60 protein-coding genes and 1 pseudogene (2 of these 61 running past the window's edge) are annotated in these 55,949 nt (G+C 56.9%); 30 read left to right on the forward strand and 31 right to left on the reverse strand.

Annotated elements, in window-relative coordinates; translation table 11 throughout:
• Positions 1 to 202, forward strand: partial view of a hypothetical protein gene (locus I6J26_RS10745; RefSeq protein WP_275422335.1) — the end only. The gene continues 1,385 nt to the left of window position 1, outside the view; 202 of the gene's 1,587 nt are visible here — the last part of the coding sequence; its start codon lies off the left edge, out of view; it ends in the stop codon at positions 200 to 202.
• 63 nt (positions 203 to 265) lie between these two features.
• Here the strand turns inward: I6J26_RS10745 and I6J26_RS10750 are convergent, their stop codons facing one another.
• The 3 genes from I6J26_RS10750 to I6J26_RS10760 all read right to left on the reverse strand — a co-directional run bounded on the left by I6J26_RS10750 (position 266) and on the right by I6J26_RS10760 (position 1,662).
• A complete protein-coding gene (locus I6J26_RS10750; protein WP_115021575.1) occupies positions 266 to 499 on the reverse strand; it encodes a hypothetical protein in 234 nt (77 codons plus the stop codon).
• 46 nt (positions 500 to 545) lie between these two features.
• The gene (gene greA / locus I6J26_RS10755) at positions 546 to 1,067 is read right to left on the reverse strand and encodes a transcription elongation factor GreA (protein ID WP_115021576.1); all 522 of its coding nucleotides are present in this window, start codon (positions 1,065 to 1,067) and stop codon (positions 546 to 548) included.
• Positions 1,068 to 1,170: 103 nt separating this feature from the next.
• Positions 1,171 to 1,662: a DUF4307 domain-containing protein gene (locus I6J26_RS10760; RefSeq protein WP_115021577.1), complete on the reverse strand. Its 492-nt coding sequence runs from the start codon at positions 1,660 to 1,662 to the stop codon at positions 1,171 to 1,173.
• A 92-nt stretch (positions 1,663 to 1,754) separates the two neighbouring features.
• Here I6J26_RS10760 and mca point away from each other — a divergent pair, with 92 nt between their 5' ends.
• Genes mca through I6J26_RS10775 form a run of 3 tightly spaced genes read left to right on the forward strand, consistent with a single transcriptional unit; the run spans position 1,755 to position 3,730 of the window.
• Complete coding sequence (gene mca, locus I6J26_RS10765) at positions 1,755 to 2,645, forward strand: mycothiol conjugate amidase Mca (RefSeq protein WP_115024280.1); 891 nt, start codon at positions 1,755 to 1,757, stop codon at positions 2,643 to 2,645.
• A 4-nt stretch (positions 2,646 to 2,649) separates the two neighbouring features.
• Positions 2,650 to 2,943 carry a hypothetical protein gene (locus I6J26_RS10770; protein ID WP_039674700.1) on the forward strand — a complete coding sequence of 98 codons (294 nt, stop codon included), beginning with the start codon at positions 2,650 to 2,652 and terminating at the stop codon, positions 2,941 to 2,943.
• Positions 2,944 to 2,959: 16 nt separating this feature from the next.
• Positions 2,960 to 3,730 (forward strand): isoprenyl transferase, encoded by a 771-nt coding sequence (locus I6J26_RS10775; protein ID WP_070671957.1) that lies wholly within the window; start codon positions 2,960 to 2,962, stop codon positions 3,728 to 3,730.
• Positions 3,731 to 3,739: 9 nt separating this feature from the next.
• On the opposite strand, the gene coaA is transcribed toward I6J26_RS10775, so the two are convergent.
• Entirely contained in the window at positions 3,740 to 4,666 is a 927-nt protein-coding gene (gene coaA, locus I6J26_RS10780) for a type I pantothenate kinase (RefSeq protein ID WP_070671987.1), read from the reverse strand.
• Positions 4,667 to 4,812: 146 nt separating this feature from the next.
• On the opposite strand from coaA, the gene glyA reads away from it, so the two are divergent.
• A complete protein-coding gene (gene glyA, locus I6J26_RS10785) occupies positions 4,813 to 6,114 on the forward strand; it encodes a serine hydroxymethyltransferase (RefSeq protein WP_115021578.1) in 1,302 nt (433 codons plus the stop codon).
• Here the strand turns inward: glyA and I6J26_RS10790 are convergent.
• Positions 6,111 to 6,443: a DUF5997 family protein gene (locus I6J26_RS10790; RefSeq protein ID WP_115024283.1), complete on the reverse strand. Its 333-nt coding sequence runs from the start codon at positions 6,441 to 6,443 to the stop codon at positions 6,111 to 6,113. The genes glyA and I6J26_RS10790 overlap by 4 nt on opposite strands.
• Before the next feature lie 83 nt (positions 6,444 to 6,526).
• Between I6J26_RS10790 and I6J26_RS10795 the strand changes: the two genes are divergently transcribed.
• The 5 genes from I6J26_RS10795 (at position 6,527) to I6J26_RS10815 (ending at position 11,440) form a co-directional block, all read left to right on the forward strand.
• Positions 6,527 to 7,216 (forward strand): LysR family transcriptional regulator substrate-binding protein, encoded by a 690-nt coding sequence (locus I6J26_RS10795; RefSeq protein WP_115021579.1) that lies wholly within the window; start codon positions 6,527 to 6,529, stop codon positions 7,214 to 7,216.
• A 107-nt stretch (positions 7,217 to 7,323) separates the two neighbouring features.
• Positions 7,324 to 7,989, forward strand: coding sequence for an LGFP repeat-containing protein (locus I6J26_RS10800; protein WP_115021580.1), 666 nt, complete (start codon positions 7,324 to 7,326; stop codon positions 7,987 to 7,989).
• A gap of 266 nt (positions 7,990 to 8,255) precedes the next feature.
• Positions 8,256 to 9,614, forward strand: a complete 1,359-nt coding sequence (locus I6J26_RS10805; RefSeq protein WP_115021581.1) for a PhoH family protein — start codon at positions 8,256 to 8,258, stop codon at positions 9,612 to 9,614.
• 64 nt (positions 9,615 to 9,678) lie between these two features.
• Complete coding sequence (locus I6J26_RS10810; RefSeq protein WP_395858296.1) at positions 9,679 to 10,263, forward strand: GNAT family N-acetyltransferase; 585 nt, start codon at positions 9,679 to 9,681, stop codon at positions 10,261 to 10,263.
• 52 nt (positions 10,264 to 10,315) lie between these two features.
• The gene (locus I6J26_RS10815) at positions 10,316 to 11,440 is read left to right on the forward strand and encodes a CAP domain-containing protein (RefSeq protein WP_115021583.1); all 1,125 of its coding nucleotides are present in this window, start codon (positions 10,316 to 10,318) and stop codon (positions 11,438 to 11,440) included.
• Positions 11,441 to 11,455: 15 nt separating this feature from the next.
• On the opposite strand, the gene I6J26_RS10820 is transcribed toward I6J26_RS10815, so the two are convergent.
• The 4 genes from I6J26_RS10820 to glpX all read right to left on the reverse strand — a co-directional run bounded on the left by I6J26_RS10820 (position 11,456) and on the right by glpX (position 16,339).
• Positions 11,456 to 13,030: an MDR family MFS transporter gene (locus tag I6J26_RS10820; protein WP_115021584.1), complete on the reverse strand. Its 1,575-nt coding sequence runs from the start codon at positions 13,028 to 13,030 to the stop codon at positions 11,456 to 11,458.
• A complete protein-coding gene (locus I6J26_RS10825) occupies positions 13,024 to 13,659 on the reverse strand; it encodes a TetR/AcrR family transcriptional regulator (protein ID WP_395858297.1) in 636 nt (211 codons plus the stop codon). The genes I6J26_RS10820 and I6J26_RS10825 overlap by 7 nt, the downstream gene beginning before the upstream one ends.
• A 160-nt stretch (positions 13,660 to 13,819) precedes the next feature.
• On the reverse strand, positions 13,820 to 15,220 hold the full coding sequence (locus tag I6J26_RS10830; RefSeq protein ID WP_115021586.1) for a class II fumarate hydratase: 1,401 nt from the start codon (positions 15,218 to 15,220) through the stop codon (positions 13,820 to 13,822).
• A gap of 99 nt (positions 15,221 to 15,319) precedes the next feature.
• Positions 15,320 to 16,339, reverse strand: a complete 1,020-nt coding sequence (gene glpX / locus I6J26_RS10835) for a class II fructose-bisphosphatase (protein WP_115021587.1) — start codon at positions 16,337 to 16,339, stop codon at positions 15,320 to 15,322.
• A 201-nt stretch (positions 16,340 to 16,540) separates the two neighbouring features.
• On the opposite strand from glpX, the gene I6J26_RS10840 reads away from it, so the two are divergent.
• On the forward strand, positions 16,541 to 17,134 hold the full coding sequence (locus tag I6J26_RS10840; RefSeq protein ID WP_115021588.1) for a DUF4245 domain-containing protein: 594 nt from the start codon (positions 16,541 to 16,543) through the stop codon (positions 17,132 to 17,134).
• On the opposite strand, the gene I6J26_RS10845 is transcribed toward I6J26_RS10840, so the two are convergent.
• The 3 genes from I6J26_RS10845 to xseA all read right to left on the reverse strand — a co-directional run bounded on the left by I6J26_RS10845 (position 17,121) and on the right by xseA (position 19,054).
• On the reverse strand, positions 17,121 to 17,474 hold the full coding sequence (locus I6J26_RS10845) for a hypothetical protein (RefSeq protein WP_115021589.1): 354 nt from the start codon (positions 17,472 to 17,474) through the stop codon (positions 17,121 to 17,123). The genes I6J26_RS10840 and I6J26_RS10845 overlap by 14 nt on opposite strands.
• Positions 17,475 to 17,747, reverse strand: a complete 273-nt coding sequence (locus I6J26_RS10850) for an exodeoxyribonuclease VII small subunit (protein ID WP_115021590.1) — start codon at positions 17,745 to 17,747, stop codon at positions 17,475 to 17,477.
• A gap of 65 nt (positions 17,748 to 17,812) precedes the next feature.
• Entirely contained in the window at positions 17,813 to 19,054 is a 1,242-nt protein-coding gene (xseA, locus tag I6J26_RS10855) for an exodeoxyribonuclease VII large subunit (RefSeq protein WP_115021591.1), read from the reverse strand.
• Positions 19,055 to 19,182: 128 nt separating this feature from the next.
• On the opposite strand from xseA, the gene I6J26_RS10860 reads away from it, so the two are divergent.
• Positions 19,183 to 20,142, forward strand: coding sequence for a 4-hydroxy-3-methylbut-2-enyl diphosphate reductase (locus tag I6J26_RS10860; RefSeq protein ID WP_181815354.1), 960 nt, complete (start codon positions 19,183 to 19,185; stop codon positions 20,140 to 20,142).
• Here the strand turns inward: I6J26_RS10860 and I6J26_RS10865 are convergent.
• The 3 genes from I6J26_RS10865 to I6J26_RS10875 are packed head-to-tail and all read right to left on the reverse strand — an operon-like array spanning position 20,139 to position 23,497.
• Positions 20,139 to 20,873 carry a DUF6542 domain-containing protein gene (locus tag I6J26_RS10865; RefSeq protein WP_239121784.1) on the reverse strand — a complete coding sequence of 245 codons (735 nt, stop codon included), beginning with the start codon at positions 20,871 to 20,873 and terminating at the stop codon, positions 20,139 to 20,141. The two genes, I6J26_RS10860 and I6J26_RS10865, sit on opposite strands and share 4 nt — an antisense overlap.
• Before the next feature lie 35 nt (positions 20,874 to 20,908).
• Entirely contained in the window at positions 20,909 to 22,009 is a 1,101-nt protein-coding gene (locus I6J26_RS10870; RefSeq protein ID WP_239121785.1) for a DNA recombination protein RmuC, read from the reverse strand.
• A gap of 6 nt (positions 22,010 to 22,015) precedes the next feature.
• Positions 22,016 to 23,497, reverse strand: a complete 1,482-nt coding sequence (locus tag I6J26_RS10875; protein ID WP_115021593.1) for an AI-2E family transporter — start codon at positions 23,495 to 23,497, stop codon at positions 22,016 to 22,018.
• Positions 23,498 to 23,544: 47 nt separating this feature from the next.
• Here I6J26_RS10875 and ychF point away from each other — a divergent pair, with 47 nt between their 5' ends.
• Complete coding sequence (gene ychF, locus I6J26_RS10880) at positions 23,545 to 24,630, forward strand: redox-regulated ATPase YchF (protein ID WP_115021594.1); 1,086 nt, start codon at positions 23,545 to 23,547, stop codon at positions 24,628 to 24,630.
• On the opposite strand, the gene I6J26_RS10885 is transcribed toward ychF, so the two are convergent.
• From I6J26_RS10885 to I6J26_RS10910, 6 genes are read right to left on the reverse strand one after another with little or no spacing between them, the layout of a single operon-like run.
• Complete coding sequence (locus tag I6J26_RS10885; RefSeq protein WP_115021595.1) at positions 24,631 to 25,473, reverse strand: MurR/RpiR family transcriptional regulator; 843 nt, start codon at positions 25,471 to 25,473, stop codon at positions 24,631 to 24,633.
• An 18-nt stretch (positions 25,474 to 25,491) separates the two neighbouring features.
• Positions 25,492 to 26,310, reverse strand: coding sequence for a phosphonate ABC transporter, permease protein PhnE (gene phnE / locus I6J26_RS10890; RefSeq protein ID WP_115021596.1), 819 nt, complete (start codon positions 26,308 to 26,310; stop codon positions 25,492 to 25,494).
• A complete protein-coding gene (gene phnE, locus I6J26_RS10895) occupies positions 26,307 to 27,101 on the reverse strand; it encodes a phosphonate ABC transporter, permease protein PhnE (protein WP_115021597.1) in 795 nt (264 codons plus the stop codon). The genes phnE (I6J26_RS10890) and phnE (I6J26_RS10895) overlap by 4 nt, the downstream gene beginning before the upstream one ends.
• The gene (phnC, locus tag I6J26_RS10900) at positions 27,098 to 27,898 is read right to left on the reverse strand and encodes a phosphonate ABC transporter ATP-binding protein (RefSeq protein ID WP_115021598.1); all 801 of its coding nucleotides are present in this window, start codon (positions 27,896 to 27,898) and stop codon (positions 27,098 to 27,100) included. Before phnC ends, phnE (I6J26_RS10895) begins: the two co-directional genes overlap by 4 nt.
• 45 nt (positions 27,899 to 27,943) lie before the next feature.
• Positions 27,944 to 28,936: a phosphate/phosphite/phosphonate ABC transporter substrate-binding protein gene (locus I6J26_RS10905; RefSeq protein ID WP_115021599.1), complete on the reverse strand. Its 993-nt coding sequence runs from the start codon at positions 28,934 to 28,936 to the stop codon at positions 27,944 to 27,946.
• A 26-nt stretch (positions 28,937 to 28,962) separates the two neighbouring features.
• The gene (locus I6J26_RS10910) at positions 28,963 to 29,619 is read right to left on the reverse strand and encodes an HAD family hydrolase (RefSeq protein WP_115021600.1); all 657 of its coding nucleotides are present in this window, start codon (positions 29,617 to 29,619) and stop codon (positions 28,963 to 28,965) included.
• Between the two features lie 128 nt (positions 29,620 to 29,747).
• Between I6J26_RS10910 and I6J26_RS10915 the strand changes: the two genes are divergently transcribed.
• Positions 29,748 to 30,656, forward strand: coding sequence for a cation diffusion facilitator family transporter (locus I6J26_RS10915; protein ID WP_239121786.1), 909 nt, complete (start codon positions 29,748 to 29,750; stop codon positions 30,654 to 30,656).
• A 9-nt stretch (positions 30,657 to 30,665) separates the two neighbouring features.
• Here the strand turns inward: I6J26_RS10915 and I6J26_RS10920 are convergent, their stop codons facing one another.
• On the reverse strand, positions 30,666 to 31,622 hold the full coding sequence (locus I6J26_RS10920; protein WP_115021601.1) for a DNA glycosylase AlkZ-like family protein: 957 nt from the start codon (positions 31,620 to 31,622) through the stop codon (positions 30,666 to 30,668).
• A 10-nt stretch (positions 31,623 to 31,632) separates the two neighbouring features.
• Positions 31,633 to 33,180 (reverse strand): succinic semialdehyde dehydrogenase, encoded by a 1,548-nt coding sequence (locus I6J26_RS10925; protein WP_115021602.1) that lies wholly within the window; start codon positions 33,178 to 33,180, stop codon positions 31,633 to 31,635.
• Positions 33,181 to 33,270: 90 nt separating this feature from the next.
• On the opposite strand from I6J26_RS10925, the gene I6J26_RS10930 reads away from it, so the two are divergent.
• From I6J26_RS10930 to I6J26_RS12955, 5 genes are all read left to right on the forward strand, one after another.
• Entirely contained in the window at positions 33,271 to 34,443 is a 1,173-nt protein-coding gene (locus I6J26_RS10930; RefSeq protein ID WP_115021603.1) for an alanine racemase, read from the forward strand.
• Positions 34,428 to 35,720 (forward strand): D-arabinono-1,4-lactone oxidase, encoded by a 1,293-nt coding sequence (locus tag I6J26_RS10935; protein ID WP_181815355.1) that lies wholly within the window; start codon positions 34,428 to 34,430, stop codon positions 35,718 to 35,720. Before I6J26_RS10930 ends, I6J26_RS10935 begins: the two co-directional genes overlap by 16 nt.
• Before the next feature lie 101 nt (positions 35,721 to 35,821).
• Positions 35,822 to 37,012, forward strand: a complete 1,191-nt coding sequence (locus I6J26_RS10940) for an MFS transporter (RefSeq protein WP_115021605.1) — start codon at positions 35,822 to 35,824, stop codon at positions 37,010 to 37,012.
• Between the two features lie 204 nt (positions 37,013 to 37,216).
• Positions 37,217 to 38,467 carry an HNH endonuclease signature motif containing protein gene (locus I6J26_RS10945; RefSeq protein ID WP_115021606.1) on the forward strand — a complete coding sequence of 417 codons (1,251 nt, stop codon included), beginning with the start codon at positions 37,217 to 37,219 and terminating at the stop codon, positions 38,465 to 38,467.
• Between the two features lie 194 nt (positions 38,468 to 38,661).
• Positions 38,662 to 38,856, forward strand: coding sequence for a hypothetical protein (locus tag I6J26_RS12955; protein ID WP_239121787.1), 195 nt, complete (start codon positions 38,662 to 38,664; stop codon positions 38,854 to 38,856).
• 392 nt (positions 38,857 to 39,248) lie between these two features.
• Here the strand turns inward: I6J26_RS12955 and I6J26_RS10955 are convergent, their stop codons facing one another.
• Both I6J26_RS10955 and I6J26_RS10960 read right to left on the reverse strand, forming a co-directional pair.
• A complete protein-coding gene (locus I6J26_RS10955; protein WP_115021607.1) occupies positions 39,249 to 40,589 on the reverse strand; it encodes a dicarboxylate/amino acid:cation symporter in 1,341 nt (446 codons plus the stop codon).
• Positions 40,590 to 40,705: 116 nt separating this feature from the next.
• Positions 40,706 to 41,323, reverse strand: a pseudogene (locus I6J26_RS10960) (lipoate--protein ligase family protein); the annotation flags it as partial.
• Between the two features lie 212 nt (positions 41,324 to 41,535).
• Here I6J26_RS10960 and I6J26_RS10965 point away from each other — a divergent pair.
• From I6J26_RS10965 to I6J26_RS11015, 11 genes are all read left to right on the forward strand, one after another.
• Complete coding sequence (locus tag I6J26_RS10965) at positions 41,536 to 42,114, forward strand: hypothetical protein (RefSeq protein ID WP_115021608.1); 579 nt, start codon at positions 41,536 to 41,538, stop codon at positions 42,112 to 42,114.
• Positions 42,115 to 42,123: 9 nt separating this feature from the next.
• Positions 42,124 to 42,588 carry a hypothetical protein gene (locus I6J26_RS10970; RefSeq protein ID WP_115021609.1) on the forward strand — a complete coding sequence of 155 codons (465 nt, stop codon included), beginning with the start codon at positions 42,124 to 42,126 and terminating at the stop codon, positions 42,586 to 42,588.
• A gap of 138 nt (positions 42,589 to 42,726) precedes the next feature.
• Positions 42,727 to 43,059 (forward strand): hypothetical protein, encoded by a 333-nt coding sequence (locus I6J26_RS10975; RefSeq protein WP_115021610.1) that lies wholly within the window; start codon positions 42,727 to 42,729, stop codon positions 43,057 to 43,059.
• A gap of 173 nt (positions 43,060 to 43,232) precedes the next feature.
• Positions 43,233 to 45,386 (forward strand): DNA primase family protein, encoded by a 2,154-nt coding sequence (locus tag I6J26_RS10980; RefSeq protein ID WP_115021611.1) that lies wholly within the window; start codon positions 43,233 to 43,235, stop codon positions 45,384 to 45,386.
• Between the two features lie 17 nt (positions 45,387 to 45,403).
• Positions 45,404 to 45,880, forward strand: coding sequence for a hypothetical protein (locus I6J26_RS10985; RefSeq protein WP_115021612.1), 477 nt, complete (start codon positions 45,404 to 45,406; stop codon positions 45,878 to 45,880).
• A gap of 17 nt (positions 45,881 to 45,897) precedes the next feature.
• Positions 45,898 to 46,398 (forward strand): hypothetical protein, encoded by a 501-nt coding sequence (locus tag I6J26_RS10990; RefSeq protein ID WP_115021613.1) that lies wholly within the window; start codon positions 45,898 to 45,900, stop codon positions 46,396 to 46,398.
• 249 nt (positions 46,399 to 46,647) lie between these two features.
• Positions 46,648 to 46,950, forward strand: a complete 303-nt coding sequence (locus I6J26_RS10995; protein ID WP_239121788.1) for a hypothetical protein — start codon at positions 46,648 to 46,650, stop codon at positions 46,948 to 46,950.
• Between the two features lie 15 nt (positions 46,951 to 46,965).
• Entirely contained in the window at positions 46,966 to 47,604 is a 639-nt protein-coding gene (locus I6J26_RS11000; RefSeq protein ID WP_115021615.1) for an HNH endonuclease, read from the forward strand.
• A 64-nt stretch (positions 47,605 to 47,668) separates the two neighbouring features.
• Complete coding sequence (locus tag I6J26_RS11005) at positions 47,669 to 48,784, forward strand: hypothetical protein (protein ID WP_147279321.1); 1,116 nt, start codon at positions 47,669 to 47,671, stop codon at positions 48,782 to 48,784.
• On the forward strand, positions 48,784 to 49,215 hold the full coding sequence (locus I6J26_RS11010) for a hypothetical protein (protein ID WP_115021617.1): 432 nt from the start codon (positions 48,784 to 48,786) through the stop codon (positions 49,213 to 49,215). The genes I6J26_RS11005 and I6J26_RS11010 overlap by 1 nt, the downstream gene beginning before the upstream one ends.
• 98 nt (positions 49,216 to 49,313) lie before the next feature.
• Positions 49,314 to 49,625: a hypothetical protein gene (locus I6J26_RS11015; RefSeq protein ID WP_115021618.1), complete on the forward strand. Its 312-nt coding sequence runs from the start codon at positions 49,314 to 49,316 to the stop codon at positions 49,623 to 49,625.
• A gap of 380 nt (positions 49,626 to 50,005) precedes the next feature.
• Here I6J26_RS11015 and I6J26_RS11020 read toward each other — a convergent pair whose 3' ends face one another.
• The 6 genes from I6J26_RS11020 to I6J26_RS11045 all read right to left on the reverse strand — a co-directional run.
• Positions 50,006 to 50,524, reverse strand: a complete 519-nt coding sequence (locus I6J26_RS11020) for a hypothetical protein (RefSeq protein WP_115021619.1) — start codon at positions 50,522 to 50,524, stop codon at positions 50,006 to 50,008.
• A gap of 33 nt (positions 50,525 to 50,557) precedes the next feature.
• Positions 50,558 to 50,962 (reverse strand): hypothetical protein, encoded by a 405-nt coding sequence (locus I6J26_RS11025; RefSeq protein WP_115021620.1) that lies wholly within the window; start codon positions 50,960 to 50,962, stop codon positions 50,558 to 50,560.
• On the reverse strand, positions 50,955 to 51,755 hold the full coding sequence (locus I6J26_RS11030; protein WP_115021621.1) for a peptidoglycan recognition protein family protein: 801 nt from the start codon (positions 51,753 to 51,755) through the stop codon (positions 50,955 to 50,957). The genes I6J26_RS11025 and I6J26_RS11030 overlap by 8 nt, the downstream gene beginning before the upstream one ends.
• 51 nt (positions 51,756 to 51,806) lie before the next feature.
• Positions 51,807 to 53,723, reverse strand: coding sequence for a collagen-like protein (locus tag I6J26_RS11035; protein ID WP_147279322.1), 1,917 nt, complete (start codon positions 53,721 to 53,723; stop codon positions 51,807 to 51,809).
• 236 nt (positions 53,724 to 53,959) lie between these two features.
• Positions 53,960 to 55,828, reverse strand: a complete 1,869-nt coding sequence (locus I6J26_RS11040) for a hypothetical protein (protein ID WP_115021624.1) — start codon at positions 55,826 to 55,828, stop codon at positions 53,960 to 53,962.
• Positions 55,829 to 55,837: 9 nt separating this feature from the next.
• On the reverse strand, positions 55,838 to 55,949 hold the 3' end of the coding sequence (locus tag I6J26_RS11045; RefSeq protein WP_115021625.1) for a hypothetical protein. The gene runs 752 nt beyond the window's last position; 112 of the gene's 864 nt are visible here — the last part of the coding sequence; the start codon falls outside the window, past its right edge; the stop codon is at positions 55,838 to 55,840.

A 55,949-nucleotide genomic window follows, 5' to 3' on the forward strand; every position in this document is an offset into this window, starting at 1 on the left:
CGGGGCACACGTGGCGAAGGGCGCTGCGGGCCTCCGCATGATGCCCATGATGGGCGGCGCGGCCCGTGGAGGAGAGAATGAAAAGCAGATCAAATCCGTGACCACGCAGGTTGAACGAGATCCCAACAAACGTGACCTGCTGGGAGAATCGCCGGCGGTGCTTCCGGGCGTGATTGGGGAATGGGCCCGAGACGGGGACTAAGACCGGAGGACCAAAACGCGAAAAGCGGCACCACAACAATCGTGGTGCCGCTTCGTCGTGAAGCTAGTTGGTTACAACTTCGGAGCCAGTCGCAGGGGCAACCTCGGTGGCAACCTCGGTCACGGTTTCGGTTGCGGTTTCCTCGGAAGCACCGGCGCCCGGAGCCTCAGCTTCGAAGGTGGCAGCGGTGTCGACCTTTTCATCGGAATCCTGCTGGCTCGGCGGGTGGCAAGCGGCGAGAGTAAGACCAGCGGTGACGGCCAGACCGGCAGCGGCGAAACGAGTGAACTTCTTCATGGGTAGAACTCTTTCTCAGAAAAACGGTGATGTAGAGCAGTATAAGTTAGGACTGGCGCGGCGTGGCGGCCTTAGCAGAATCATACGGTGCTGCAGAGACCACGGTGACCGACAACGTCTTGCCGTTCGGAGCGGTGTACTCGCGGGTCTCGCCCTCGGCAGCACCCAGCAAAGCGGCGCCCAGTGGGGACTGCTCGGAGTAGGTTTCCAGATCCTTGTTGTCGGAGGCAGCAGCGCGGGTACCGATGAGGAAGGTCTCGCGGTCGTCCTTATCGCCGTTGTAGTAGACGTGAACAACGGAACCGATGTGGGCCACGCCCTCCTGAACGGCGGTGCGCTCGGTGGTGGAGTTAGCCAGAACCTCAGAAATCTGCTTGATGCGGGCCTCTTCCTGGTCCTGCATCTCACGCGCGGCATCGTAACCGGCGTTCTCCTTGAGGTCACCTTCCTCGCGGCGCTCGTTAATCTCGGCAGCGACGACCGGGCGGTGGTCAATGAGGGCCTGCAGTTCGGCCTCGAGCTTGGCCTTGGTTTCCGGGGTGATGTACTGCTTCTGCTGCTCAGCCATGGTGCAACCTTCCGTTTACGGATAATCTCTCAAAAGAATGGGCGCAAAAGTGCAGGTGGCACGGCCCATTCAGAACGCTCAACATACTAGCATAGCTGGGCTTTTAGCTATCTGTTGCCTCACCCGTGAATTCGACAGAATCCATGGTGTCGATGTCCAAGTAGGAAGGGATTGCGCCGGAGCAGCCGTAGGCGCCGCCAGCTACCGCGCGGTGGTTCGTAGGAACGTCGATAGCCACGCGCTGGGCTTCCTCACCGCCAGCGGGGACGGCGATTTCGCGGCGGCCGACCTCGGCCTTGGAGTAATCGAAGGCCTGGACAATGCAGTATGCGGGTTCTTCCACGCGGTTGCGGGTAATGTCGACCCAAACTCGTGCGGTGTCATCAGAAATAATCTCGTGCGAGACATAGGAAATATTCGCATTGACCTTTTGCTGAGTACGGAAATACTGCACGCCGAAGACAATCATGGCAATGAAGGCAGCCAGGAAGACGAGGACGATGGCGCGGTTCGTCCACGAGCCCGTGCTCTTAGTAGAAGAGCCATAACGGGACTGGGAACGGGAGGCAGGACGAGCGGAACCAGCGGATGACATGAATCTGATTCTATCCAACCTTCGGCCAGAACAAACTATCCACTAGACTGGGCCATTGTTTAAGACGACGGTAAAGGGAGATGTATCACCTAGTGAGTACTAAGCGCCTGCTAGCTATCCACGCGCACCCGGACGATGAATCTTCGAAAGGTGCCGCCACCACCGCCAAGTACGCCGCCGAAGGCGCAGAGGTCCTCGTAGTGACCTGTACCGGTGGTGAGCGAGGGGACATCATTAACCCTGCCATGGATCGCCCCGGGGTACTGGAAAACATGGGCAGCATCCGTCGTGAGGAGATGGCCGAGGCTGCCGCAGCATTGGGTGTCCAGCACACGTGGCTGGGCCACATTGACTCCGGTTTGCCGGGTAACCCGCTAGCGCCCAACATTAAGGACCTGCTCCCTGAAGGTTGCTTCGCCCTCATGGACGACGATGATGTGGCGCAAGAACTGGTGAAGATCATTCGCGAGTTCAAACCGCAGGTCATCATCACCTATGACGAAAATGGCGGGTACCCCCACCCGGACCACCTTATGGTGTATCGCTCCTCCATGATTGCGTGGGACAAGGCTGGGGATGAGTCCTACCACCCCGAGCTTGGTCAGGCCTGGGAGCCTCAGAAGCTGTACTACAGCCACGGGTTCGTGTACCAGCGCATGAAGATCTTCCACGATTTGCTGCTGGAGGAAGGCAAGGTGAGCCCCTACGAGCCTATGTTGGCGCGCTGGGACACAACGTTTGGTGACATTATGGCGCGCGTGACCACCCAGGTGGAGTGCGCGGACTACTTCCAGAACCGTGAGGACGCTCTTCGCGCGCATGCCACTCAGATTGATCCCGCAGGAGCATTCTTGGCGACGCCCGTGGAGGTCCAACAACAGCACTGGCCTACGGAAGAATTTGAGTTGGCTAAGACGCGGGTATCCACGGAGCTGCCCGAAAATGATTTATTTGCAGGAATCCCGGAAGTAGGGGAGTCTTAGAAGCATGAATGCTTTGTACTTCGCGGCACACGACGTCGCCCTTCTAGCCCAAGGCGCGCAAAGCGGGCCGGTGGGGCCGGAGTTTGGTAAGGCGTCTCCCATCGGCCTGTTGATCCTTGCGCTGATGGGTGTCGCAGTGCTGTTTGCCGGTTGGAACTTCCACCGCCGCTACTCCCGTTTCCGCCGCCGCACTATGTTTGCGGAGGACCATGGCATTGATCCTTTCGATGATGAGGCTGTTGACGCCGCTATGAAGGAAGCGGGCATCCTCGATACCAGTAAGAAGTCCATCTTCTAACGCGGAGGGCGAGACCGTGACATTCCTCAGCCAAGCGCTTTACCCCCTGTATGAAGCGCGCCTGACGCGAGAGATTAAGGGCAAGCCGCAACCACGGCACGTGGCCATCATGGCGGACGGCAACCGCCGATGGGCGCGGGAGGCCGGGTTCACGGACATTAGCCACGGTCACCGCCAAGGCGCGCGGAAAATCAGTGAAATGATTTCGTGGTGCGATGGCACCGACATTGAAGTCGTGACCATCTACCTGCTGTCCACTGAGAACCTCAAGCGCAGCCAGCAGGAAGTACAGCTGCTTTTCGACATCATCTCTGATGTAGTCACGCACCTGTCACAGGGTGAGCTGGATTGTCAGATTCGCCTGGTGGGGCATCTGGATTTGCTTCCAGAAAAGGTCACCGAGAAGATGCGCTGTGCCGCTGCAGCTACGGAAGACCACAAAGGCGTCATCGTCAATATTGCGGTGGGTTATGGAGGGCGTCAGGAGATTGTCGACGCTGTCCAGAGCCTCATCCGTAGCGAAGCGCAGAAGGGGTTGAGCGCTGAAGCGATTGCGGAGAACGTGACCGCGGAGGCCATCACCAGCAACCTGTATACCAAGGGCCTTCCGGACCCTGACCTGGTTATTCGCACGTCGGGCGAGCAGCGCTTGTCGGGCTTTTTGCTGTGGCAGGCTGCTTACTCTGAGATCTGGTTTACGGATACCTACTGGCCGGCTTTCAGACGCGTGGATTTCCTGCGCGCATTGCGCGATTATTCACAGCGCTCGCGCCGTTTTGGACGCTAGCTGCCGAATCTAAAGTTTGCGCATACGGACTCGGTCCACCAAATGATGAGAACCTTTGCGTAGCACGAGGGACGCGCGCACGCGCGTCGGCAGGATGTTCTCCATGAGGTTGGGCAGGTTAATGGACTGCCAAATCTCACGGGCTTGCTCGTATGCTTCCTCATCGGTCATATCGGCGAAGGACGCGAAGTGCGCACCCGGCTCGCGGAAAGCCGTGTGGCGAAGCTTGAGGAATCGCTCGATATACCAGCGCTCAATATCGTCCACGCGGGCGTCCACGTAGACGGAAAAGTCGAACAGATCAGAAACCATGAGCGTGGGGCCGGTTTGGAGAACGTTGAGGCCCTCCAAGATGAGGATGTCTGGTTGGTGGACTTCTTGGTATTCACCCGGAACGATGTCATAGGACACGTGTGAGTACAAAGGTGCCTTCACCAGTGGTATTCCGGACTTCACGTCGGTGACAAAGCGCATCAGTGCGCGGCGGTCATAGGACTCGGGATAGCCTTTGCGCTGCATGAGGCCGTGCTCTTTGAGGTAAGCGGTGGGGTAGAGGAAGCCATCGGTGGTGACAAGGTCCACCTTGGGGTGGGAATCCCAGCGCTGCAGCAGCACTTGGAGAAGACGCGCCGTGGTGGATTTTCCTACGGCCACCGAACCGGCCACCCCAATGACGAAAGGTACGTGGGTAGGTGGGTTGCCTAAAAAGGCTTCGGTGGAGGCAGTGAGTTCTTGGCGGGCCTTGACCTGCATGTGGATAAGGCGAGACAACGGCAGGTACACCTCGGCGACCTCCGTGAGATCGATGCGATCATTAAGGCCGCGGAGTTTCTGAACCTCAGTCTCTGTCAGCACCTGCGGCATGGATTTACGCAGGGCGCGCCATGTATCACGGTCAAAGTCGAGGTACGGGCTCCCGTCGGTCATTCGCGCCATGCCGACCATTGTTCCATTCGCCCGACCAGTGCGTGCAATCAGTGGGAAAGAAAAATCCCCCGCGCGGGGGAGGTCGGCGTTAGGATGTAGAACTAGCTTCGGCGACTTTCCACAGGACCATCTTTGAGAAGGGACTCTACGTTTCTATGACCACTTCGAATTCTGCTGACGTGCGCTACCAAGAGATGCGCGAGCTCGACCCAGAGGTCTTCGGCGCCATCACTGGTGAGATTGCTCGCCAGCGCGACACCCTGGAGATGATCGCTTCCGAGAACTTTGTTCCGCGTGCGGTCCTGCAGGCCCAAGGCTCTGTTCTCACCAACAAGTACGCAGAGGGTTACCCAGGGCGTCGTTACTACGGTGGCTGTGAGCACGTGGACATCGTTGAGGATCTGGCTCGCGATCGCGCCAAGTCCCTCTTCGGTGCCGAGTTTGCCAACGTTCAGCCCCACTCCGGTGCCCAGGCTAATGCCGCGGTTCTGGGTTCCCTGATTAACCCGGGCGACAAGATCATGGGTCTGTCCCTCGCCCATGGTGGCCACCTTACCCACGGCATGAAGCTCAACTTCTCCGGCAAGCTGTACGAAGTCGCTGCCTATGAGGTGGACCCCGAGACCATGCGCTTGGACATGGACAAGGTCCGTGAGCAGGCACTGGCCGAAAAGCCGCAGGTCATCATCGCTGGTTGGTCTGCTTACCCGCGCACCATTGACTTCGAGGCTTTCCGCTCCATCGCTGATGAGGTTGGCGCCTACCTGTGGACGGATATGGCCCACTTTGCTGGCCTCGTAGCCGCCGGCCTGCACCCCTCCCCGGTCCCGCACTCTGACGTTGTGTCCTCCACCGTGCACAAGACCCTCGGCGGCCCGCGCTCCGGCCTCATCCTGGCCAAGCAGGACTTTGCTAAGAAGATCAACTCCAACGTCTTCCCAGGCCAGCAGGGTGGTCCGCTCATGCACGTGATTGCGGCGAAGGCCATCGCGCTGAAGATCGCTGCTACTGAGGAGTTCAAGGAGCGTCAGCAGCGCACCATCGAAGGCGCACAGATTCTGGCAGAGCGCCTCACCGCTGAGGATTGCACCAAGGCCGGCGTGGACGTGCTTACTGGTGGCACCGACGTGCACTTGGTCCTCGCGGACCTGCGCAACTCTAAACTCGACGGCCAGCAGGCCGAGGATCTCCTCCACGAGGTAGGTATCACCGTCAACCGCAACGCTGTGCCGAATGATCCGCGCCCGCCGATGGTCACCTCTGGCCTGCGAATCGGTACTCCGGCCCTGGCTACCCGTGGCCTGGATACCGCGGCCTTCACCGAGGTTGCCGATGTTATCGGTACGGCACTGGCTAACGGTAAGAACGCGGACGTCGCCTCTCTGCGCGCCCGCGTTGAAAAGGTCGCCGCGGACTTCCCGCTGTATGACGGCCTTGAGGAATGGAAGCTGGTTTAAGCCTCGCTACTCTTTTCCGAGCGCTCCTCAGCGTGTGCCTTACGAGCGGCTTCCAACCATTCGGGCATTGCGCTGAGGAGTTCTTTGATCTCTGCGGTGGTGAGCGGGCGATCCATGTCGTTCTTCTTCAGCGCGGTTACGGAGATGCCCAGCTTTTGCGCCACGACTGGGCGCGGATGGGGGCCTTCGCGGCGTAGTGTAGCGAGCCACTCGGGTGGGTTCTCTTGAAGCTCACGCAGCTCCGCGTGTGTTACAGCATTAGCCTGAAAGTCTTCCGGGGCGGCGGGCAGGTAAATACCCAGCTTCTTGGCCGCAGTCTGCGCGCGCATGGCAGTGCCGGAAGGCTCGGTCGCATTGGTACGTGGGGTATCAGTCACGCTCACCACGGTAGCAGCACCGTAGGATGAGATGCATGCTCCGCCTTGTCTTTTCCACTGGTACCGAACCCGGCAAATGGTTTCGCCGCTACCGTGATATGCATTCTGCAGAGTCCCTTGTCACGCTCGACTCAGATGATGCCACAGCTGTGCTTTTGGCAGGTGACGCACATGTGGCGCTTACTCGTCTGCCCGATCCGCGCATCGATGAGAGCTTCCATATTGTCCGTCTCTACGAGGAAGCACCGGGCATCGCAGTGCCCAAAGACTCCGTCTACGCTGAGGTAGGGGAGGACCTCGACCCTGAGGATGTCGCTGAGGAAATTGTGAATTACAGAATAGGGGCTGACGCGCTTGTCGACGTCCCCTCGGTCCGCACCGCACTCCAAGTCGTCGCCGCCAACGTGGGAATCGTGGTGGCGCCTCGTCCGCTACTTAAAGTGCTGAGCAAGAAACAAGTAGTTGCGCTCGGCTTTAATGACCCCTCCGTTCCTCTGACGGGAATCGGCCTCGTCTGGCGCAAAGCTGACGACAGCGATGAGATCCAAGACTTCGTGGGCGTGGCAAAGGGGAGAACAAGGAATACCTCTCGCAACAACGTTGAAAAACGCAGCGCACGCGACAAAGCAAAGGCCAAGCAAGCACGCAGGAAGGCCCAAGGAGCTTCGAAAATAAAACCGTTACCGAAAAGATATAGGGGCTCTCATCAGCGGAAACGTAAATAATTCTGTAATTTTGTTGTCAAATCACCGGATGGGTGGTGGCTAAAAAAATTTTGCGAACCTACGGTGGAGTCCGTTCTCAACAAACGTTCATGAGAAAGGAATAAACAATGAAGAAGATGACCCGTCGTTTCGCTGCTGGTATCGCTGCTGCCACCCTGTCCCTGGGTGTTGTAGCTTGCTCCGACGCTGAGGATGCTGCAAAGGAGGCTGGCGACGCTGCCCAGTCCGCAGCTGCTGACGCCACCGACGCTGCTGGCTCCGCTGCCAACGACGCTAAGGATTCCGTAAAGGGCTCCAAGGATAAGGACGCTGACGCTTCTGACTCCGCAGATTCTTCCGATTCCGCAGATTCTTCTGACTCCGCAGACGCTTCTGATTCTGCTGATTCCTCCGAGTCTTCTGACTCCGAGGGTGGCAAGGAGTCCATCGAGACCGCTAACGGTGAGGTTGAGGTTCCGGCCGACTTCGCCAAGGCTATTAAGGACAAGGCTGCCGAGTGGGGCGATCCGCAGTCCGTCGAGACCTCTGACAACGGCAGCATCGCTACCTTCGCCAAGGACAAGCTTCTCGCCTTCAGCGAGGATGCTGGCTCCCAGCCGGTTATCGGCAAGATTGCTGAGACCTGGGCTGAAGAGGGCGGCCTGGACAGCGAGATCGGCCTGCCTACCGCACCGGAGAAGGCCGAGGGTAACGGCTGGATTCAGGAGTTCACCAACGGCACCATTTCCTGGATGAAGGGTGCTTCCGGCGAGTACGAGGCCACCATCGACTAAGAACCTTGTAGCTAAGGCTTCGCCTTAGAACCTTTTCCCCGGCGCTCATGCCACCCCACGTTGACTCGTGGGAATGGTGTGACGCCGGGGATTGTCGTTTTAATACTGTTCATCTTGCACCCATGTAATTTCAACCTTCGGCCTCTAGCTTGGGCAGTGTCCGGAGCTTTCCATAGGGCTTCCGGATAGTTCACATCACACCCGCTTCACCACGCCGTCCCAGGTCGATGAGTTGGGTCGGCACCACAAGGGAGAACCCTGACGCCATGACCAATCCTTCCGTCCTCACTGAGCAGTCGAATGAGGCCACCGTGGCCACTAAGACGTACGTCATTGATACCTCTGTCCTCCTCTCCGATCCTTGGGCGTTACGCAAGTTCGCCGAGCACGATGTGGTTCTGCCCATCGTCGTTATTTCAGAGCTAGAAGGAAAACGTCATCACCCGGAGCTTGGCTGGTTCGCCCGCCAAGCTCTTCGCTTTTTGGAGGACCTTCGCGCCACCTACGATGCACTGGACCAGCCGGTTCCAGTGAGCGCCGAAGGCGGTACGCTGCGCGTGGAGCTCAACCACCAAGACCAGTCCCTACTTCCTGCAGCCTTCCGTGGCCCGGAGGGGGATCACCGCATCCTCGCCTGCGCGCTTAATCTGCAGCACGAGGGCAAGGATACTGTCCTCGTCACCAAGGATGTCCCGCTGCGCGTTAAGGCCGGTGCTGTGGGCCTGCAGGCAGATGAGTACCATGCCCAAGATGTTGTGCTGACTGGCTACACCGGCATGGCTACGGTTCATACCACCGCAGACGTTATCGATGAGTTGTACAGCGAGGGCGAGGTGCTTATCGACGGATCAGTGACCACCGCCGGAACCCGCATCGAGGACCTTCCGGTGCATTGCGGCGTCACGCTGCAAGCAGGAGCACAATCTGCGTTAGGTCGCATGACTGCTGAAGGTGCCGTGCGCCTCGTGCGCGGCGATGCCAACGTGTTCGGCCTGCAGGGTCGTTCCGCTGAGCAGCGAGTGGCACTCGATCTGCTGCTTGATCCCACGGTTGGCATCATGTCCATCGGCGGCCGTGCTGGTACCGGTAAGTCGGCTCTGGCGTTGTGCGCGGGTCTTGAGGCTGTGCTGGAGCGCGGTGAGCACCGCCGCATCGTGGTCTTCCGTCCGATGTATGCGGTCGGTGGCCAGTCCCTGGGCTACCTTCCGGGCTCTGAGAGCGAGAAGATGAACCCGTGGGCGCAGGCGGTGTACGACACCCTCGAAGGCCTTGTATCCGAAAACGTCATGGATGAGGTTCAGGATCGTGGGCTTCTGGAAGTGCTTCCGCTGACCCACATCCGTGGCCGAAGCCTTCACGATTCTTTCGTCATCGTCGATGAGGCCCAGTCCCTTGAGCGCAACGTTCTTCTTACGGTGCTTTCCCGACTCGGCCGTGGTTCGCGCGTTGTGTTGACGCATGACGTCGCACAGCGCGATAACCTGCGTGTGGGCCGGCACGATGGTGTGCAGGCAGTCATCGAAAAGCTGAAGGGACACGAACTCTTTGCGCACGTCACTCTGCAGCGTTCGGAGCGCTCTGCCATTGCGGAGCTCGTCACCGATCTGCTCGAAGGTGAGAATTAGCGCGTTCGCAGGTGGCGATCATCGCTACGTGTAGCTTGGCAGAATTGTAGTACGCCCAGTAATAATGGTGGCCATGAGCGAAAACGCGAAAGACAAAAAGAAGGATTTCCGCATCCGCCCGTTCACTGCAGCGGACTACCCGCAGATGCGTGAAATCTACGAGCAGGGCCTCAACACTGGCCACGCCACCTATGAGACCCGCTCGTTGACCTTCGAGGAGTTTAAGAACGTCAAGATTATGTCCTCGGTCTTCGTCGCCGTTGAGGCAGAAGATGACTCGAAGGTGCTCGGCTGGGTCTGCGCCGCACAGGCCTCCACCCGCACCGTGTTCCACGGTGTGGTGGAGGACTCCATCTACTTGAGCGAGGAAGCCCAGGGACGAGGCATCGGCGGCGCCTTGTTGGACCGACTCATCGAGGTGTGCCGTGACCTCCACAAGTGGGCTATCCACTCGTGGATCTTCCCGGAGAACGCAGGTTCTGCTGGCCTCCACAAGTCTCGCGGCTTCGTGAAGGTGGGAACCTACTCTCACATGGCAAAGATGACCTACGGTGACCTCGCGGGCCAGTGGCGTGACACCGATGTCTACGAGTTGCTCCTGCCGAAGCCGGAGGAGAAGAAAGCAGAAATCGCGGACAAGCGGAAATAGGTGCCACTAAACTAGAGGATGTATTTATTCCTCTAGTTTCCGTGGGTGAACCATGTCTCTCCGCACATCCGTGCTTTCCCTTACCACCGCCGCAGTCGTCGCAACCGGTGCTTTTGCAGCACCTGTCGCAACGGCTGCGGATTTTCCATCTGCAGGCTCGGTTCCTGTAGCTCAGTTCGACGTTAATTATCCCGATGGTGTGCTTGGTTATGTCTTCGCTGAGCCCGTCATGGAGTCCGAGATCGACCTAATGGTGCGCCAGATTCGGGCCATCCGAGCTCGAGCCTGGGATGCGAATCTCTCCATTGGGAATGTACCGCTACGTGACCTCGCGCAACGTGAGGGGCTTGATTCCCGTGAAGAGTACGTTAACTCTATTTCCTGGAGTCGCGGACTCGAGCACGCTGCGCTGCAGAGAGCAGCCGAGGAAAACCTTGGTCCCGAGTTGGATCACCATCGTGTGCCGGGGGTCGACTGCTGGAATGTCACCGATGCCTTCAAAAGCGCCGAAAATGTTAACTACAAGGGCGCTGATCAGGCAATTGATGGTTGGGCCGAGGAATGGTCGAACAAACTCAGCGGTCACGGGGAAACTGGTCACCTGGACAACATGATTTCCCCGAAGAATCGATTTTTTGCAGTTGCTGAAGTTGGCACAGCTACTGCCGGAGAGTTTTCCTTCAAAGATTTCGAAGATGTGGAAAGGAACCGCACGTCAACGCGCTTAGATAAGGGGCGGTATGCTTTCCCGATTGCCGTTCCCCCCAGCGAAATTGACAATGCTGAACTGTTCTTCACCGGAGGCATCGCACCGGGTGCCTCGGGTGGATTGGGGCTCCGGATCGAAGGTTACAATGGTGCGCTTTTGGGGATCCCGGCGGCGTCGCCAAGCTCCAGCGATCCGGAGGTCCTCGAGGTCAACGAAGACGGTACCTACGAGGCCAAGGCGGAGGGTACTGCAACCATCACGCTTAATACGTATGAGCTGCGCAATGGCCAGCCTCAGGTGTCGGACAACCAGGTGACCAAGACGGTGACCGTGCGCAAGCAGTCCCTGGGTGGAGACTTGAGTTCTGGCGGCATGAACGCTGGGACAATCGTGGCGATTATCTCCGGCGTGCTCGCGCTCATTGGAGTGGCTGCACAGGTGGCGCGCCAGTTGGGGATCCTGCGATAGACCTCCCTGGGATGTTTAGGAGATGGTCTCCTTGAGGTGCTCTTCGCGCACCGGCAGAATGAGCAAGAGTGCAATGATGGCCATCGGAACCATGAGCAGGATGACCGGGGTCAGGCCGTCGTTGTAGGCGTTGAGAATGACGTCCTTAATCGGATCCGGCATCTGGGCAACAAGCGACGGGGTGAGGTTGGCGGAGCCACCGTCGGCGCTCGCGAACTTCTCAGCGAAAGGCTTGCCGGCCGCACCCATGGACTTGATGGCGGCAGGCATGTTAGCGGCCAATTCATCCTTCATGTTGTGGATGAAGAGGGAACCCACCAGTGAAGCACCGATGGCAGAACCAATCTGGCGGAAGAAGTTATTTGCCGCGGTCGCAGTTCCGACGAGGGCGATGGGGAAGGAGTTCTGAACAATGAGGACCAGAACCTGCATGACAAAGCCTAGGCCGATACCGAAGACGAGGAACTCTGCGCCAAGCTGAACCAGAGAGGTTTCTGCAGTCAGCTGAGACATCCAGAACAACGTACCGGCGGTGATGGCTAGGCCGATGATGGGGTAGCGCTTGTAGTGGCCGGTTCGGGCGATAATGAAGCCAACGCCCGTGGAGGTACCAATCATGCCGACCATCATGGGGATCATCATGAGACCCGCCTTAGTCGGGGTCAGAGTGTGGACCATTTGCAGGTAGGTCGGCATATATCCCAGCACACCGAACATAGCCAAGCCCAAGACCATGCCAGCGGCGGTGGTAAGAACCATGTTGCGGTTCTTGAACAGCTGGACCGGGATGAGCGGCTCCTTGGCCTTGGACTCCACAAAGACGGTGATGATGGAGCCGATGACCACGGTAATGCCAAGCCCAATGATGATCGGATCGGACCACTCGTACTGAGTACCACCCCACGTCGTCATGAGGATGAGAGACGCGGTGGTAATCGCGATGAACACAGCGCCGAGGAGATCAAACTTGCGCAAGTCCGCATCGCCGACGCGTAGGTGGAGAACCAAGGTGCAGACCGTGATGGCGAGCAAACCCAGTGGGATGTTCATCCACATGCCCCAGCGCCAGCCAGGGCCGTCCGTGAACCAACCACCCAACACCGGTCCAAGGACGGAGGACAGACCGAAGACGCCACCCATGATGCCCATGAACTTGCCGCGCTCACGGGAAGTGGTGACCTCCGCAATGATGGATTGGGAGGAGATCATCATGAAACCGGCGCCAAAGCCCTGCACGGCGCGGCCAATAATGAGCAGATTCATGGTGTCGGCGAAGCCGCCGAGTGTGGAACCGATGACAAAGATGGCGATGCCACCAATGTAGAGCCACTTGCGGCCCATCATGTCACCGAGCTTGCCGGAAATCGGCATGGCAATCGTCATCATCACCAAGAAAGCGGAGATGACCCAGCTCATGTGGTCCACGCCGCCAAGTTCACCCACGATGGTGGGAAGGGCAGTGGCGAAAATCATCTGGCCCAGGGAGCTCATCAGCATGGTGAGCACTAGGGCAGAGAAAACGAGGGCAAGGTTGTGCTCGGGCTTGTTATTGTCGGCCGGAGAGGCCGGCTGAGCCGCGGTATCTACCATGTCAGTCCTTTCGAAAAGTCGTTAATAAGTGTGAGCGCAGATTCGAAGCGTTGCTCAAAGGGAATGGAGCAGCTGAAATCCGGCGATGCTGTGGCTATCCAGAAGGCTTCCCTCATCGCGGAGGCAATGAGAATGGCCTCCGTCTCAGCCGTGACGGAGGGCATCTGCTGCAGGTCAGGATCCTTTTTGAGACGCTCTGTGATGAGCTCCAGGATCTCGTTGGACTTGGCTCGCTTGCGGCTGAGCGACGCCGCCGCAGCGTCAGCGTCACCAGAAATCCGGCGGCGACGTTCCGTAATCACGCCATCAACGTGTTGGCCAACGAGATGGTCCTTGACAAGGTCCACTGCCAGCCTGAAGACGCTATCCGTGGGGGTGTTAAGGAACGCGCTCCTCTGTTCCTCCGTGAACTCGTGGCTGGGGGCGCCAAGTACGGCAGAATCCTTGGAGTCGAAGTAGTTGAAAAAGGTGCGCCGAGAAATTCCCGCTGCGTCACAGATTTCCTCAACGGTCACGTCGGCAAACCCGCGCTCGTCCACTAAGCGAGTGGCGGCGTCTTCGATTTGCAGGCGCGTCTTGAGGCGCTTCTGCTCGCGTAATGACAGTTCTTCTTGCACAGAGTGCAACACTACACCCAGTGTAAGTTTGCACCAAGTGCAATGTTGGTGATTTTTGAAAAAATGTATTAAAGGTATGGTATAGGTCACCATAGGTGGTGGAGGTAGACGGTGAAAACGACGAAACCGCCCTCCCGAAGGAGGGCGGCAGGGCCGTGAGCGGGCGGGACTTTTAGAAGTCGTCGCGGTCGCGGTTGGTCATGGTAAGAACGTTGAGGCGCTCGTCGAGCTCTTCCTCGGTGAGGTTCTCACCGTCAACGAAGCCAAGGTCGATGACTGCCTCGCGAACAGTGATCTTCTCGTGCAGTGCGTGTTTGGCGGCCTTGGCGGCGTTCTCGTAGCCAATCTTGGAGTTCAGCGGCGTCACGATGGAGGTGGAAGACTCCGCGAACTTCTTCATGCGCTCCTCGTTAGCCTCAATGCCGTCGATGCACTTCTCAGCGAAGACGCGGGAGACGTTTGCCAGCAGACGGGAAGACTCGAGGACGTTGCGGGCCATCATCGGGATGTAGACGTTGAGCTCGAACTGACCGTTGGAGCCACCGAACGCTACAGCTGCGTCATTGCCGATTACCTGGCTGACCACCATGGTGGCAGCCTCACACAGAACCGGGTTGACCTTGCCCGGCATGATGGAGGAACCCGGCTGCAGATCCTTGAGGTGAATCTCAGCCAGACCGGTCAGCGGGCCGGAACCCATGAGGCGGATATCGTTAGCAATCTTGTTGAGGGAGATAGCCACGGTGCGCATTGCGCCGGAGAACTCCACGAGGGCATCGCGCGCGGCCTGAGCCTCGAAGTGGTTCTTGGCCTCAGACAGCTCCTTTACACCGGTGAGCTTCACGAGCTCCTCGGTGACCTTGGCGCCGAAGTCAGCGGACGTGTTCAGGCCCGTACCGGTAGCGGTGCCACCGATGGCCAGCTCGCCCAAACGCGGCAGGGTCGCTTCGACGCGCTCGATGCCGAGCTCGATTTGGCGTGCGTAACCGCCGAACTCCTGGCCCAAGGTAACCGGGGTGGCGTCCATGAGGTGAGTACGGCCAGACTTCACCACGTCGGCGAACTCCTTAGCCTTTGCCACGAGGGACTCGTGCAGGACCTTGAGGCCTGGGATGAGGTCATTGACAGCAGCTTCAGTAGCAGCCACGTGGGTGGCAGTGGGGAAGGTGTCATTAGAGGACTGGCCCATATTCACGTGGTCATTCGGGTGAATCTCCACGCCGTTGTTGTGGGCGATGGAGGCGATGACCTCGTTGGTGTTCATGTTGGAGGAGGTGCCGGAACCGGTCTGGAAGACGTCGATGGGGAAAGCCTCATCGTGCTTGCCCTCAGCAATTTCAGTAGCAGCAGCGATGATGGCGTCTGCCTTCTCGGCGTCCAGCTTGCCGGAATCCTTGTTCACCTGAGCACACGCGGCCTTGAGGAGACCAAGCGCGCGAATCTGAGCGGACTCAAGGCCGCGGCCAGAGATTGGGAAATTCTCCACTGCACGCTGGGTCTGGGCGCGCCACAGAGCGTCAACCGGAACCTTGACCTCGCCCATGGTGTCGTGCTCAATGCGGTATTCAGTCATGAAGTCACCTTTTCTTGTGAAGTGAAATGAGTTGGGGATTTAGTGTGTGCCGTGGCACGGCATTGACCGCTACCGTAGCACTGTTATGAGGTCAGTGGACTAGCTTTCCTCATCGTGTGGATTGGTGTAGTCCACAACGGAGTATTCCTGGAGCTTGGCCAGCTTATGGATGGAGTCCACGTAGCGGATGGTTCCGGACTTGGAACGCATGACGAGGGAGCGGGTAGTCGCTCCATTCTTGCGGTAGGACACACCACGCAGCATGTCGCCGTTGGTGACACCAGTAGCGGCGAAGTAGCAGTTCTCAGAGGAGACGAGGTCATTGGTGGTGAGCACGCGGTCGAGGTCGTGGCCAGCCTGGCGAGCCTTTTCTGCTTCCTCTTCATCCTTCGGCCACAGCTTGCCCTGGATTTCGCCACCCATGCACTTCATGGCGCAGGCGGTGATGATGCCTTCCGGGGTTCCGCCAATGCCCATCATGAGGTCAATAGAGTTGCTGTCCTGGCAGGTAGCGATGGCACCAGCCACGTCACCATCCATGATGAGACGGACCTTCGCGCCGGCCTCGCGGATCTCCTTGATGAGCTGTTCGTGACGCGGGCGGTCGAGCACCACAACAGTCAGGTCAGAAGCTTTAATGCCCTTAGCCTTAGCTACGGACTTCACGTTCCAGGCAACGGACTCGTTGATGTCAATGGAACCGACGGCATCCGGGCCCACCGCAATCTTCTGCATGTAGAAGACAGCGGACGGGTCATACATGGTGCCGCGCTCAGCAGCGGCGATGACCGAGATGGCGTTCGGGCGGCCCTCAGCCATGAGACGGGTGCCGTCTACTGGGTCCACGGCGATGTCCATTTCAGCGCCCGTGCCGGTGCCGACCTGTTCGCCGTTGAAGAGCATCGGGGCTTCGTCCTTTTCGCCCTCACCAATGACAACGACACCGTTCATTTCAACGGAGTTGATGAGCTTGCGCATGGCATCCACCGCCGCGCCATCGCCTTCATTCTTCTGTCCACGGCCAACCCAGCGACCTGAAGCCAACGCAGCAGCCTCGGTGACGCGCACCAGCTCCATGGCTAGGTTGCGGTCGGGGATATAAGACGTGTTATCGGACATGTGTGATTGGTCCCTTTCTTTTCAGGTGGCTCAGCTCGGGGTGGGGGAAATACCCGGCATACGTTTTCTATTCTTCCACTTTTGTGGTGAATCCAAGCCCGAATGCCTCCCCCAGATGTGGGATTGGGGGTGATTGGGGTCGTAACCGCAGGTAGACAGCCGGTGTCGCGTTCGCGGGAGGCGGCGTGCGATACTAGGCGGGTGGCTGCTGAAGAGAAACCAAAGATTTTCGAGGGTGCGCGTGACATCACCTTGAGTGTCGGCGTCATTCTCATCATGATGTTCGTCGCGGTGGGCGCTACGGGTCTGTGTTCGATTAACCCGGAAAAAGCGGGGCCGGTGCAGGATGTTGACGCCGCGACCTTCCTGGAGATGGAAGCACGCGGACATGGAGCCGTTATCCGTGAACCAGCGTTGCCGGAAGGGTGGCAGCCCAATGCAGCGCGCCGCAAGCAGATGGGCGCTGAGACTGGCTCCGTGGTGAGCTGGCTGACCCCACATGAAGGCTACGTCGAGTCGGCGCAGACACAGCTGGCGCTTGGCGACGTCCCCTCGGCCTACGACTCCCACTACCGTGCCCACTCCGAGCACCGAGAGGTAGCAGGCCACGACGTCGAAATCCTGAGCAGCGATGATAAGGACGTTCGCCCCCTCTGGATTACCGATTTGGGCGATGCCCGCCTAGTACTGACAGGCTCAGCCTCGGACGCAGATTATGAAACAGCCTTGACCGCCTTCGCTAAGGCGGAGCCGCTCAAGATTGCCGAAGACGGCAGCGTCATCAGCGGAAACTAACGCGCTGGAGCGTGCCGTTCCAGTCCACGTCGACACTGTCGCCGACGGTCTGGTTAAGAGTTTCTTGGTCGAGACCACTCAGCTGCGTCTTGCCTAGGTAGACATCGACCTTTTCGTGCTGTGACTTGCCGGGGAAGAGAGTAATCTCAGTGAGCTTGTCCTGGGCAAAGCGCAGAACAATCGAGCCCGAAAAGTAGCTGATCTCCTCGCCGTGGGCGGTATGCGGGGTGCCGAAAAATTCCTCGGCGAGGTGGCGGGGGTCACCGAACATCAAGGAACCTGCTCCACCAGACTTGGAGACGAAATCGACACGTTCACCCGGGTATCCGTAAATCTTCATTTACGCTTCCTCTACTTGTACGTCTTCTTGGTCGTCGTTCTTACGTAGTGCTTCCTCTACGCGCTTGGAGGCGCCATCTAGGTGTGCCTCGCAGGCTTTGGCTAGAGCCTCACCACGTTCCCAGTACTTCAGGGACTCATCGAGGCCCATCTGGCCCAGCTCTAGAATCTTCACGGTTTCAATAAGCTCATCACGAGCTTGCTCGTAGCTCAGTTCCGCAACGGGAGGGAATGCGTCCTGGCCGGGTTGTCCGGTGCCAATGGTGTCAGTCATGGTGGTTCCTATCTGTTTCGTGTGCGTCGTGTGTGCGTATTTCGTCTGTGTTCAGTGTAGGGAGCTCAGTCTGCCGGCTGAGAAGCCATCGCCGCGGCGGTGATGGAGCCATCGCCCACGCGGATGCGTAACTGCGAGCCCGGAGGTGATTGCTTATAACTCGTGACCACATCGGGCCCACTCCCGTCGCGCGGGACGACCTGCACGATGGCATAGCCGCGCTCGAGTGTGGCCGAGGGGCCTAAAGCAGAAACCCGAGCGCGCAGCGACGCTACCTGGTTGCTTTCCCGATCTAAGTGGTGCGTGATGACGCGTCGGATGAGCGACACGTGATGCTCCAGCTCGTCGCGACGGGCGTTAATCGGGACCATAGGGTCTGCCAGAACCGGACGCGAGCGGATATTCTCCAGTCCTCGGCGCTCGCGCTCGACCCATCCGCGGAGTGCTGCCGCCATCCGGGAGCGGGCTTCATTAATGAGCGCGTATTCCTCGGCTGCGGAAGGGACGACGCGCTTTGCAGCATCGGTCGGGGTAGCAGCGCGGAGATCGGCGACGTCATCAAGCACGGGGTGGTCCGGCTCGTGACCGATAGCTGACACCACCGGGGTGTGGGCCTCAGCGACTGCACGCTGGAGGGCTTCTTCAGAAAAGGGGAGGAGGTCTTCGACTGAGCCGCCGCCGCGGGCAATGATGATGACATCAACCTCCGGGTTGGCGTCGAGAGTCCGCAGCGCATCCACGACCTGTGTCACGGCGGTAGCGCCTTGCACTGCGGTGTTGATGACCTCGAACTGTACGGCCGGCCAGCGGTCCTGCGCCACGGAGATAACATCACGCTCGGCATGAGAACCACGCCCGGTAATAAGGCCGATCTTTTTCGGTAAGTAGGGCAGAGGCAGCTTGCGAGAAGGATCGCACAAACCTTCCTGGCGGAGGCGCTGACGCAGCATCTCCACGCGGGCGAGAAGATCGCCGATGCCCACGTGGCGAATGTCGGTGACCCACAGTGAGAAGCTGCCGCGACCTGCATAAAAGGCCGGTTTGCCGTAGACCACAACGCGGTCACCATCCTTGAGCGGTGAAGGAGCGTTGCGGATGAGCGAGGTATTGCACGTGAGCTGTACGGACTTCTCCTGCTCCACATCACGCAGCGTGATGTAGGACAGCTTCCATGTCGGTTTCATGTTGAGCTGGGTAATCTGGCCCTCGACCCATAGAAAGCCAAGACGCTCAATCCAGCCTTTAACTTGGTCATTGACCTTGCCAACGGGCCACGGTGCCTCCGCGGAATTAGCCGGTTGGTTCACGCGTAGTCCTTCCTTCGTGCTGTGTTCTGCGTACAGTCTAGGAGGTGCCTCGGACATTCACTGCCAGCGGGCAGCGATGCTGGGGAGGGAACTACAGTATGCGGCGGTTTTTCGATACTCTTGGTGCCATGACTGAAACTGCCAAGAAGGTGCTCCTGGCGGCTCCACGCGGCTACTGTGCCGGTGTCGACCGTGCAGTTGAGACTGTGGAAAAGGCGCTGGAGAAGTACGGCGCGCCGATTTACGTGCGCAAGCAGATCGTGCACAACCGCTTTGTCGTGGAATCGCTAGCCAAGCGTGGCGTCATCTTCGTCGAGGAAGCCTCCGAGGCTCCTGAAGGCGCGCACCTGGTCTTCTCTGCCCACGGCATTGCCCCGAGCGTGCGTAAAGAAGCACAAGAGCGCAAGCAGCTGACGTTGGACGCCACGTGCCCACTGGTGACCAAGGTCCACAAGGAAGCGCAGCGCTTCGAGCGCGACGGCTACCACATTCTCCTCGTGGGCCACGAGGGGCATGAAGAGGTGGAAGGCACCGCTGGTGAGGCGCCGGACGTAACGCACTTGGTGGATGGCATCGAGGGCGTCGATAAGCTGCCAGACTTCCTCCAGAACGAGAAGCTGATCTGGCTTTCCCAGACCACTTTGTCGGTGGATGAGACCATCGAGATTGTCAATAAGCTGCGCGAGCGTTTCCCGCACTTGGAGAACCCGCCGTCAGACGATATTTGCTACGCCACCCAGAACCGCCAGGAGTCGGTTAAGGCGATTGCCCCGAAGTGCGACCTGATGATCGTCGTGGGCTCCCAGAACTCGTCGAACTCCAAGCGCCTCGTTGAGGTAGCGCTGGAAGCCGGCTCGACGGCGTCCTACCTCGTGGACTTCGCCTCCGAAATTGAGGAGGCATGGCTCGACGGCGTCAACACCGTGGGCGTGACGTGTGGTGCCTCTGTTCCGGAGCTGCTCGTGCGTGAGGTTCTCGAGTTCCTTGATCAGCGTGGTTACAGCGATGTAGAGCAGGTAACGACCTCGACGGAGACCATTACCTTCTCCCTGCCTCGCGATCTTCGTCCGGCGCGTACTGGGCGCTAATTCTCTGCGTTAGTCTTCGTACAGGTTCTCGTCGAGTTTCTGCTGAGGGCGCCTCTGTGTGCGGCGCGCTTTCTCCGCGGATTCGGCCGCAGCGCGGAGGAAGTCCTCGCGCTCATCCGTGTCGGGGAGGCTTGGCGGCGCTTTTCGCGCTCCTCTGCTTGGCGGCGCCGGCGTTCCTCGCGGTTACGTTCACGAACGCGGGTGTTCTCACGTGCCACTAGCTCTGCCACGGAGAGGCGCTCAGAGCGGTTGCGCTGGTCCGCGGCAATGTCCGCGCGGCGCTTCTGTAGGGCCTCAGCTTCGCGGCTCTTAGCGTGGTTGTTGCTGCGCCATGCACGCAACACTGCGAGAAGCGCACACGCCAGCACCGTCACGATGAGGACGGGAAAGTGCTGGACCAGGGGGAACGCAGAGGTCAGTAGCGCCGTCTTAGAAAACGGCGATGCACCTTCCGGCAAAGCGGTGGTGGAGGTGATGAAACCAGCACCGACGGTGCCGACCGCATAAAGCAACGGCAAGCTGATGACCGTCATGTACAAGCCGCGGGTCTCCACGAGCCATGTGACGGCGAGCGAACCAAGGCCAAAAATCAGCGCAAAGGGCAGGCCGACGCGGCCCAGCACGCCGGAGACTGCCATGGCCACGAGGACCACGACGAGCGCTACAAAAAGCGCTCGAACGGTGGGCATCCCGCGGCGGGGTGGGCGGCGACGATTTTTGGCAACTGACACGACGAGAGAGTTTACCGGGATCGGCGCCTGAAACGTTAGTCATTGTGGGCGCGCCGCGGCCATGACTCGACGCTGCGCGGTTCTCGGGGCTGGCGATCTACGCGGGCGGGGATGTCCATCTCCTTGAGCCGGCGGGCGGTGACACCGACGCGGGAATCCAGGCTGGCCAGACTAGCGTTATAGGCTTCGACGGCGCGTTCCAGGCCACGTCCCACCTTGTCATAGTGTTCGTTGAGCGTATTGAGCCGTGTATACAGCTCGCGCCCCAAACGTTGGACCTCTCGAGCTTTGTCGGAGATCTCTTCGTGCTGCCAGCTCACCGCCACGGTACGCAACAGCGCAAAAAGCGTGCTCGGCGTAGCGATGACGATGTTGTGCTCGAAGGCGAACTCGAGCAATTCGGTATCAACTGCCAACGCCGCATCCACGAACGCGTCCGCGGGGACGAAAAGGACGACGAACTGCGGATGAGGAGAAAAGGCCTCAATGTAGTCTTTGCCCGACAGTGCCTGGACGTGCGCGCGCATGAGGTGGGCATGGCGCCGAAGGAAGCCAGCGCGATCCTCAGGGTCTTCGCTTTCTATGGCGTCGAGGTAGGCACTGAGCGGAACTTTGGCATCGACGACGATGCTCCGACCGCCGGCCAGGTGAATAACCAGGTCGGGGCGCACAGCTGCGCCGTTGATATAGGCGGTGACCTGGGAATCAAAGTCCACGTGTTTGCGCATGCCGCCGAGCTCGACGACGCGCTCCAGCTGCATCTCTCCCCAACGTCCGCGAACATTCGGCGAGCGCAACGCGCCAACGAGTTTGTCGGTGCGGTCCGACAAGCGCGTAGAGGTGCGAGTAACTGCCTGGACCTGGCTGCTGAGTGCTGCAAACGAGCTGGCACGGTCTTCTTCAATCTCTTGGAGCTGCAGCCCGAGTCGGTCCATGGCCTTCTCCAGCGGTGCGAGTTCCGCTTGGCGGCGCTGTGATTCCTGCAGGGCGCGGTGCTCTTCAGAGGGCTGGGAGGACTGCGTGGAGTAGGCGCGGGCCAGCCAGCCCAGAACAGCACCAATGATGAGGCCAAGGAAAAGGAGCAGCACGGGAAGAGTGGACGTCATGCCTGACATCATGGCATGCGCCGCGGACATGGACCGCTAGTCTTTATCCTTCGACTGCAACATCTGTTCGAGCGCCCCAATAGCGCGTTTGATTCCAGCGCGGGCGCCACTTTCTCTATCGCTGAGGTCCGCGTCGACATCGACCTTGCGGTCCAGCGGGCTGGTGCCGTCGGTCGCTACATCATCCGCAGCACCCTCGGGCGCAACATGGTCAGGGATGGACAGCCATTTCTCCCGTTTGCGGTCACCTTGCTCTTGGGTATAGCGCCCGATAAGGAATCCAGCCACCGTGGAGAACTGTAGGTCTCCTGCAGTGCGCTCGCCGGATTGGAGCATCATCATGTCCTGGAAGTAACGGTAGACCACCGCGATGGTAGCCGCGGCCGGAACAGCGAGGAAGCCTCCGACGAGGCCGAAGAGAGCAGAACCCACGGTGACCGAAATGAGCACGATAACCGGGTGCAGGTTCATGGCCTTGGACTGTAACCACGGGGAGAGGACATTTCCTTCGAGCTGCTGGACCAACAGGACAAGGCCGAGCACGAGAAGCGCCTTGGTGAATCCCAAAGACACCAGCGCGATGGTCACGGAGAGCGCACCGGCCACAATCGCGCCGACAAACGGGATAAACCCTGCAATAAACGTGATGATCGCTAGGGCCATGGCCAAAGGAACACCGATGAGCGCAAGCCCGAGACCGATAAAGACAGCATCAACGGCGGAGACCACCGCCTGCGCGCGCACGAAACCGCCAAGCGTTGTCCAGACACGGGTGAGCAATTCAGTGAGGTGCCAGCCAGTACGGCGGCCGGTAGCATCACGCAACCAGGGGAGGAAGTTGTGGCCATCCTTGAGGAAGAAGAAGGTAAGCACCACGATGATGAACAACGTCACCACGATGGACGTTGCCGTACCGATACCGGTGAACACGGAACCCGCGATGGAACCGGCTTGGCGCTGCAGCCATAAGGCGACTTCGTCGATATAGACACCGATTTCATCCGGGTCAAGGTTGAGCGGCGGACCCTGGGCCCACAGCTGCAGGCGTTGAATACCTTCGACCGTCTGCAGGTACAGCGTCTGGGATTGCCGTGCGAAGTCGGGCGCGATGAACACAAAAAGTGAACCAACGGCAGTAAAAGACACCAAAATCGTGATCGCTGCCGCCAGTGCTGAGGGCAAACCTTTTCGCCGAAGAGCGCTCGCCACGGGAGCCAGCACGGTACAAATGATCAGCGCGATGAGCACGGGCAAGATGCCGCGCCAAAAATTACCCAGCATCCGGAAGGAGGCATAAAGGAAAAGCCCGATGATAAACAGTCGCAGCGCCCACAGTGAGGCAGACTTGATGACCTCACCGACCACCACTGAGCGGTCCACTTGGTTGCCTGGGGGATGTGGGGAGACGTCGTCCAGCGTGGCGGCGTCGACAGAGTCGTCGAAGCGCCCGCCGAGCGCTGCCTCCGCAGCGGCGAGCTCGGGGGAGGAGTGCTGAGGGGTTGACTGATCGGAACTCACCCCACCATCTTGCCTTAAAAGATCCGGGGTGCGTTAGGATTGGCCCCGTGAGTCTTACACTAGGAATCGTCGGCCTGCCCAACGTGGGCAAGTCCACGTTGTTTAATGCCCTGACCCGTTCTGACATTCTGGCTGCGAACTACCCGTTCGCCACCATCGAGCCGAATGTTGGCCTCGTTGAGCTTCCTGATTCCCGCCTGAACCGCCTCGCGGAGATCTTTAGCTCCGAGCGTATCCTTCCGGCCACCGTGTCTTTCGTGGATATCGCCGGCATCGTCGAAGGCGCGTCCAAGGGTGAAGGTATGGGTAATGCCTTCTTGGCCAACATCCGTGAGGCAGATGCCATTTGCCAGGTCGTACGTGCCTTCGCCGATGAAAACGTGATCCACGTTGATGGTGAAGTTAACCCGGCGCGTGACATTTCTGTCATCAATACCGAGCTCATCCTGGCGGACCTCCAGACCATTGAGAAGGCCTTGCCGCGTCTGGAGAAGGAGGCCAAGAAGAATAAGGAACTGACGGAGACTGTCGAGGAGACCAAGAAGGCGCAGGCCATCCTGGAGGATGACCGTACCCTCTTCGCTGCTTCCAAGAGCAATGAGATTGACCTAGCTCTGCTGCGCGAGCTGCACCTCATGACCGCGAAGCCTTTCCTCTATGTCTTCAACTCGGATGAGGCCGTGCTCACCGATGACGCCAAAAAGGAGGAGCTGCGCCAGCTCGTCGCCCCTGCGGAGTGCGTCTTCCTTGATGCCCAGACGGAGACCGAGCTTCTTGAGCTCGACGAGGCAGAGGCGATGGAGCTGCTGGAGTCTGTAGGCCAAGAGGAGCCTGGCTTGGCGACGTTAGCCAAGGCCGGTTTCGCGACCCTCGGCTTGCAGACCTACCTGACTGCCGGCCCGAAGGAAGCCCGCGCATGGACCATCAAGCAGGGTTCTGCCGCACCTCAAGCAGCTGGCGTCATCCACACCGACTTTGAGAAGAAGTTCATCAAGGCTGAAATCGTGTCCTTCGATGACCTTGATGCCGCTGGCTCTATGACTGAGGCCCGCAATGCCGGCAAGGTCCGCCAAGAGGGCAAGGAATACATCATGCAGGATGGCGACGTCTGCGACTTCAAGATTGGTGGTTAGCTAGCCTTCCATCGCGGATTGCAGTACCGAGAGAACGGTGCGCCGAGCTTCGACATTCTCGAGGTGTGAATCCACGAGCGTGACGAGCGCCTCGAGGATAAGAAGAAAGGCGACACGTGAGGCATCCGCGAGTTCCGCACGAAAGGTTCCATCGGGGGAGGGAATAACCAGTGTGTAGGCGGAAAGCACCGCCAGCGGCGAAGAGGTAAACGAGGTTAGCGCGATGATGGTCGCTCCCGTCTTTTCAGCCGCGGTGGCGGCGTTGAGCGTGAGCGTGGTAGCCCCAGAGCCGGAGATAACAAGACACACGCACTCGGAATCGAGTTGCGTTGCCGCAATGTGCTGGCCCATGGCCTCGCCCACAAACTCCGCTGGGCGCCCAATGCTGCTCAGCCGCAGCGCCGTGGTCTGCGCGAGAGGCGCCGACAGTCCGTTACCCACGACGAGGACGCGCTTGGCGCTCGATAGTGCTGCCACCGTGGACGCCAGCTCTTGCTCATCGAGGAGTGCAGTCAGCCCCCGAAGATAATTGCTAAAAGAGGCGATTTCGGCGGACATGCGGCCGACGTGGGTGGAGTCGGCGTCGGGAAGCGGCTGTGGCCGCTGAGCGATCTCCTGGGTGAGAGCCACACGCAGGTGCTGATAGCCGTCGTAGCCCAGTGCTTTCGCTGTGCGGATGACTGAAGTGCGGGAGGTACCGACTCTAGCCGCGAGCTGATCCGCCGTGGCGTGGAGGACAAAGTCCATGTCCTCCAAAATGGCTTGGGCCACGCGCTGCTCGATGGGCTGCAAGCTAGGCATGCGCGTAGTGATGTGTGCGGAAGGCGGGGCAGTATCAGTCATAGGGTCTGGGGATTTGGTTTAGGTGTATTTGGCCGCCACGATCCGGCGGCGAATGGCACCGGAGATGGCGTCGATGGACATGGTGATGACAATGACGACTATAAGCAGCACGCCCACGACGTCCCACTGTCGGTACTGCGTATAGCCGGTGAGCATGTCGCCGATACCACCCACTCCAATGAGGCCGAGGACGGCGGACGTACGTACGTTGATCTCAAAGCGATAGAGCGCCAGGGATGCTAATTCAGGCTGGACGATTGGCCACGTTCCCCAACGCACCATTTCTGCGAGGGTGCCGCCAGAGGCATTGACGGCCTCAGCCGGGCCGGTCGGCGCGGTTTCGATGGCCTCATAGGTCCACTTGGCATGTGTACCAATGCCGCCGATCGCCAAGGCGAGCGCACCAGTAAAAGGAGTGAGTCCAGTGACTGTCAGGATGATGATGGCGATGATGATCTCCGGGACCGCGCGGATGATGGCGAAGAGTGCGCGCAGCGGCAGGCATACCCAGCCCGGGGAGACAGTGTTCGCGGCGAGGATGCCGAGGATCGTAGAAAGCACTACGCCAAGAAGCGCGCCGATCCACGCCATGGCCACGGAGCGCCACGTCTGGAGGAGTGCTTCACCAAGCTTAGACCAGTCCGGGTTAGAGAACATGAGCACGAGGTAGTGCCAGATGTTGGCGGGGAGCTCTTTGAGCGCGGACAAGTTGACATCGATATAGCCGAAAGACAGCGCAAGGATGACCAAAATTCCGGCCCACGCAGCCCCGACACCCCAGCTGCGGGAACGTGAAGGCAGCGCGGATGGTGCAGTTGCTGGAAGTGCAGTGCTCATCGCAACCTCTTTCGCAGGTTGACGGATACGACCTCGAGGGCGATGACGACGACGAGCAGCTCCAGCACGATGGCGGAAAGCGCATCGTAGCGGTAGAAGCCGCGGACCTCATCGATGAGCAAGCCAATGCCACCCGCGCCCACGAGTCCCAATACCGCGGAGATACGGACGTTGAGTTCGAGAGAGTAAATGACCTGGCTGGCAAAGGCGGGCCAGGTTTGTGGGAGAGCAGTCACGCGATTGATCTGATTCTGCGTACCACCAGCGGCGCGGCCGGCCTCCATGTAGGAGTCATCAGCGGAGTCGATGGCTTCGGAGACGAGTTTGACCACGATGCCGACGTCGAAAAGCACCAGCGTAATAATGCCCGGGAGGGCACCCACGCCGAGCATGGCGACGAGAATGGTGGCGTACACGAGATCGGGCACCGCGCGGATAACGTTGACGATACCGCGCACGAGTGTGCGCCACGGCGTCGACGGATTCGTCGGGCGCGCGGCCCACAACGACAGCGGAAGGGCAATCACCGCGGAGATGGCGGCACCCACCACGGCCATGGCTAGGGTTTCGAGCAGAGGCTCCCACGTGCGCGGAAGGATCGACCAATCCGGGGTGAACATCTGCGCGAGCCTGTCGGCACCGTTGCGCCAGTTGCGTGCGATGTGGCCTAGGTTGATGTCAATTCCGCCCCAGGCGGGGATGCACGTGGCGATGGTCAGCGCGATGAACGCGGCGATCCCGCCGAGAATGCCGGGCCAGTTGCGCTGACGAGGAGGAAGCACGGCTGTCATACTGCGCTCCCTTGGCTCCCCAGCTGGTCTTCCTCGCGGATCCGGCGGCCATAAATGGCCTCGAAATCCTCCACGGTGGACCCCTGGGCGGGGCCATCGAAGACGATCTTGCCGTGGCGAATGCCGATGATGCGGGTCGCGTAGTCCTGGGCCAAGTCCACAAGGTGCAGGTTCACCAATGTGGTGAGGTCACGCTCGGTATTGATGCGGCGTAGATCCTTCATGACGGAGTGCGCGGTAGGCGGGTCGAGGGACGCCACGGGTTCATCGGCCAACATAATGGCCGGCTTCTGGGAGAGGGCGCGGGCAATGGCCACGCGCTGCTTTTGGCCACCAGACAAGGCGCCGGCCTTGTTCCACGCTTTGTCGAGGATGCCCACGGATTCCAACGCCTCGGCGATAACCGCTTTGTCCTCCGACGTGGAGATGCCCAGCAACGTGCGCCAGCCAGGGTTGTGGGAGAAGCGGCCAACGAGCACGTTGGCGAACACACTCGCGCGATCCGCCAGGTTGAACTCCTGGAAAATCATGCCGATGCGGCCACGGAGCTTACGCAGCTGGGAGCCTTTCGCGGCGGAGATCTCGTGGGGGCCAACGAAGATTCTTCCTGACGTCGGCTTAACGAGCCCGTTTATGCTGCGGATGAACGTGGACTTACCGGAACCCGAGAGACCGACGATGGCGACGAATTCACCGGGGGCGATGTCCACGGAGACGTCGTCAAGCGCCAGCGTTCCGTTGGGGTAGCGCACCGAGACATTCTCGAACCGAATGCCCCACGCCTTCTCCTCCGTCATGGGGAACCTTTCTGAGTGGGAAATGGGCAGTGGAGGAGCGTGAACCTACTGCGCGAAGCGCTCGTTGACCTTGCGCGCCATGTCGATGGACTCCTTCTTAGCCGGAACCCAGTCGGTGATATCGAAGATGGCGGACATCGTGTCTGGGTCGACCTCAGAGAAACCATCCATGAGGTCGGTGATTTCCTTGCGGCGCTCTTCTGGGACATCGTCCGAAATGACGACGCCGCCGTTGGGGTACATGTCGGTGTATCCGAAGACGACGAGCTTCTCAGCCAAGTCAGGGGCCTCGGACGAGTCGATGGTGGAGCGTGCGTCCCAGAAGCTAAAGCCCACCTCAGCGTCGCCGTTGTAGACAGCCATGATGGAAGCATCGTTGGAGGTTACCGGGACCTTCTTGAGGCTATCGACGTCGATACCCTGGGACTCCATCGCCATGACGGGCAGCTGGTAGCCGGCCGGGGAGGTGGCACCGAGCATAGCGACGGTGGTCTCACCATCGATCTTCTTCAGTGCCTCGAGGCCCTTCGGCCCCTGGCCCTTGTTCTCGTCTGCGGTGGCGGTGCCGTTGCAGTAGAGGTACTCGGCGCCGCTGGCAGCGTAGGTGGACTTGACTGGCTCATCTTCGCAGTACTTGTCCGGGTTGTTGGTGACGAACTGGCCGGCGTAGGAATCTGCACCGAAGCGCTCGTCCTGCAGCACAGCGTGGGCGTCGTACATGTCTTCAGCGGAGGCCAGCTGTGCAGCGGAGGCGATGGCGATGTCTGCTTGGCCGGAGCCGATGGCCTCGACGGCGGCCTGGTAATCCTTGGTCACGACACCCTCGACCTCCACGCCGAGCTCCTCAGAGAGGTAATCGGTCAGCGGCTTCGCGGTGGTCACCAGGTCATTGACCTTCTCGTTTGGGATGAGCGCGAGGGTGAGCTTCTCATCGGAGCCCTTGGCAGAATCGGAACCGTTATCGGAGTCGGAAGAGCAGGCGGTGAGGGAGAGGGACAACGTAAGTGCGGTGGCGGCAAGAGCGGTGAAACGGCGCATAATGAATGTCTTTCTGTGCGTGTGGGTTAAAGAGCGGAGGTCAGTTCGGGAAAGATGTCGGTGACGCGGGTGACGCGCCACGTCGGGTCAGCCTCAGGGGAGGTTGCGAAGGGGGAGTCAACGAGCACGGTGCGTCCGCCTACGGCGGCCACGGGTGCGAGGTCGAACTCCCAAATATCGCCGAAGGAGATGAGGTGAGTCGGATCCGTGTCGGCGAGATCGGTGTCGAGGATTCGGGTAAGGCCTTCGGGTTTGCCCACTCTGGTGTAGACGGTGTCGAAGGACCTGTCGAGGCCCAGTGTGTGAAGGGCAGCGCTGAGTCCAATCTCTGGAGAGTTAGTCGCCAGAATGGCGCGGCCGGGGTAGGAGGCAAGGAAGTTAGCAAGCCCCTCAGGGGCGGTGATACCGGTGTCGGCGAGGTTCTCCCGGGAAGCCATATATGCCTCCTGGCAGGTCTCTTCCGGCACGTCGAGTTCAGCGGCGAGAGTACGGACGAGGTGGTAACCGTCGCGTGCTGAGCCGACGTTATCGGAGTTCAACAGCGCTTCGGCGTCTTGAGCAATGGATGGGTGCCCGGCTTTCTCTGCAATAAGGTGCGCATAGGCCAGCACGGGACCGTGGCCAAGGCTGACGGTCCCGTCAAAATCGAAGAGAAGGACTGGGCGAGTTATGTCTGTGGACATAAAGTACAAACTAACGGCGGGTTATGTACTTCGCGACCGCAGGCGGTAAACATTCAGTGAACAGTGCGTGCACATCTGGCTTTGGTACCCTAAGGGGCTGTAAAAATCTCTTCTCGAAGGCCGACATTATGTCTCTTCCCACCGAGCAGTTACTGCTCGAACGCTTTATGAAGCTCTCCATCGCTACTGCAGTGGCCACGATCGTGCTCAAGATTGTCGCTGCTGCGGTGACGGGATCGGTGGGCTTTCTTTCCGACGCCCTCGAATCTGGTGTGAACCTCGTCGCCGCCGTTGTAGGTTTTGTGGCTATTAAGATTGCGGCAAAGCCGGCAGACGCAAACCACCAGTTCGGCCACGGCAAGGCCGAATATGTTTCCGCGCTGGTGGAGGGTGCAATGATCTTCGTCGCTGCGGCGATGATTATCTATACGGCCATTCGCCGACTTCTGGAGCCGCAGCCGCTGGAGCAGCCTGGGCTCGGACTTTTACTATCGCTCGTGGCCTCCCTGCTGAACCTGGGCGTGGGCCTTCTGCTTGTGCGCGCGGGAAAACAACACCGTTCAGCCACCTTGCAAGCAGATGGAAAGCACTTGCTTACCGACGTCTGGACGTCCGTCGGCGTTATCGTCGGTATTGGAGCGGTGGCGTTGACAGACTGGCTGTGGCTGGACCCGATCATCGCCTTTGCCGTGGGCCTCAATATTTTGTGGACTGGCTACAAGTTGCTCAAAGAATCGTTGAGCTCTCTGTTGTCGGAGTCCTTGCCCAAGAAAGAACACGCGCAGCTCGACGCCCTCCTCAACGAGCTGGAGGAGCACCATGACGTGGAATTTACTTCGCGGCGCACCGTTGCTTCGGGCCGCAACCGCTTGGTGTATCTCACGATGGATGTTCCCGGCCAGTGGACGGTGCTGCACTCGCACACCATCGCCGACCGCATCGAAGACGCCATCGACGAGCTTTTCCCTGGCGCCGAGGTCTTTATCCACGTCGAGCCTGCAGGAACGGTTCATCGCCGGATTCTGCGCATGCCGTAATGCTTGCAGCTAGCGCAGGCTGGCCACGCCGCGTCCGCCTTCCATTACCCACGGCCAACTCAGACCGTTCTTGGTGAGGACATTGACGCGGATCTCATCGGGGACAATCCAGTCCTTGTTGGCGTAGCCCAGCAAGTATTCGTCGAACGCAGGCAGCTCGAGTCGTAGTTCTAGGGCAGTACGGATGTCCTCCGCAGAAACATCTTCCTGCCAAGTGGCCATCCAAAAGTCTTGGCCATCGTGGCGAGTGCGTCGAGCGTCTGCCGACTTCAAAGCTGTGGTGGCTTGAGTCTTGCTGAGCTTTGACCACGCTTGGAGGTCTTCTACCGAGACCGGACCATGACCTGAGATATACCGTTGACCAAGTTCGTGAAGGGGATGCGCGGGCTCGTGTTGGGCAACGGGAAGTGCATCAACGTGAAGAAAGGTTTCCTGGTTGCCGTCCTTGGGGCCTTGGACGAGGTCACCTGCCCCGCCGAAGGCACGCAGTAAGTGGGAGCCGCGACCTTCTGTGGGATCCACGCCCGTCTCGGCGAAAAGCTCATAGACCTGCGCGCGGGTTAATGGTGTGGTGGCTGCGCTGTGGAGGGCCTCTGAGCACGCTTCAAACATCTCTTCGCTGAGCCCTAGACTGGGGCGCCGAGACTTCTGGCTTGCGGCGATGCGTGGATAGAGGAGACAGGACATCCAGCGGACGTCGGCAGCCGGCATGAAGTGCAACGTCCCTCGCTGGGGCCAGCAGCGCACCACGCAGTAGCTTTCTATCTCTTTCAGAACCTTGTCATCGTCACACCCGGCGCGCAGGGAAAGTGCACGAACACCAGCGTCGTAGGTCTGCCCCTGTAGAGCAAGGAGATGCTCAGCGACGTCCAGCGCCGAGGCGAGCGATGGCCGCGCGGCCGATGGCGCTAGCCCTTGGGCAATGAGCCGGCGCGCTAGGAGTTCATCACGGGATAGCTCGTGCATGGTTTCTCCTTTAAAGCCGGAAGGTCTTCATCAGCTGCATGCCCGTGGAAACGAGGGCACGGAAGCGCTCCGGTGAGATGTACTCCGAGGGCGCAAGCGGGTGCAGGCGCTGCTCGGCCACGGTGCGCTCGTTGGCCCACAGGCGCATACCAGTGATGCCATGGCGGTGGTTCAGACCTGATTCCTTCACTCCACCGCCGGGTGCCGCAATGGAACCATAGGCGGCGGCGAAGCCTTCGTTGATGTTGACCATGCCGGCTTCAAGCTGAGAAGCGACCTTCCACGCGCGACGGGAATTCCCTGACCAGACGGAGGCGGACAGACCGTAGGTGGTGTCGTTCGCTTGCTGGATGGCTTCGGCATCAGAGCTGACCGGATAGACAGCGAGCACGGGGCCGAAAGTCTCGGCGGCATAGAGGTCCATCTTTGGGGTCACACCAGTCAGCACGGTGGGCTCGTAGAAGAAGGGCCCAAGATCTGGGCGGTGTTGGCCACCCGTAACCACGGTGGCGCCCTTGTCAACGGCGTCCTGTACATGGGCTTGTACCGCGTCGAGCTGGCGCTGCGAGGTGAGCGAGCCGATGGTGGCGGCATCGGAGAAGGCCGCGCCAAGCACCTGCTGGTTCAGCGCGTTCTTTAGTTCTGCGAGGAACTCCTCGAAGATGCTCTCGTGTACATAGGCCCGTTCGGCGGACATACAGAGCTGGCCAGACGAGGAGAATGCGGTGCGCACGGCGCCTTGGGCGGTGGGCTTAAGGGGGGCGTCGTCAAGCACCAGCATCGGGTTCTTGCCGCCTAACTCCAGTATGGTGGGGATGAGGCGCCCCGCAGCCTGGGTAGCGATGGATTTGCCTGCCTTCGTCGAGCCAGTGAAGGACAGTCCATCGACGAGGGGTATGAGGGCATCGCCCACGTCCGCACCGTTTCCAGGAACCAGCTGCCAGGCCGCCTCCGGCAGACCTGCCTCAATAGCCAGGCGCCTGAGCAGAATAGCTGTCAGAGTGGTCTGAGAATCCGGCTTGTGCACCACAGCGTTGCCCGCGGAGAGCGCGGCCAGCACGTCGCCGACGCCGAGGGAAAGCGGATAATTCCACGGCGAGATAAGCCCCACCACGCCCAGCGGGTAGTGCTGGGTGCGCGTCTTGGTTAGCACGGGAAGCGCGCCCGGATGTCGGTCCGCGCCGAAGGCCTTGCGAATGTTGACCGCGTAGAAGCGCGCACAGTTATACAGATCCATCAGCTCGTCATAGGCGTGGGCACGGGATTTGCCATTCTCTGCCTGAATGAGGTCGAGGATGAGCTCCTCGTTCTCGTACACGAGATCGTGAAGGCGCAACAGGATGGCAGCCCGGTTGCCCTGGCCTACGCCAGCGCGGGCATACTCGACGGCCCGTTCCACATCGTGCGCGGTAGCAGTAGGGAAGCTGAAGAACTCCGCGCCAGTAAAAGGAGCGTGAGCGTGGTGCTCCTCACCGGTGCCGCGGACATCGCGGGCGGGGTTAGTGTCGAGGAAATTCTGGACACGCTGGGGGAGACGAGTCTGGGTGAAGGTTTTCATGGTGACCATTGTCCCAAAAATATTTCGGATCGCTACACGATATTCGAGATTTGTCTCACAAACCTAAATCGGAGTGGTTAGGATAACTCTATGGCAATCCTTTCCAGTATCCCTAGACAGGACGTTCGCTCAGCGATAGAACGCCTCGTGCGGTCTGGCGAACGCTCGGCGCCTTGTGGAGTCATTGATCTTGAGGCGTTTGATTTCAATGCTCAGCAGATGCCGCAGCGCGCCGGGGGACTGCCCATCCGTGTTGCCTCTAAATCGGTGCGTAGTGTCGCGGCCCTGCGTCGAGTGCTTTCACACGAGGGCTACCAGGGAATCCTGGCCTACTCGGTGCCCGAAGCACTTCACCTCGTCGCAGAAGGTTTCAGGGATATCGTCGTGGCCTATCCGAGCGTGAACCGCACAGCCCTAGCGGAGCTTGCTGCCTCCGACACCGCGCGTGAGGCTATTACGGTCATGGTGGACAGTGTCGAGCTTCTGGAACTGCTTCCTGGCCCTGTGAAGGTGGCCATTGACATCGATTGCACGCTCCACCTGCCGGGTGCCGTTGTGGGCCCGCGCCGCTCGCCCATACGGGAACCGGAACAGGTCACGGAACTTGCTCGGGACATCATTCGCCGTGGTCATCGGCTTGTCGGACTCATGGCCTATGAAGGGCAGGTGGCATCCGTTGCGGATGGCTTGCCTGGCCTGGTGGGAGCGGCCAAGCGCTGGCTGCGCACGCGCTCCATGTCAGACCTGGCCCCTCGCCGCCGTGCCTGCGTGGAGGCAGCGCGGGCGGTGGCGGATATTGAATTCGTCAACGGGGGCGGCACGGGCAGCCTCCAGGAATCTGCGGCCGAAGGAACCCTGACCGAACTTGCCGCAGGTTCGGGCTTCTACACGCCGGCGATCTTCGATGACTTCACAGGCATCAACCATAAAGCGGCAGCGTTCTTCGTCTGCCAGGTCTCCCGCGTTCCCGCGCCGGGCTGGGCCACGGTCAACTCCGGCGGCTGGATTGCCTCCGGGCCACCCGCGAAGGATCGCGTTCCGGTTCCAGTGTGGCCGCAGGGACTTCACTACTCCAGCACCGAAGGCGCCGGGGAAGTGCAGACACCTCTCCGAGGCGTGGACATGAACGTCGAGGACCTGGTGTGGTTCCGCCACGCCAAGGCCGGTGAAATGACAGAAAACGTCGACCATCTTCTGGCCGTCGGACCTGACGGCGTTGATGTCTGGGACACCTATAGAGGACAAGGATGGACACTGCGATGACCACATTCACTAACTGGGCCGGCTCGGTCACGACGAAACCCGCGGAATACCTCCAGCCCACGCGTATTGATGAGATTCCAGACATCATTACTCGTTCCCGCAGCGTGCGTGCAGTGGGTGCCGGTCACTCCTTCACGCCTATCGCGGCAGGGGAGGAGACGATGCTCAATCTGGATCACGTGAGTGGGCTGGTGAGCGTCGATAAGCAGCGCAAGCGCGTTCGTTTCCTGGCGGGTACTCGGTTACGTGATGTCCCAGCCCTTCTGCGTCCCTATGGGTTGGCGCTGGCCAATCAGGGCGATGTGGACCCGCAATCGCTGGCAGGCGCGATTTCGACCTCGACCCACGGCACCGGCATCAATTACACGGGATTTGCCGGCACGGTGACGGGCCTGACGCTTATCGACGCCGACGGCAACCCCCGCACCTACTCCCTCGACGAAGACCCAGAACTCCTTCGCCTCGTGGTCGTCAGCGTGGGCGCGCTCGGCGTGGTTGTCGAAGTCGAAATGCAATGTGTGGATGCCTTCGACCTGCTGGCAGAAGAGTCAGGTATTGCCTTTGATGAGTTGATGGATAACTGGGAGGAGCTCTCTCGGGGCGTCGACCACCTCGAGTCCTACTGGTTCCCGCACACTGACCGCGCGATGGTCAAGGCCAACACGCGCCTCGAACCGAATGGGGAGCGCCGCTCACGTCTCAAGGCGCTTGTCGACGACGAGCTCATCGGCAACGGCGCCTTCGCCGCGGCCTTGGCGCTGGGCCGTCTCATTCCGGGGACTATCCCGACGCTCAACAAGTTCGCCACCTCGGTCATCTCGAATAACCGCTACCGTTCCGCCGCCCACGACGTGTTCGTCAGCCCGCGCCGGGTTCGCTTCCACGAGATGGAGTACGCCGTGCCGCTTGCCGACGGCCCCGCGACCGTCCGCGAAATCCGTCGCTTCATCGACGAGCAGAATTGGCTCATTGGATTTCCAATGGAGCTGCGCACGACGGCCGCGGATGACGTTGCCCTGTCGACAGCATCGGGCCGCGAATCGATGTACATTGCCTTCCACATTCCACGTGCGCTCAACCCGCAGGATTACATGCCCAAGCTGGAGCCTATTCTCCGCGCAGCCGGTGGGCGCCCGCACTGGGGCAAGATGAACTCCCTGTCCCGAAACGATTTTTCTCAACTTTATACAAGATTTGATGAGTTCTGCGAGCTGCGTGAAAAGATGGACCCAGAGTGGAAATTTGGCTCTCCGTACCTGCGGAAACTGTTCGGATAGGGGCGTCGTCAAGCAGGGCATAGATGCAAAATTGGATTCGAATGTATCTCTGATCTTTGGTAGCGTGTGGAAGTCTTAATTCCATAACGCTGTCGAAGAAGGTGTCTCAAACGTCCTCTGAATCCCGTTCCCTCATCACGCCGACATTTGTGTTTGCGTGGTTGGTTAATTTCGCCCAGTTCACGGTCTTCTATCTGCTCGTGACCATCATGGCACTCTATGCCGTCGAGCAATTCCAGGCTTCGGATACGGCGGGCGGGTTTGCCTCCAGCGCCTTCGTGGTGGGGGCGACGATTGCCCGCCTTTTCTCGGGCTACATTGTGGATGCTGTTGGGCGGAAGCGATCGCTGGTTATCTCCCTCATCGTGGTAGCTGTGGCGATGGCGCTGTATTTCCCGGCGCAGTCTCTGCCTCTGTTGTTTGCTGTCCGCATCTTGCACGGTTTCGGATATGCGGTGGCGTCGACGGCTGTGATGGCGGTGGCGCAATCGGTTATCCCGGACCATCGCCGTGCTGAGGGAACCGGATACTTCGCCTTGGGTACAACGCTGGCTACAGCTTTTGGTCCGGCGGCAGGTCTAGCGATTGTCCACAATGCTGGCTATAACACCGTGTTTCTCGTGGCGCTGACGCTCACGGTAGTCGCTTTGGGGCTGGGGCTCATCGTCAAGGCGCCCGCGCAGGAGCACCGTAGTGTCTCCTTCTCGTTGGGGAATATTATGCACCCAGCAGTGGCACCTTTTGGCGTGTTCATTCTTCTGGTCGGTGTTGCCTATACGGGAATTATTACCTTCCTGAATGGTTACTCCTCTCACGCTGGCCTGGAGAAGGGCGCTAGCTACTTCTTCTTGGCTTATGCGGTGGTGAGCCTCATTCTGCGATTTGTGCTGGGCAAGCTGCAAGATCGCCGCGGTGACAACATCATCATCTACTCATCACTGATCTTCTTCATTGCCGGCCTGGCTGTCCTTGCCTCAGCTAGTGCTGATTGGCAGATTATTGCTGCGGGCGCCTTGGTGGGGATCGGATACGGCTCTATCCTTCCGGCGGGCCAGGCTATCGCCGTACGTCTGGTGCCGATGCACGAGATGGGTGCGGGGATTTCGACCTTCTTCCTGCTGCTGGACGTCGGTATTGGTTTCGGTCCGATTCTGTTGGGTCAGGTTATCTCCGCGACAGGTTACTCCGTCATGTACTGGTTGCTGGCAGGCTTGATGCTGGTGGCTTCGGTGGTGTACTTCATTGTTCACGGACGCAAGGACATTGCGCGCGGTGACGTGCGGTACGAATAGATTCCTTGATGGCCTCACAGCGTAATTTTGCTCATTGGCCTTAAGCAGTTGGTGCCGAACATCCAGGCGAAACGTTCGGGCACTACCCCCGTTTATAGTAACGACTTGACTTGAAATTACCAGTGGGTCTAGCCATCCATGGTGTTTGGCGCTAGAATCATGGTTAGAACATTTCTTCTAATATATGTCTATCTCGGGGAAACCATGACCACCGTTACGCGTCCGCCAACCTTTTTCTTTTCCACTACCAACCCCAACAATCCACACGCCATAGCCCGCTGCAAAGCCCGCCGAGCCACCTACGAGACCTGGGTCGGGGCGATGCCCAGCCTTGAAGCCGATATCGACACCACCGCCTTATCCCTAGTGGCTGCCTGGTCGCTACCGGAAGGCCACATCAAATCAGGTCTGCGCGCTATCAACCGTCTTCATAGCCTGCCGAAAGTCAAAGCCATACAAGATGCCCACTGTTTGCTGGACATTGAATCCTTGATCGCTATCGACCAACCCCTCTCAGCACTAACGGCGTTGACTGCTGAAACCCTAGACTTCATCGATTCCATCCTGGCTGATTTTTTCACCCCTACCAAGCCGAATCAGGCTTTTCCTACCCGCAGTCAAATCAGGCGCAAAGTCCGCGACCTGTGCAAAACCCTGGATGATTCCATTGCTTTTCGCGATACCCGCCCCAAAGACGCTTACCACTTTTCTTCTAACGGCACTTCCGCTTGGCTGGAACTGCAGTGTGATGAAGACACCGGCATTAAAATCGATGCCTTCATCCAGAAAACCGCCGCGCAAGAAGGCATCACCATCACCGATGCAATCAAGAAGCTTCTTAGCGGTGAAATCACCCCACCGGCCACCGTGGTCTTACACACCTACCAAGCCTGCGATATTGAGAATGCACCAACCTTCATTGAAGGTTTCGGCTGGCGGGCTGAGCCCATGCCGCATGACAAGACCCGGGACTTAACCGGTGATATAGCCGAAGCAGACGGCTACCAACCAGGAATCATCATGCGCAAATTTGTCGAAGGCCGTGACGGTACCTGTCGGGTCGGCGGATGTGGCAAACCAGCCTTCCACTCCCAGTTGGATCACCGGCATAACTGGGCCGAAGGAGGGCCTACTCATCCAAAGAACCTGGCGTGTTTATGCCAAGGGCATCACAACATGAAAACTGATGGCACCCTGAAATACTTGCTGGATCCTTATAGTGGGGATGTTATCTGGCTTTACGCCGACGGTACGTGGACAATCACCGAAGCCGACGGGCCACTAGCACCAAAGCAAAAGCGCTGGGCACAAACAGTCGCCCAACATATCACCGCCACTAGGAAACGAGTGCGCGAAGAAGCTCAACGTCTCAAACAGGAACTCGACGAATACCACGCAGAACAAGCAAAGGCCGAGGCCGACACTGATGCTGGCACCGACGACATCCCCTTCTAAGCTATTCGTCGTCTGAGACGACGGAAGCGAAGAGAACGCCTCCGCCGGTGATGATTGCAGCGGCAACGAGGTAATACGCCGGGGCCAGTTGGTTGTCGGTCATTATCAATGAGCCAAGTGGCGATCATCGGTGCGGTACCGCCAAACACTGCGTTTGCCGTGTTGAAGGTGAGCGCAAAGCCAGAAAGGTGAACATGGGTGGGGAACTGTTCAGAGAGGAACGAGGGGAGGACGTCGTCGTTAAGCGCAAGCACGCCGCCGAGACACACTTGAATGATGATGACAAGGAGAATCCCGGCACCGTCGAGGAGCATGAATGCTGGGACGATGAAGACTCCCATGAAAAGTGCAGCGCACAGCATTGTGGTGCGGTGGCCCAAGCGGTCTGATAGCAGGTGTTTCCGCCATGCCCAACTCTTGGGAGAGGTAGGTAGGCAGATAAGTCAGGATGACATAGAAGCCGATGGCGTTGAGAACCGCGCCCGAGAAGGCAATAGCCAGGGCCTTAGGGTACTTGATGACCTCGCGAAGAGGGGATTCCTCCGTGTCATCTTGGTTCTCAAAGCGGGAAGACTCATCAGCGTTGCGGCGAATCCACAGGCCATAAAGTCCGAGGGGAGGGCGATGAGGAAGGGGACGCGCCAACCCCGGGAGATGAGGGCATCGTCGTCGAGCACGCCGGTGAGTACGGCTGCGATGAGGAGCCCAGTAGCAGGCCGGATGCCGTGGCGGATGGAACGATTGCGGCGCAGATTCCCCGCTTATGCGTCGTCACTTTCGTTTAGGCGTTTACGCTTTCACGGTCGTTTTCGTCGTCGTTCATGATGTTGGAGACACCATTTTCGGCAGCGTCCCACGTGGCCTGGTCCTGGATGCCGGCACGCTTGGCCACAATGGTGGCGCACAAGGACTGGCCGGTGACGTTGACGGCGGTGCGGCCCATGTCGATGATGGGCTCGATGGCCAGCAGTAGGCCGACACCGGCGAGCGGGAGGCCCAGGGTGGAAAGAGTCAACGTGAGCATCACGGTCGCGCCCGTGGTACCCGCGGTAGCGGCGGAACCGATGACGGAGACGAAGATGATGAGAAGGTACTGGGTCAAGGAAAGATCAATGCCGTAGAACTGGGCAATGAAGATTGCCGCAATGGCCGGGTAGACGGAGGCGCAGCCATCCATCTTGGTCGTGGCGCCCAGCGGAATAGCAAAGGAAGCGTACTCGCGCGGCACGCCCATAGCTTTCTCAGTGAAGCGTTCGGTGACTGGCATGACACCCATGGAGGAGCGGGTGACAAAGCCGAGGGAGAAGACCGGCCAAACACGCTTGTAGAAGCCGATGACTGGAATGCGGTTAAAAAGGAGTACAGCGGGGTACACCACGACGATTACCAGGGCAAGGCCCACGTACATTGCCAGAACAAACTTGCCCAAGGAGCTCATCGCGTCCCAGCCGTAGGTAGCCACGGCCTTACCGATGAGGGCCGCGGTGCCGATCGGGGCAAGGCGAATGATCCACCACAGGACCACCTGGATGACCTTGAGGAAGGATTCGGTAAAGCGCAGGAAAGGATCGGCGGCCGTGCCGGCCTTCACAGCAGCGATACCCAGTGCTAGAGAAATGACGAGGAGCTGGAGGGCGCCAAAGCCCAAAGAAACAGAGTCGTCGCTCAAGGATGCAGAGAGCCCGAAGAAATTGGAGGGGACGAGCTGCTGAAGGAATGCGGTCCAGGAACCGACGTGGGAAGGATCGGCGGCAGTGGAGGCGTCGACAGTCGTGCCCACACCCGGCTTCATCACGAGCGCCACCAGGATGCCGGCTAGAACCGAGAAGAAGGCAGTGATGGCGAACCATACGAGGGTGGAGATTGCGAGCGAAGCAGCGTTGGTGACCTTGCGCAGGTTGGCAACCGAGGTAACCACCGCGGCGAAGATGAGCGGCGGGACCATCACCTTGAGCAGCTGGACGTAGGCGCCGCCGATGCCGGAGAGGGTATCGGAGAGCCAAGAGGATTCCATGCCGGAGGCAATGAAGCCGAGGATGAGGCCAATGATGAGGCCGGCGATGACCTGGGCGCCAAAGCCGGTGGCCCAAGAGGGCAGCGTGCGGGAAGAAGTGTTAGACACGAGAAATTCCTTCTAAACAGCGTTGTATAGAAAAGACCAATTGGTTCGCATATTACGAACAGATCGGTTCGCTAGAGATATCAACACAGTACGCTGGATGTAAATTCCCACGCAACTTAAGGAATGCGTTTAGTCCAGGCATCGGTGAGGAATTTTGTGTCGACGAGGCGGTGGGCGTCGGCAAGCGTGGCGTCGGAAAGATCGGCGTCGACGGCGCCATAGCGAGTGGCGAACTCGCGCGCCATCGTGTCGATAATCTCCTTGCGTGGCACGCCGGTCTGTCGGCGCAGTGGATCGACGCGCTTCTTTGCGCTGGCCAAACCCTTGGATGAGACCTTGACTTTGCCGATGCGCAAGACCTCCAGCATCTTGTTTGCATCGATGTCGTAGCTCATCGTGGTGTGGTGCAGCACCGCACCTTGCCGCCGCTTTTGGGCTGCGCCACCAATCTTGCCGCCGTCCGACGTGATGTCATTGATCGGCACATACCAAGCATTTACTCCAAGCTTGCTCAGTGCGGCGAGCACCCATTGGTCGAGGTACTCGTAGCTGGCCTCGTAGGAATAGCCGGCCACGAGAGACTCCGGAGCGTACAGGGAATAAGTCACGCAGTTGCCGCCCTCCATAAACATGGCGCCACCGCCGGAGATGCGGCGCACGGGGATGATGCCGTGCTTGTCGACGCCTTCCTGGTCCAGCTCGTTGGAATAGGACTGGTATGAACCGAACACGACTACGTTCGGTTACTTTTTAACCACCTGGATCCGGCGTGTCGGTGTGAGTTGTATCACCTAATCTAAAATCCATCATCACTGTAAAGCTGGCGTTATCATTTTATAACGGTGTGACGGCGTTCACACTAAAAGTAGCTTGCTTTTGACATAATCCGAAAGATAAGGTTGAGTCAATTCATTAAAACCGATAAATACGAAAGGGAGGTTTAGAAATGGATTTCAAGACAACCAACCAGAATAAGCGCGCTGCACTCTACGCAAAAAAGGTGTGGATGGAGCTTAATGCTTACCTCAACTTTGACAAGGCAATTGAGACCAAACAGCACGAGGTAACAAATGAATGTGGTGTTGGGAAAAAGCTCGTTCCACAACTTGAAGAGAGAAACATCCGCGTGATGAAACGTGACGATGGCGAGCTGTTCTATGTAGGTGTGTCAATATCGAAAGAATTGGTCGTTGATGGGACATGCGAACGGCCAGCCCGGGTAAGCGTGAGTATTGACAGTAAGCAACCAGAGGGTGTTGCCTTCCGCGATTTCTATTCGTACCTAAAACCACCACTTTGCAGATCGTGGGGTGAACCATTTTCGTCAGATGATCCCGACGACAAGGTATACGACACGCGCACCTTTGACGTGCTGCACTGTCTACCAGATGAACTTAAATCCCCAGAGCTTATTGAGCTGGAGAAAGAGAAGTTTGGTGCCGCCTATGAGCCAAACCCAGACGGAACCCGCGAGATCGGCTGGATTATTCCATTCCCCGGTACAGAAGCCAAAAAAGAAAAATAGGTCGCAATCATGGTTGATTACTCTAAACCAATGAAGCCACTAGGGGACGACAACGACCCTGAAAACCGCAAGCGCGCACTATTCTTCGTACACCAGATGATGCGCGAAATTGACGACTCAATCAATCAAGAATTGCTAGTCAAGACTGAGCACACCCGCGCTATCCAACGCCGCATTATGAAATTGCCCCATGGTGATTATGTCTCGCTAGATGTGTCGGTTGAACTTGAGCCAGACCCCGAGGGCTGCTGCTGGATTAACTATCAAGTAGCGCGCCGCAAACAGGAGGATGGCGCAGACTCACTAGCAGGCAAGATCTTAAGTCAAGGCCCGATCCCTATCTTTGCTACGGGTATGACGGTGAACACTGCCGAGGATATCGCCGCGCACCGTATGGTGGATTATTTGCCCGATGAACTAAAAGCGCCGCATATTCTGGATTATCCGGAAAAGGATTCTGAGCTGTCTTTGTGACGAAGAACACAAAAATAGATCGCTAAATGGCCTTGACTTAATAGGTCAAGGCTATGTATACTAAAAGCATCACCGAAGAAAAACTGAGGTGAGATAATACATTTTATTTATTTTTTTAGTATTTTATAAGGCTATATCGTGCTACACACTGAAGAATTTAAGACAGACACCTATAAAATTTACCTAGCGTTTGAAACCGCAATGGGTGCAACCATTCAAGCTCAGGTTACCATCTCCGAAGGTGAAGAGCAACCACAAGCACCGCTTGACTTTGCAACCGTGTATCCATGCGCTGAAATCGCTCTGAAGGACATTGTACATGCCTTAGACAATCTTGTCAACGCTGAAGATAAGACAGAATTCAACAACGCACTAGAGCTTGTTGGATACGAGACCGTACACGCCGCTGACCTGGGCTGGCTGCACGGTGAACTCTATGTAGGCGCAGGCGAAGAAGCCGAAGCCGCGTAAGCCACATCAGACCGTTATGAGCGCCGCCCACAAGCGCGCACTAGCAATCGAAAAGTTACTAGCAGCCGCGCCGCCGCTGACCGACAAGCAAGGACTAGCAATAGCTAAGCACCTATACAGCGGCACTACCACACATAAGCACCGTAACCGCGTAATGATGAAGGCAAACAATAATGAGCACCAAGAACACGACAAGCGAGAAGGAGCGCTGGCTGCATAAGTTAGCCATGGCTCACATCGCTGTCGAGAATAACGAGGACAAGGACACCGACCAAGCCCGCGAGATAGTAAAGAAGGCTAAGACCCGGATCGATGTCTATGAGGAAGAGAAAGAAGACTACTACACACAAGACACTATCGATGAATTCGATATTGACTTAATCGAGGCTGTCTCATTAGCCCGCGCGCAGGATGCGGAGCTGCAAGAAGAGCACCGCCAATCCGAAACCTTCTCGCGCCCGCCGATGACTCTTCTCATTGAGAACTTAGAAGAGTATTTCGAAACCATCAGTTGGGAGTATCGAACTTTAGAACAAATTGGCGAAGATATCCTAGTACGCGCTAACACCATTTTGGGCGACCGTGCTGAGTTTATGAAGACTCACGAGAGCCTAGCCGCACGCTATCCAAAGATGCCCGCGCAGCCACAACTACCGCCCGCGCTCGCTGCACATATCCTGGTTCATGCTTGCCGCGTTATCCGCTTACAGACCCCTGGACATACTGAAACATCTGTTCGGGTACCGTTAGCTTATTATGTCGATGATGAAGCGGATCCAGCCTACGGCGTTTATCAGATATCTAGAAGCGGGTTATACGACCGCGCCGCAACCTTAATCCCTGGAATCTCCGACCGAACCTTTTCCGACCTTGAGTCTTATCTCCACGCTATCGCACCAACCAAGCAGGGAGACGACCACGCGCACCTAGTAGCGCTGCAAAATGGAATCTTTAACGACAAGACAAAAGAGCTGGAACCATTCAGCCCTGAGTACATCATCACGACAAAATCAGCTGTCGCGCTTGACCCTGAAGCTAAAGAACCAGAACTGTATCTAGACGACGGCACCCGCTGGAGCTATGAAGATACGCTACTTGAAGCACTCGGAGGCGACCGGGAACAGTTAGAAACCTGTTATGACGTGCTCCGCGCCACATTTTTCCCGCGCGTGCCGTATGGCTCATTAGTAGCGCTTAAAGGTAACGCGGGTAACAACGGTAAAGGCACCATGCTTGAGCTTATCCCGCTGCTGCATGGCACCTCAAACACCGCGTTTTTATCATTGTCAGAGATCGCTCAACCGTTCATGCTCGCTGGAGCGCTCGGGGTTACTACCATCATTGGACACGAAAACTCGGTCGGGGAGTACGTGGATGTGAGGTCTATTAAGTCTCTTGTCACACACGACCCCATCACTGTTAACCCGAAGCACCAGCGCCCGATTAACACACGCATTCAAGCGCTTATCCTACAAAGTGTTAACGACATTATCCGCACTAAGGATGTCTCAGAATCCTTTATGCGCCGTATCTTATATATCAACTTTCTAGTATCGTTTACTGGTCGCGAGAAGACAGAGATTAAAGACCGCTTAATCCGCGACCCTGAATTCTTAGCCTGGATGACTAAGTACCTGTTGCTGGATAGGGAGCCGGTGCGCAAGTTTAAAGAGACCGCTGCATCGCGCGCTACTAAAGAGCAACAACGCTTTAGCACTAACCCGGTGTATGACTTCTTCCACGAATTCAAGGAAGCGTTTAAAGAACCGTTCATTGTCAAGAGTGCCGCTTTTGACCTGTACCGGGACTGGTACCGCGACACTAACCCTTCTGGTGCACCACTAGGCCGCAATAACTTCTATAGCCGCTTTGAAGACGTTATCCGTTCATGTCCGCGCGCTGGCTGGAGCACCGAAGTGAAGCGTATGACCAAAAAATACGTAGACGATCGCTCAATGCTCCATCCGGGGCAACTTGTACCACCGTATACCCGCTACGGCAGATTATTCAAGGCTGAATCCCTATACACGGGTAGACCTGAAGCCTGGCTGAGGGTATTTCCAACATTCGACGACTATGTAGAGGCAATTACATATCATGTCAACAATCAGACCGCCACCTTTCCAGATGAGATCGTGGACACATTCAAGGACGGAAGCGCACTAGACAACATTCACAAGTGTGACGAGGCAACTAAAGGTCGCCTTATCTCGCTCGCTTATGAAGCGCTGACAGATGAGGGGATATCCGTTCACTTCAGAGACGGGTATTCGCGACTATTCGCAGATGAAGAGTACTTAACTCAACACTATATCAACAATCACTAATAGGTGAAGGATAGACCATGACCACACACGACCACTTCGACGTGCCGGAGTACACACCAATGCTCCCAATGATAGGCGACAATGCCACACCATACATGCTCATAACCAGAGATAACGATCGACATGTCGCACACATAGAGTATCACTGCAAGCTCAGTGACTTGAGCAACACCGAGAACAGAACGATCAGATATCCGTTAATTCTCGATGTCGCAGTACACGACAACATCGCCGCGCTAACCGTAACCATTGGCCGGGATAATGGTGAAAAGTACGCGCTACACGAAGAGTTCGAATTTACCGGAAAACGACCCTTAACACTGGGGTACGCCGTCATAGCGCTTGGGGTAGCCCTGGAAAATCTCACCGAAGGCTACACCGATTTAACTATAGATATTGCCGGTCGCATTCAGCGCAAACTACACCAAGAGTACTTTGACGCGCTGAAGCAACTAGAGAAGCGCAGAATCACTAACCCACCAGCCACTAACTAAGAGACAAGGACACTATCATGCACGCAACATTATATAAATCCGGCGTAGGGTCATTCGAGATGCTAGACCGCGCCGCGACTACTGAACAAGTACGCGACCGACTGCGCCGGATGGCAACAATTCCGGCGATAGGTGATACAAACCACACAACCCACATCACGATCGAGGACAACTGCGAAACGCTGGATGTAATCTACCGCGATGAATGCACCCAACTGTTGATCACAATTTCGCACATGGGGCACGAGATCAACGTTTACGCAATTGTTGAAAATATGCTGCTACCGGGGCGCGGAATCAAGGTAACCCAAGATGAGTCGGTAGCTGTTAGAAATTACGAAATCGACATGGAACACATTGTTGCCGCGCTCACCGCAATTCTTGAAAAGGCCGAAATCGATACACCGTATTTCGACACGGGTACTGCGCACGAAATCCAAGAGAACATCTACAACAATTTTTTCTACACGCTAGACACGGTGAAGCGGGTAGGTGACGCACGGGGCGAGGCCGCATAATGCAATGCCCGCACCCGACCAAGGTTAGGTATGCAACCAGAAAAGAAGCCGCGTACGCGCTGCTGACTATCTGGAAGCGCGCAGACCACACCAAGCAGAATCCGCTAAATATCTACGAATGCCAGTGTGGTTATTACCACCTCACACACTACAGTTCACAAGACAAAATAAACACACGGAAAGTGAGCCTCGCTTATGCCTCGTAATAGACGAAGCGCAAAGGTCGCCGGATCATCTTTTGAACGGTTAGTGGCTGACTATCTCGCTGAAGAGCTAGACAACCCACACATTGACCGCCGCGTCAAGACCGGAAAGCACGACCGGGGCGATATCGCCGCCGTCGAGACTATGGACGGAGGGCGGGTAGTGCTGGAGTGCAAGAACCACAAAACCCTCAAGCTACCAGAGTGGTGGCGTGAGACGGAACAAGAGCGCATCAACGATAACGCCAAAATAGGCGTGATAGTACACAAACGCCACGGGCACGGAAAGCCCGCAGACCAATGGGTGACGATGAATTTGGAAATGTTCGCCCAACTAATCAAACACTAACAGGAGATAATAACCATGTCAACCACACCACAACCACCAAAATACAGCTGGCAACAGTCCTACCGCTGGGATCCGTTCACCGATGAAGAACTAGCCTTTGAGCAATGGAAGACAATCCCTGGCGCAAGTGGGTACGAAGTATCAACCCTGGGCCGCGTATACAACCGCAAGACTGGCAATATCCTCGCCTGGGGGTACACGGGTACAAGCTTACTTTATGCCTATGTCTCCGTGAAAACCGATATGGGGAACATCTGGTCACTCAAGGTACACCGCGCCGTGATGATGGCGTTTAATCCGACCGTGGATAACGCGATGGAGATAGACCACATCGACGGCAATGTGCTCAACAATCGCCTAGACAATCTGCGCTGGGTAACACATGCCGAGAACTGCCGCGCTCGCGCTATTAAGCGTCAGAAAGACAAGAAGGCTGGGGTAGTATCGGCGCGCCGCCGCCGCTCAACCCGTAAAGGGTACTGTAGCCGCAATCACAAGCTGCAAACCTACGAAGGTACAAACCGCCAAGACTGCCGCCAATGCCGGAAAGCAATCCTGGAACGTAACAAAAATTACGTGAACCTGATTCTTTGGCCGCTGAACGACCTCATGCGGGAAATCCCGCGAAACCCCGATAATATGCTAGCTGCTTAATAGTGATAAAGAACACACCCCACTAGTATTTACTGGTGGGGTATTTTTATGTTAAAATATACACATGACACAAGTGTATGAATTAGCCCGAAAAGCGGAACCCGCCTTTTATTGCAACGGGGCAATAGAGGCGTTATCGGATAAACCGAAATGGACTATCAGCACCAACCCGCCGAAAGACGCTCCAAGTGATGTGCGCAAAATGCCGGTGAACCTGGACGCGCTGACGAATACGGGGCAAGTATTCGGAGCCTCGCCGTATAAGCCGGAGACTATGGATACTTTACCAATGAGTGTCGAGCGCTTAGCCGCTATTAGTGGGGGAGGGTTGCCACAAAATCATGCCTATTTTTTGGAAAGTAGCGCGGATGGGTGTGTGGTTGTCGATATTGAGCCTGAGTGCCCGCCTGAAGTTGCCGCGCAATTGCTGAGTATGCCCGAAGCGCTGTACATAGAAGAATCTATGAGTGGCAAGGGTTATCACATCATTATGCCGTTGCCGCCGTCGTGGGGTGATTACCCAACCGCGCGCGTTAAGCCCGCCTTACGCAATAAAAAGGGCTGGTATGAGTTACTGCTCTGGCACTGGTGCACATTCACGCGAAAGACCGTAGACCCGCCGCAAGGAATCAAGCCCGCGCCCTGGGACAAGGTATTCACTCAACTAGCTAAAGAGAGCGTCGCCAATGCACCAAAGATTAACCATGGCAACTACGACGTAGATACACCCGAAGATCTAGACCCCGCATTGCGCAAGGCTGAGGAGAACGCGCAACTGTACTCGTTGCAACGATACGATGTTTACAGGCGTAGTGAGAACGCTAAAGAGTTAGAAGACTTTGACGATGATCATTCACGGTTTGAGTACTCTAGATTGACAATTTTAGCAAGGATGGCAACCAGCCAAGTATTTAAACAGTTAGTTTTCGCGCTGGATGGATCACTTGCTGACGCATGGGCTATGGGGGTTAGCCCTGAGTCTGTCTTTCGTGTTGCTGCTAAGTGCATACAGACCGGGGAAATTCTGCCGTGGAGGCAAAAGCATAACGAAGTGCGCGAAGGTATGCCCTTTTTGTTATGGAGACTGTCAACCATCATTGATACTATTGACATTGAAACTATCATTGAAGATGATATTGACAATGACCGTATTTTCTACACAAAGAAGGACAAAAAATAATGTTTAACCACACACAAGCGAAAATCATGATTGAAAAATTATATCCGCTGCTAGGTGACGCGCTGGAGTGGAATTATGATATCGACGCTATCTGTAAGGAACTAATCAAGCCTAACGGCAACGATTGGGAATGGGTAGGCGATGATCTGAAGAAGGTAGAAGAGTGCATTAACGCGCACGAATACCACACCGGCGAACCTATCCGCGTATTTAATACTGAAGATGATGTTGTCGAGCTGCTTATTGCTCCGCTATTGGGTGAATATGAAGGCTGGCATTATGACACTGATGCTATAGCGAATGAGACTATTGAAATGTTTAGAGATAACGGCACGCCACGCTATCGGATGAATTGTACAGAAGACGAGTTTTGGGACATTGTGTACAACAACGATATCGCGCCCGTTGTTGATGATCGTGTAAAGATGTAACAAAGACCACACATAAATAGTCCGCTATTATCTTGACTTTATAGATAGTAGCGGACTATAATTATACCTATAAGAGAAATCAAGTTTAAGGATTAATCATGAATACTAATACTTTTTCCGCCGCGATGATCAACTTTGGGATCAAGGAAGATCAGTACAAGACTACTGACTATCTCGCGCGCCGTGACATTATGGATATTGTCAACCGTGAGTGCGTTAAATTAGGTATGAGTCGCGCTGAGCGTCTTAACTTCTACTCACGTATCTTAAAGAATGGAACACTAGATCGTGCTGCGCGTTGCGTCGTTGATATGGTGAACGCGCCTAGGTATGGGCGTGAGCATGAGCGCGTAGCGGATATGGCTAGTGAGTGCGCTGCTGAGGCTGAGCTAATTATGGCTTTAGCGTAAGCTGACTTTTAGAGCATAGGGGTGTGTCGGCTATGCCGACCGCCAAAGTGGACGAAAGGACACTTTGGTGCCACACCCCCTTATGCTCTTTATATGATCGTACGTCGAAACTAGAGTTTGCTGAAAGCGTGAGACGAATACATGCCCTGAGCTGCTAGGACATGAATTAATTTTAATAAAATGCGCTGGTCCTAATTTTATACTTTAGATGTGGATGCGCTGGTAGTTGGCTATAAAATGTTGCATGCGTGAGGGCATGAGCTGGCACCAAAAATAATCTCTGATTATTTCGGTTAAATGAGCCTAGATCTGGTTTCTAGGCTGGCCTCAAGATAAAAAATCCCCCACCACCCATGACTGTAAGTCTAGGGTAGTGGGGGTTATCGGCTACGTTCGTCTGGACTCGCTCGCGGCTCGGTTTCGTCTTCGTCCGGATAGGCTATCTTGAGCCATTCCGTGAATGTGAGCCATCTATCTGACTCATTCACGGTTACACCTTTAACGGCTGCGCGGGTACTTAATGAGATATAGCGCCGGTGCATTGCGTCGCTATAGTGCCGGTGCTTAATTAAATCATCATGCAAGCGTTGGTTTTCATCTTGCATATAGTCTAACCGTTGGCGTAAGTTCTTCACATCACGCTGGATACTTTCTAGTAATGCTGCGTGTGCTTCAAGCTCTGCCGCGTGTGCGGCCTGCTCCACACTAATAGCCCTTGCGCGTCTGGTTGTTACCAATGTTAATAACCGGTTAACGCTGCGTTGTCTGTCGTCGTAATTGGGACCTAAAAAAAATTTAGCTGTAAACGATCCGACAATAGCTAATATGATAAGCGCCTGCATTACTACCTGCAGCCACCCCGCGCCGTTGAGGTTGTTTAAGAGATCGATTAATTCCATTTTTCGATCTCCTGTCTCTGGTTAGGGTAGTGGTTAGTAACGGGTAAACTGCTCGCGGATACTCAAAAGATCCGCCGCCTGTTTATTAGCTTTATCCTGTCGCTTATTCTGAGCGTCTTCTAGAGCTGTTTGCCGCAGGGCTGCTTCGGCTGCTGGCTTCTTTAATGCTTCAGATGTCTTTGTGCCGATACCGTTGCGGGTTAATTTAAGGCTCACTGCAGTTAATAGCGGGATGACAAGTGCGGATAGAATCTGGTATAATTCCGGGGCTTGTCCGGTAGTTAAGAGATACTGAGCTACCCACACTATCGCGCCGATAGTTGCTGCAATTGTGCCGTTAATGGTGTTAGCGTTGCGCCGGTAAAAGGACTGTTCCTCTACCACACCAGCGATGAATTCTGCTATGACATTGTATCGTTCGTTGACTGAGTTAGGCATTGCGTAATTCCTTCAGGATCTCTTCTAATAAGTCGTAGATGGCCGGGAGTTTGTTTTTGTGGATATCCTCAACCTTGCGATCGGTGTTAAGCACATAACCCACTAGCGTGTCTTTGTAGACCTGGTTAACCCCAATAGACCCGCGCCGTAACTCGTCCAAATCGTATCGAGAATCGAAACGGTGCGTGAGTTCGTGCTTAATAGTTGCGATATCTTTTGCCAGCTTGTCTGCTGGTGCTGCTGCTGGTGCTTCTTCTTTTTTAGCGTGCTTGCCTGCCATAGCTTCCTTCACATATTGAATAAAGACATCCCACGGAAAATTCTTGCCTGGGTCGGTGTGATCGGTGCCACCCCACACCCGTGTCGCGTCGTGGGAGGTGATACCCGGTAACCCGTGGGCGTTAACAGACTTGGCGGGTATGTTGTGGGTCTTGCACCAATACGCAACCACCGCCGCGCCTCGCCGCAACATACGCTCTAACTTGAGCCACTGCTCGCGTGTGTTGGATGCGTAAGTGACGAAGGACAGATGAAGTAAAATATCATTACCCTTATTGCCGGTGCTCCATGTTGTCCAGTCGTCGGTGTTCTCGCGTAAGATCCAGCCCTTGCTATCAACTAAGCAATGATAGGAACCGGTGCGGGAGTTGAGTTGATACTGAGCCACATTCTCCGCTGGGGTACCAGTTGGGCTTTCAGTGGTGTGAATACAGATTCCGCGAATAGGTAAGCGTCGTGGGCCACCAAAAGGGAACTTATTAGACCAGTCGATATCGTAGTATGGGGTAGTCATTATATAGGCTCTTTTCGTTACTGTTACGTTAATAAGTGGTGGTTGTGGTGGTTACTTAGTGCGTACTAGCAGAAGTGGAATGTATACTTCTGTTTCTTTTCCGTACCCGTTGTGTGGGACTTCAAGATACAGTGGGGCGTTGTGAGGTCCACCAGATATGTGACGGTAAGCCACTTGTAGCCCTGAAATTGGGTTGTACGGTATGTTGCGAACAGTTTCCCCGGCGTTGATTAGCGCGAATATACTCACATCAACATCTGGTTCTTGTGTTTGGTCAAAATGAAGAGTTAGTCTTGCGCGCCCGTAGTAATCTTCACACTGCACTTGATGCAAGTTCAGCTTTCTTGCAAACTCATATGCGGCGTGAGCATACGACAGTTCTATCTCATAATCATTATCGGATAGTGTCCAAGGTCCAGGGGGGCTCATACTTGGATCTAAATCTGGTGGCATGAACCTCGCCCGAAATGTGACCATTGTGATCATTGTGAACGGATGCACTATCGATTCGTCAACATATTTTTTTGTCGCCGCGTGGTTGTTATAGGTCGGGTCTCCGACTACGACGTGCCCGTCATAATCTCGAAGCGGTATTGTGTTTGGGGTCGCGTAAGTGTCGTCTAACTTCGGTAGATCCGTAATATCAGCCGTCACATGATTGTGGTCTTTTGGCGCGGTGTTGTCTTTTATGTATCCGCGCGTGACCACATCTCCAGTAGCCTTAGAGATGCTGTCGTCTACATACTTTTTAGATGTGGCGCTGTCTTGATAGCCGGGGTAGTCCGCAACTGCAACATTCCCCTCATCATCACGCTGGGCTAGCGTGGCCGGTTCCGCGTAGGTTGGGTGGATATCTGGAAGATCCACAATATCCGACATGTAGTGAGTGTGAGGCTCTGCCGGGAACGTCGACGGCTTATCCGTGATTCCATCCCATGAGGTTGTGCCGGGGTCGCCTTTAGGTCCTTGATCACCTTTTGCGCCTGGTAGACCTCGTGGGCCGCGCTCGCCTTGATCGCCTTTATCACCTGGTGGCCCTTGTTCACCTGGCTTACCATCGATACCGTCTTTACCTGGTTCACCTGGTAACCCGCGTGGCCCTGGATCTCCTGTATCACCTTTTTCACCCGGTGGGCCTTGCTTGCCTGGTTTTCCGTCTAAGCCATCTTTACCCGGTTCACCTGGCTTACCATCTAAGCCGTCTTTACCCGGCTCGCCTGGTAGACCTCGTGGGCCTCTAGGTCCAATATCACCAGCTGGGCCGCGCTCGCCTCGCTCGCCGGGATCACCTTTAGGTCCTTGATCACCCGGATCACCCTTTGGGCCTGTATCACCTTTATCACCCGGTGGGCCTTGCTTGCCTGGTTTTCCGTCTACACCGTCTTTTCCTGGCTCGCCTGGTAGACCGCGTGGTCCTCGCTCGCCTGGCTCGCCCTTTTCGCCTGGTTCACCTGGTAGACCTCGTGGCCCTCGCTCGCCGGGGTCGCCTTTTGGTCCTTGATCGCCTGTATCGCCTTTATCACCTGGTGGGCCTTGCTCGCCGTCCTTGCCGTCGATACCGTCTTTTCCTGGCTCGCCTGGTAGGCCTCGCTCGCCTTTTTCTCCTGGCTGTCCCGGTGGGCCTTGTTTACCTGGTTTGCCGTCGATACCATCCTTGCCCGGCTCGCCTGGTAATCCTCGTGGGCCTGGATCACCTTGTGGTCCCGGCTTGCCTTGAAGTCCGCGTGGACCGGTATCACCTTTTTCACCCTTGAGGCTAGGTGAGACTTGACCGCCGATTACTAGCTTGTCACCGTCCCAATGCACGTTGAGGAAGTCGACAACGCTAGGAAACCCGCCCAATTCCTCGAACTCGGATGTGGTGATATCAGAATCAGGATCGGCCAAAAGATCGGCCAGATTAAGCGCGACCGCAGAATCTGGAACCGTGATTAATTTAGCCTCGGAATCGTCGTAGGCAGCAGACATGATCCGCGCCCATGTTTGGCCTGGGGTTAGGTCAAATTCGGCGTAACCCTCGACAATGGGAACTGAGGTAGGGGAGTGTGTCTCTCCTGTACCTGCTGAGGTACGCCAAAAGAAGGCCCGATCCGAAGATGAAAAAGGGCCGTTGGACTCGCGAAGATCGATAATGACTTTTGTCACAATTCCCCCGTGATAGTAGATTCTCGCTTGATTATACCACGCGGGTATGGTAGTGAGGGTTAACCGATTATATCTTTAACAGCCTTCCTGAATGCGGCTTTTTCGCTCATTCGGCCAATGAATGTGTCCCAGAAACCCGGTGATGTTGTCATGATTTCGGCGAAGTAGAGTGCCAAGACATCGGTGCGAATCATCTTAAAGTTGTAACCTAGATCAATCCACGGAATAAATGGTGGCCATGGCTTGCCGGTGTTGTTATTCCAGACGTTCTGTTCTGGAAGTTGGAGTTTCAAACCCCTGGGTGCTCGAATATCTAACAATTGTTGCGCCATGAGTTGGATAGTCTGGCCGTACGCGTAGACACCATCCTGCGAGACTGTTAACTTGCCGCCTTCGCGAGAGTGTCCACCGAAAAGCTCGACCCGGTTTTTATCAACATCAACATGTGTTAAGTGTTGTGCTCGCTTCATTGCCCCGCTGCCACGGTTACCCCAGTAAATACCCGCGCTAGCGTATTTATTCGCGGATTGTGCATTTACACCAATAGTGTCGTTCTGGTCAAAAGATCGCCGCGCGTAAATATCTGGAGATCCACCCTTTGTGCGTTGTGGCAAACCTGTCGGCAAGACTACCGCGCCGTTACCAATGTAGACTGAGCGCTTCGCTGCCGTGACAACTCTATCTTCTGTCATCGGCTTAGATGATGAACTGGAAGATCCAAATGTAATATAGTATGTTCCGTCTGGCTTGAGGCTTAGACTCATATCTTTCACGCGTACGCGCTGGAGTCCGCCTTTGTCATCATCAACGAAAATAATATCGTCCACCATGACGTGCCGAAGTGGGATTGTTGGGGTTGCCTTTAATCCTGCGTACGTGTATTCGCGCGTCCACTCCTCGGATGTCTTGTTGCCATCCTGTAGCGCGTTTCTAGCGATAAGATCTGCGTCCTTGTTATTGTTAACACCTGCCGCCTGGATCACCTTTGCGCGTCGGCCATAGGGGTTATTGGTGCCGCCGGATTGCAGGTGATAGGTGAACCCCTTTTCGCCAATGATTGTTACGCTATCAAAAGTATTCGCCCAAATACGCTTGTCTGGACTCGATGGAAGGTTGATATCGCGAATACGCGCGCGCTTCCAGTCTTGAGTGTTGAATTTCTTTGTCCAACCATCTTTAACAGACATGTGGAGCTGGAATTCACTAGTCCACACACGAATAAGGCCTGTATCAACCCAAGATTGGATAATGCTCAATAGGGTGGTCTCTGGTGAAAATTCACGGGTTATCAGAAGTTTATCTGGTACCTGCTGGCCGTCTGAGTTATGAGTCATTCGCTCGGTGCCGTCTGGGTTGAGGTTAACCCACGGCAAGCCTAGGGAATCGACATCAATATCAGTGCGCGCTAAATTGCCGTCTAGGCGTAGCGCTGTAGCCTCGCCGCGCTGGTGCGCCTCGGTAAGCAGAATACGGATAATCTCGCCCGGCGACATTTCATTAAATACCCGCATACCGTCGGAGTTAAGATTATTGGTACCGACAACTGAGGCTTCTAGAAGACCTAATAAACCCACAAAGTTACCGTCTACCGTCGGAGGGTTACCAACACGATCCCAATTCTGCTCGGTCGCGTAGAAGGTGGTGTTTGCGTATTCTTGCCAGTGTGGGCCAAGTGCTGCCCATTCCTTGTGCTCGTCTGGATGATAATCCACGCGCAATTCTAGAGTGACATAGCAAGGGCCATTAAGGGCTGAGTGCCCGGCATGGTTGCGCAACCATTTAGCATTAAGTGTGGGTACAGACCCCATGGTGTCTGTAAAAGTGAACTCTATAGGGTCGTGAATGTTCGCTATGATATTGCGCTCTGGTGTTGTGTCCCTGACCACTAAACGCGCCGCAAAGATATCATCATCATCAATAAGAGACATAATAATTCCTTAATACCAAGCCCTGTAAGTGTCTAAAAGGACAACCGGGAATGCTGCACCATAGGCTCCAATGTTGACGTTGGGGTCAATAAAGAAGGGGCGCGATCCGATCGTTACGTAG

The organism is Corynebacterium minutissimum (genome assembly GCF_016889765.1).
GTDB lineage: Bacteria > Actinomycetota > Actinomycetes > Mycobacteriales > Mycobacteriaceae > Corynebacterium > Corynebacterium minutissimum_B.

Coding starts and splice junctions, on each gene's coding strand:
- I6J26_RS10885 (WP_115021595.1), bottom strand. CDS start 25,473: ATGACTGATACTGCCCCGCCTTCCGCACACATCACTACGCGCATGCCT.
- I6J26_RS10925 (WP_115021602.1), bottom strand. CDS start 33,180: ATGAAAACCTTCACCCAGACTCGTCTCCCCCAGCGTGTCCAGAATTTC.
- I6J26_RS11030 (WP_115021621.1), bottom strand. CDS start 51,755: ATGACTACCCCATACTACGATATCGACTGGTCTAATAAGTTCCCTTTT.
- I6J26_RS10795 (WP_115021579.1), top strand. CDS start 6,527: ATGCTCCGCCTTGTCTTTTCCACTGGTACCGAACCCGGCAAATGGTTT.
- I6J26_RS10770 (WP_039674700.1), top strand. CDS start 2,650: ATGAATGCTTTGTACTTCGCGGCACACGACGTCGCCCTTCTAGCCCAA.
- I6J26_RS10920 (WP_115021601.1), bottom strand. CDS start 31,622: ATGCACGAGCTATCCCGTGATGAACTCCTAGCGCGCCGGCTCATTGCC.
- I6J26_RS11005 (WP_147279321.1), top strand. CDS start 47,669: ATGACACAAGTGTATGAATTAGCCCGAAAAGCGGAACCCGCCTTTTAT.
- I6J26_RS10985 (WP_115021612.1), top strand. CDS start 45,404: ATGACCACACACGACCACTTCGACGTGCCGGAGTACACACCAATGCTC.
- I6J26_RS10915 (WP_239121786.1), top strand. CDS start 29,748: ATGTCTCTTCCCACCGAGCAGTTACTGCTCGAACGCTTTATGAAGCTC.
- I6J26_RS11035 (WP_147279322.1), bottom strand. CDS start 53,723: ATGTCTGCTGCCTACGACGATTCCGAGGCTAAATTAATCACGGTTCCA.
- glpX (WP_115021587.1), bottom strand. CDS start 16,339: ATGTCCGATAACACGTCTTATATCCCCGACCGCAACCTAGCCATGGAG.
- phnC (WP_115021598.1), bottom strand. CDS start 27,898: ATGACGGAGGAGAAGGCGTGGGGCATTCGGTTCGAGAATGTCTCGGTG.
- I6J26_RS10750 (WP_115021575.1), bottom strand. CDS start 499: ATGAAGAAGTTCACTCGTTTCGCCGCTGCCGGTCTGGCCGTCACCGCT.
- I6J26_RS10935 (WP_181815355.1), top strand. CDS start 34,428: ATGGACACTGCGATGACCACATTCACTAACTGGGCCGGCTCGGTCACG.
- I6J26_RS11015 (WP_115021618.1), top strand. CDS start 49,314: ATGAATACTAATACTTTTTCCGCCGCGATGATCAACTTTGGGATCAAG.
- I6J26_RS10845 (WP_115021589.1), bottom strand. CDS start 17,474: ATGAAGATTTACGGATACCCGGGTGAACGTGTCGATTTCGTCTCCAAG.
- I6J26_RS11010 (WP_115021617.1), top strand. CDS start 48,784: ATGTTTAACCACACACAAGCGAAAATCATGATTGAAAAATTATATCCG.
- I6J26_RS10905 (WP_115021599.1), bottom strand. CDS start 28,936: ATGCGCCGTTTCACCGCTCTTGCCGCCACCGCACTTACGTTGTCCCTC.
- I6J26_RS10945 (WP_115021606.1), top strand. CDS start 37,217: ATGACCACCGTTACGCGTCCGCCAACCTTTTTCTTTTCCACTACCAAC.
- I6J26_RS12955 (WP_239121787.1), top strand. CDS start 38,662: ATGGGTGGGGAACTGTTCAGAGAGGAACGAGGGGAGGACGTCGTCGTT.
- I6J26_RS10970 (WP_115021609.1), top strand. CDS start 42,124: ATGGTTGATTACTCTAAACCAATGAAGCCACTAGGGGACGACAACGAC.
- I6J26_RS11025 (WP_115021620.1), bottom strand. CDS start 50,962: ATGCCTAACTCAGTCAACGAACGATACAATGTCATAGCAGAATTCATC.
- I6J26_RS10815 (WP_115021583.1), top strand. CDS start 10,316: ATGTCTCTCCGCACATCCGTGCTTTCCCTTACCACCGCCGCAGTCGTC.
- I6J26_RS10870 (WP_239121785.1), bottom strand. CDS start 22,009: ATGTCCGCGGCGCATGCCATGATGTCAGGCATGACGTCCACTCTTCCC.
- I6J26_RS10930 (WP_115021603.1), top strand. CDS start 33,271: ATGGCAATCCTTTCCAGTATCCCTAGACAGGACGTTCGCTCAGCGATA.
- I6J26_RS10820 (WP_115021584.1), bottom strand. CDS start 13,030: ATGGTAGATACCGCGGCTCAGCCGGCCTCTCCGGCCGACAATAACAAG.
- I6J26_RS11040 (WP_115021624.1), bottom strand. CDS start 55,828: ATGTCTCTTATTGATGATGATGATATCTTTGCGGCGCGTTTAGTGGTC.
- I6J26_RS10800 (WP_115021580.1), top strand. CDS start 7,324: ATGAAGAAGATGACCCGTCGTTTCGCTGCTGGTATCGCTGCTGCCACC.
- I6J26_RS10980 (WP_115021611.1), top strand. CDS start 43,233: ATGAGCACCAAGAACACGACAAGCGAGAAGGAGCGCTGGCTGCATAAG.
- I6J26_RS10910 (WP_115021600.1), bottom strand. CDS start 29,619: ATGTCCACAGACATAACTCGCCCAGTCCTTCTCTTCGATTTTGACGGG.
- I6J26_RS11020 (WP_115021619.1), bottom strand. CDS start 50,524: ATGGAATTAATCGATCTCTTAAACAACCTCAACGGCGCGGGGTGGCTG.
- I6J26_RS11000 (WP_115021615.1), top strand. CDS start 46,966: ATGTCAACCACACCACAACCACCAAAATACAGCTGGCAACAGTCCTAC.
- I6J26_RS10965 (WP_115021608.1), top strand. CDS start 41,536: ATGGATTTCAAGACAACCAACCAGAATAAGCGCGCTGCACTCTACGCA.
- I6J26_RS10830 (WP_115021586.1), bottom strand. CDS start 15,220: ATGACTGAATACCGCATTGAGCACGACACCATGGGCGAGGTCAAGGTT.
- I6J26_RS10760 (WP_115021577.1), bottom strand. CDS start 1,662: ATGTCATCCGCTGGTTCCGCTCGTCCTGCCTCCCGTTCCCAGTCCCGT.
- I6J26_RS10850 (WP_115021590.1), bottom strand. CDS start 17,747: ATGACTGACACCATTGGCACCGGACAACCCGGCCAGGACGCATTCCCT.
- phnE (WP_115021596.1), bottom strand. CDS start 26,310: ATGAGCACTGCACTTCCAGCAACTGCACCATCCGCGCTGCCTTCACGT.
- phnE (WP_115021597.1), bottom strand. CDS start 27,101: ATGACAGCCGTGCTTCCTCCTCGTCAGCGCAACTGGCCCGGCATTCTC.
- coaA (WP_070671987.1), bottom strand. CDS start 4,666: ATGGCGCGAATGACCGACGGGAGCCCGTACCTCGACTTTGACCGTGAT.
- I6J26_RS10860 (WP_181815354.1), top strand. CDS start 19,183: ATGACTGAAACTGCCAAGAAGGTGCTCCTGGCGGCTCCACGCGGCTAC.
- I6J26_RS10810 (WP_395858296.1), top strand. CDS start 9,679: ATGGTGGCCATGAGCGAAAACGCGAAAGACAAAAAGAAGGATTTCCGC.
- greA (WP_115021576.1), bottom strand. CDS start 1,067: ATGGCTGAGCAGCAGAAGCAGTACATCACCCCGGAAACCAAGGCCAAG.
- I6J26_RS10790 (WP_115024283.1), bottom strand. CDS start 6,443: ATGCGCGCGCAGACTGCGGCCAAGAAGCTGGGTATTTACCTGCCCGCC.
- I6J26_RS10990 (WP_115021613.1), top strand. CDS start 45,898: ATGCACGCAACATTATATAAATCCGGCGTAGGGTCATTCGAGATGCTA.
- glyA (WP_115021578.1), top strand. CDS start 4,813: ATGACCACTTCGAATTCTGCTGACGTGCGCTACCAAGAGATGCGCGAG.
- I6J26_RS10805 (WP_115021581.1), top strand. CDS start 8,256: ATGACCAATCCTTCCGTCCTCACTGAGCAGTCGAATGAGGCCACCGTG.